We start from the raw sequence: 57,280 nt of genomic DNA on the forward strand, positions 1-57,280 counted from the left end.
TCCATTCCGAACCCAGAAGTGAAACATACCAGCGCCGATGGTAGTGTGGGGTCTCCCCATGTGAGAGTAGGACACCGCCAGACTTCAAATAGAATAACCCCAGCCGATTGGCTGGGGTTTTTTTATGCCTGCTCGCCGGACGTCCGTCGCGCCCGTACGGCGTAGGTCGCGCATTTTGCGCGACAATCGATATCGCGCCGTGCTACGACCATGCCACGTACGTCGCGCATTCTGCGCGACAATCCACACCGGCCCGTGCGCCAAAGGCGCACGCTACGACGGTGATAACGACCGTGCCACGTACGTCGCGCATTCTGCGCGACAATCCATACCGCCCCGTGCGCCAAAGGCGCACGCTACGCTATTTTTCGATGCTGTATATGATGTCGGCGCCTTGGCTTTCTGTTGATGATGAGGATTCAAACCAAAGGTTATCGGTAAAACGATAACGAAGGTAAAAGCTCGAGGTTGATTCAATTAATCCGATGCCGTACTTGATGTACAAATTAGGTGAGAGGTACTTACCGATATACAAAGACGTATCGTTAACGTCGGAGGTTTCTGAATCAATGGCGACCTCATCGAGGCTAAAAGTCTCTTTTAATGATTGCGTGAGAGCGCCTGTGGTTTTTCCTCCTACCAATAACGCTGCTTGAAGCTCTAGGTTTTGGCTCTCACTGTTTGATGTAGGACCGCGCCCAAACAATAAATAAGAAAGCACACTTGCATCAGGCATTGCGGGATCCGAGAAAAGATCTAACTCTGGTCTATTTAACGAACCAAGGACGCGAGCACCGACTGAATTAGGTCCATCGGTTACTTCAGATAGCGAGCGCGTGACCCTTAGGTTGAGCGCTGGGTTCGATAAAGGTCCACCATTAAATATGAACTGGCCACGGTCAATTGAAAGTTTTTGCCCATAAATCTCGTAGTCACCTGTAGCGACCGAAATAGTACCGCTGCCGGTAGGTACCGATTGCCCAGCTTGCGTCACATTCAGGCCGCCTTCCAGCCGCCCGTTGAAGCCATAGGCATCGACACGTACATCATCGCCAAGCGTAATACTCAAATTCGTTTTAACAGTGCGCGCTTGGCTGCGCTTCTGTTGACGTTGGATGACCGTTACATCAGGCGAAGGGGTCACCGTTGATGATAAGTCGGGCGGACTGATATTTGCCTCAGGTATAAGCACTTTACCAGTTAGCTCTATGATGTCCTCGCTAACACTTAACGCAAGGTTAGGTGAAGCCATTAATCGAATACGCGGAGAATCCATTACGACCAAACGGTCGCCATTAAATTCTACATCGCCGGTAAAGTTAGATACATCAAATGAGCCATCCAAATTAAATGTCCCGTTACCTACTTTACCTTCGCCAGATAGCTCCATATTTGGCGACCCAGGACTCCCAGCAACCGAGATCACAGTCTCCGAGATGGAGGTACCAGTACGACTTATCAACGCATTCGCTATTTTCACCTGCGCGTTGGGTGTAATTAACAAGTTGCCATCTTGTGTCGAGAGTTCGAGCTGCGCGTCTAACTTACCCTCAAGTTGTGCTACCTGCGTAGTAAAGGTCTGTACGATACTCAGATCGTCCAGCGATGCATTAACGCGGCCTTTGATATTAGGCTGGCTTAAGTTGGGCGATAACGCCAAATCGGCATTGACGGAGGCACCGACTTCATCGCTGGCTAAATCCATGACGATGTTGACTGATTCACTATTAACGCGCTTATTGATTGTCAGTTCAGCCTTATTAAAGTCGATCTGATCGTCGTTCTGTTCGATACGAAAATTACTAATACCAAAACGCCCTGATGCTGTGCTGATTTCGATTGAGTCGAGCGTTTTAATCTGACTGTCGAACTGCCCCGATAAAGTCCCTTGCAACACCATATCATTGACAGGGATAAAGGGCTCAACTAAAGCCAAAGGTAGCTCGGTCAAACCCACTGAGGTGTGCAGCTTCTCACCAACCATCGACGCCTCAAAGCAAATTGACTCCTGTTGTTTGCTTAAACACAGTTTAGAGAGATCCAGCGTGGTATCTTTAAATTGATATGTAAGCTTACTTTGTTCACTGAGTTCAAAACGTCCCACATCTGGTTGAGCAAAACTCAGCGTGTTGATTCGTGCTGATACCTGTTGCTCGGAGAGTGCCGTATCAGTGGCAATCTCCATTGCGACATCTTGATATCGCAACTGTAATTGAGTCGATTGATTTGAGCTGTCACCAGCAAATGCTAAAGCAACTTCATTTATTACTTGCTCGCCGATGCCGATGCGATCCGAATTGAGATCGACTGACAAACTAGGTGAGTCAAGCGATCCTGTGAGTTCGCCCTTCGCAGTAAAGCCTCCTGTTAACTGTAAGCCAGGAACGGGCAAGTCGGATAGGTCACGGGCATTGAGGTCCAACTTAACGGCGGAACCTGGGCGTAAATCGCCCGTTGCGGTGAGCGTATTATTGCGCCAATTGGCATTGAGCTTTTCAATAAATAGATAAGGGGCTTTGTAGGAGACATCCGCTGCTAGCTTGATAGGTTCTTGCTGCCAAGCCCCTTCGAGCTGAGTAACCAGCTTGAGGTTATCGAGATCGGCTCGCGCGTTTCCTGACAAAACATTTTCATTCTGTACAATATCAAGCTGACTCACAGTAACAATATCATCGTCCAATCGCACGTCAGCCGAAACATTGATGGCGGATTGGTTTGCAGGTAGAACTGAGAACTCGGGTTTTACATAGAGTTGAGCAAGCGTCCCTGTAACGTTGACGCGTAGTTTCTCAATCGCAGCCCCTTTTATTTGTTCTGCGGCCACTTCGTCGCTGCGCACCTCAAGATCAAACTTCGGCGTGGATGCCAGATTGATAGAACCCGCAACATCGAGATGTGTGGTGACTTGACCTTCGAGGGCGGCGGAAAGCGGGGACAGTTCGATACGGTTACCGGTGTAGTGCAGATTACCGAATACGCGACCGTGTTGTTCATTCACTGATAGCTGAAGGTCAGGTGCGATTGAGATATCGTTTAAATTACCTTGCGTCGTTATCTCACCACTGATGTCTGCATGCTCAATGCCGGATAGACCCAATGTGTCTAACAAAGGAACAAGTTTGCTCTGTTTAATCTGTGTGGCAACGTCAAAATTCAATTCGTCCAGAAGGTTATTGATTGTAAACTGCGTTGTGCTGGCAATGGACGCTTGTGTGATCAGCTCACCTTGCAGCTGGTTAGCATCACCGTCGGCGGTCAGTTTAATGTTGGTTTGAGGCCAGTCTGGTACGCGAATGCCGATATTGGAATCCATGTTGACTGATTGGCTTGGGTTTAAACCCACTCGGGCCGTGAGTTCGAGCGTCGCATAGTTATGGGATACCGCTAGCTGATCGATGTCTAGCGTACCGGAGCCTTTAAGTGACAGACCCGTTTTCAGGCTAAACGTTTGCGCTTGCTGATTAGGTAAGTGCAGTAATATGTCGTCGATACGTACACTCGACAACATAACATCTATGGGTAGAGCAATCTGAGGCCATTGTGCCTGACTGGTCGATTGCGCTTCGGACGGACTGGCTGCTCGTACCCAGGCCTCGGCGTCGGTCAGTGCAACGGTGTTAATTTGTGCTGTTCCGGCAAACAACTTTGTTGGTGACCAATCGATTGATAGTCGGCGGGTATGCAGACTGAATGCATCCATATCAAACTGTAAATCGGAAAACGTGAACTCATCGAGTAATGTTCCCTCGAATTTTTCAAAGGTTAACTCTAGGGGTAAGCGTTTACTGGCATTACTCACAACCCATTGACTGCCTGTTTCTGTGCCCAGTATAAGTAAGCTAGGCAACAATATGACCGCACACAGGCCGATTAAGCCGTACAGAAAAGCTTTTGCCAATCGTTTATACATCGTCATAAGTCCGGTCCAATGGTGAGGTGAATGCGCCAAGGCTTGTCGGGTTCGTCTATTGCCTGCGCAAAATCAATGCGAACCGAGCCGATAGGAGATATCCAACGGAAGCCCACACCGATGCTTTGCTTTAAGGGTTGATTAGGTTCCAGCATGGCATTGCCGATATCAGTGAACGCAGCAACACGCCAATTCTCTGCAAACTGGTAATCAATTTCTGCGCTAGCGACGGCTAAGTAGCGCCCCCCAATAACATCTCCAGAGTTATCTTCGGGACCCAATTGTTCATATGCGTATCCACGGACACTTTGGTCGCCACCGGCAAAAAAGCGTAGCGAAGGAGGGATATCCTCGAAGCTATTGGTATACATCGCACCGATTTCAGCACGAGCTAATAAACGCCAATTCTCTAATAGGGGAATAACCGATTTTAACTCCACCTGACCACGAATCAGGTCGGCTTCTGATAGGGCGTCTCTGGATGCTGTTTGTAAGCTAAAGTTCGCACGCCATCCTTGATTTATATTGATTCGTTCGTCAGCCGATAGGTAACGCCACTCAATCGAAGGGACAAAAAGTTGTGCGTTGCCACTTTGCTCACCTATTTCGAAGTCTTCATTAAGCCAATATACCCCTACATCATATTGCCAGTGTTTATAGGCGCGAATTTCAGCGGCACCGATTTTAATGAGCTGACTCTCTTGGCTATCAGTAGTCTTGTCCGCAAGTTGCGAACGAAATTGGTAAGAGTCGGTCTGTGGGCGAGGTCCTGGAATTTGATACAGAGCAGTGAGCCGGCTCTCAAATTGAGAAAGCTGAAGTTGGCTTTTAAACAGGTGCCCTTCTGGATTGATCCAGCGACGGTCAAACCCTGCGCTGATACGTGCGCCGGTGTCGGTGCCATAGCCTAAACCAAAACGATAGTGAGAGCGTTGATTCGGGGTGGTATCGACTTGGATAGGCACCTTATTTTCTTCAGCCTGGTCCCAAAGTGCGTTGACTTGTACTGTTTCAAAGTAACCGCTTTCGGAGAGGTTCACCTGCAGGTCACTCAAGCTGCTGGTGACGAAGGGTTGTGACTGGTTAAAGCGCGGGTACCGGCGAAGTAAGTCTTCACTAATATAGTCGGCGTTAAAGTCAATCGAACCAAACTTATAGCGCTTACCGCTATTAAACACTGCGTTTATCGAGGCCGTATTGGCTTCGGTATCGACCTGAACATTGGTTTCTTCCCATTCGGCATCGCGATAGCCACGCTGTGCCGCTAAGCTCAGTAATTGAGTTTTAAGTTGCTCGTAAGGACCGTGTTCAAATACGTTGCCTTGTTTCAGTGACGACCGTTCGATGACCGAGCGAAAAGCGCTATCTGCCTGTGCGTCGCCTTTAAGTGTCCACTGCACTGAATCTAATCGAACAGGATCATTCAGTGTGATTGTGTATTGCGCCTGCCAGTTACCGTCAATAGAATCAAGTTGGCTAGTGATTTTTACGTTATAATAGCCAAATGGTTCGAGCGCAGTGCGAATTTCATCTTCAGCGCGTTTGAAAAAGAAACGGATCTGAAAGGACCGGTAGTCTTTGTCTTGATTTAAGTTGGCAATTTGTACATAACTTTTGATATTGTCGAGCAGCCTGCCTTCAACACCATCAAAAGCCACGTCCACTTTTGCCTGTAGACTCGCGCAAACAGAGATGGCATAGAATGTGAGAAGATATTTTAGTCGTTTCTTAATGCGGGTGGACATATTGTTTTTTTTCATGCGATTAACTACGAAAAATAATCGCACGTTGATCTCTGCAAAGTAAACTCTTGTTGAGGAGATTTATTAATGTCGGTTGTTTTAACCTCTGAGCAAAAAGAATTACTCACGCAAATGACGTTGCCACCTAGGTCAGAAACCCTAGCAGCGTTGCGGCAGGAGATGGAAGCGCGTGAACCCAATATAGAGATCATGGCGGAACTGATTGCCAAAGACATCGGCCTTGCAGGTCAAGTGTTGAGCGTTGTAAATTCATCTGCATACAGCCCTGTGCAAAAGGTTGACTCAATTAAGCAGGCAGTGATGATGCTTGGAATTGAAAAGTTAATGCCACTGATTCGAGCAGCCTCGTTAAAGTCGTCGTTGATCAGTCATGGCTTTTTGGCCGATTACTGGCGATACAACGAGTGGACAGCACAAGCCTGTCTTGTTGTTGCTCGTTTACTTAAGCGCGAGAAACTGGCGAACTATGCGTATCAGTTTGGCCTATTTCAGGGCGCCGGCGTGCCGCTACTTTATCTTAATTTTGAGGGGTACGAGCGGTTTATTAAACAGTCGAATCAAGTCGGTTGGCGAGAAATTGCCGCTAAAGAAGAAGCATCATTGCTTGTATCGCACGCAACAGCGAGCGCGGCACTCGCGCAATATTGGCGTTTGCCTGCAACGTTAGTGAAGATGATTTACTTTTACTACAATGAGGATGTGGTCGAAAAAGTAGGTGAATCAACCTCAGCTATTGCCGAACTCATCGGTATTCACCGATTGGCGCGTTACTGTATTGACCAGCAAACGCGAAGTATTGCGGGTAATAAGGATTGGCAAGCTTTTAAAGCGCCGACGATGGCAACATTTAACTTGGCGGATAATGATGTAAATGAATTGCTTGATAATACCGTTGATCACGTTTTTTAACCTGCAAGTTGTTCAAATTAACAGCGATCAATCGGGCAGGGGACAGTTTCTGCTTGCTACATTCAATTAGGTCAGTATAATTCTCGACAGCAGTAGGGGCGTAGTTCCAATTGGTAGAACAGCGGTCTCCAAAACCGACGGTTGGGGGTTCGAATCCCTCCGCCCCTGCCACTGCTTCCTTTCTTGCCTAGCATATCTAATCACTCTGCTTTAAACTGCATACTAAATTATGCGGACATTTTGCTGATGAAACTATCAAACTTACAATCTCGCGTGCTAGCAGAGATGGGTATTCCGTGTTGGACGTTGAAGTCGCAACAGGCTAAGCCATCAAGCACTGAACACGCGCATTGGTATCGAGTCGGTAGCCTTTTCTTAACGTCTTCCGAGCCATTACCCGTGCAGTTACCCCGCTGGTTGCAAGACCTTGTCATTTTGTTCGATACGCGGCCTACAGCGATAAAGCCGCCAGACGTCGCTGAGATCGTTATTTCAGTTGATGACGTTAACCCCAAGATTACTCATCCAGAAACGAAAAAGGCGCTTTGGCGCACGATTCAGCAATGCCAAAAATAGACGTATACCACACACAACCTAGCGCTGCGTTGTTTGATATTGAGCATAAAGCACACGCGTACCCGTGGTCTGAAGTGGTCTTTTTTCAGCCATCAGGTCCCGGCACCCTCTGGTGGGCGGTGAGTGTCGATGATCGTATCGCAGGCTTTGCAAATACCCAACTTATCGCTGATGAAGTTACGCTACATAACATTGCGATTGATCCAAGTTATCAGGGGCAGGGTCTGGGACAGCATTTACTGCAACATATTTTGAATTATGTCGATGAACACCAAGCGCTCATGTTTTTGGAAGTAAGGGAATCCAACGCCACTGCGATACACGTGTATCAGCGCGCCGGGTTTAGTTTGGTCGGTCGCCGACCCCATTATTATGCGTCCGACTCCGGACGTGAAGACGCATTAGTGATGCGCAGAGAATCAAAATAAGAGGTCGTTATGAACAAACAGGCAGCTTTAGCATTTCGCTGTATGGATTTAACATCGTTAGGTAATCAGGACACGCCCGAAGATATCGAGGCATTGTGCGCAAAAGCTCGTTACGACGCCAACCACGTCGCTGCCATTTGTGTGTTTCCCGAGCACGTGACGACGGCAAAGCGTGCGTTGCGTGAACACCAGTTAACGGATGTAGCTGTTGCGACGGTCACTAATTTCCCGCAAGGGGGGACTGACGTTGAGCGAGCGGTAGAGGAAACGCAACGAGCTATTGCCGCTGGAGCCGATGAAATTGATGTTGTACTGCCTTATCACGCATTACTGGCGGGTGATAAGGTGATCTGTGAACGCTTGGTACGGCAGGTAAAAGATGCCTGCGGGAATGACATCCTGTTAAAAGTCATTATTGAAAGCGGCGAGTTACAAACATCTGCACAAATCCGACTGGCGAGTCAATTGAGCATTGCAAACGGCGCTGACTTTATTAAAACTTCGACCGGTAAAGTACCTGTGAATGCAACGCTTGAAGCCGCAGAAGACATGTTATCGGTTATCGCACAGGATAATCCTTCATGTGGATTTAAAGCAGCAGGTGGGATTCGAACCTTAGCTGATGCATGCGCTTATTTTGATCTCGCTGAACGCCTATTGGGGGCTGACTATTTGAGCCCCAACTGTTTCCGATTAGGTGCCAGCAGCTTGTTAAAGGATCTTATCGAGAGTCGCTAGGAGAGTGATATGGCGCTTACACGCGAAATTATTCGCATAAAACGCGATGGCGGCCAATTAGACGAGGCCTCGATCGCTGCGTTTATTCAAGGAATCACCGATGAGACGGTCAGTGAGTCACAAATTGCCGCGATGGCGATGGCTATCTATCTGAATGGCATGTCTGATCAAGAAACGATGCTACTGACACGTCATATGCGGGACTCGGGTGATGTGCTGGATTGGCAACCATTAAATCTTGATGGGCCCGTGTTAGATAAACACTCGACTGGCGGTGTAGGTGATAATGTCAGTTTGATGCTGGGTCCTATTATAGCGGCATGTGGTGGCTATGTGCCGATGATTTCGGGACGTGGCTTAGGCCACACCGGCGGCACACTTGATAAATTTGATTCGATCCCAGGCTATCAAACACATCCCTCTAATGAGTTGTTTAGACGTACAGTGCATGATGTCGGTGTTGCTATCATCGGACAAACCGGGTCATTAGCACCTGCCGATAAGCGCTTTTATGCAACCCGCGATGTTACATCCACGGTCGAATCACTGCCGTTGATTACCGCGTCGATCTTGTCCAAAAAACTAGCTGAGGGCTTAGATGGCCTCGTGTTGGACGTCAAGGCAGGTAACGGCGCGTTTATGGATAACGAGCAGAAAGCCCGAGAAATGGCGGATACGTTGGTCAACGTAGGTAATCAACTCGGTGTCCCCACGCGGGCGATTATCACCGACATGAACCAGCCGTTGGCACCCTGTGCGGGTAACGCGATTGAGGTGCGCTGTGCAATTAACTATTTATCCGGCATTGAGCAACCCGCGCGGTTACACGATGTAACGGTAGCACTCGCGGTAGAGGCCCTGATAGCAGGCGGTTTAGTCGATGACCAAAGTGCCGCTAAACATAAAGTTGATGAGGTGCTTCGCACGGGTAAAGCGCTCGAGGTATTTCAGCACATGGTGCATGCACTCGGAGGACCGCATGACCTGGTCGAGAACATGGATGCGTATTTACCTAAGGCTGAGATCATTAAACCGGTGTTAGCGAATCAGCCAGGCTACGTGGCGGAGATAGACGCACGCGCACTCGGTAACATCGTAGTAAGTCTAGGCGGCGGGCGTTTAACATCTAAAGATCAGTTAAATTATAGCGTGGGTGTCTCTGATATTGTCGAACTGGGCACTAAAATCGAGCAGGGTGAGCCGCTAGCGATAATTCACGCTGCGAACGAAGCCGAGTGGCAGCATGCCGCAGAACAGTTAAACCACGCGATAGCGATTGCCCAACAACAACCTCAACCCCATGAGGTAATTTATTCAAAACGCCAGCGAGGTTAATCAGTATGAAACGCGCCATTGTTGTGGTACTCGACTCGTTTGGCTTAGGTGCAGCACCCGATGCTGAAAAATTTGGCGACACTGGGGCTGACACTTTGGGTCATATTGCCGAACATCGGTTACGTCAAAATCAACCGCTGCAACTGCCGCATATGGCGCAGTTGGGCTTATGGCACGCGCATAGCGAGGCGACCGGGAAACAATTCAGTTCACTAGACGGCATCGCTTTGCGGGGGCGTTATGGCTGGGCAGCAGAACGTTCATCAGGAAAAGACACACCTTCGGGTCATTGGGAGTTGATGGGCTTACCAGTGCATTACGACTGGGGTTATTTTCTGAATAAGCAAAATAGTTTTCCTGATACGTTATTGGCTGAGCTTTGCCGTCGCGCGGACCTAGATGGTGTATTGGGTAATTGTCACGCGTCGGGGACACAAATCATTGAGCAATGGGGGGCGACTCATCAAGAATCGCAGCAACCCATTGTGTACACTTCGGCCGACTCGGTGTTTCAAATTGCAGCGCACGAAGACACGTTTGGGCTCTCACGTCTTTATGAGGTATGCGAAATAGCCCGTGAGCTAGTCGATGAATACAACATCGGTCGCGTTATCGCACGACCGTTTGTAGGTGATAGTACCTCAGGTTACACCCGTACGAGCAACCGTCGAGATTACGCGACGCCGCCTCATGGCAACACATTGCTTGATCAGGTGATAGCGGCTGGAGGCGAGGTGCATGCTGTCGGAAAAATCAGCGATATTTTTGCGGGGCAAGGGATCAGTGCCAGCTATAAGGGCAACGATACTGCTAGTTTGGTCGATACCACCATTGAGCTAATGCGCAGTAAACAGCAAGACAAATGCCTGATTTTTACCAACTTAGTGGCATTTGACACATTATACGGTCATCGCAGAGATGTCGCAGGCTATGCGCGCGAGCTAGAGGATTTTGATGTCAGACTTGCGGACTTAATGTCGTCGATGCAGCCGGACGATCTCTTAGTACTGACTGCTGATCATGGCTGTGACCCAACCTGGCCTGGCAGTGATCACACTCGCGAGTTTGTGCCCTTGCTTTGCTACAGCCCAAGTATGAAGAGTGGGTGTTTGGGTCAACGTGATAGTTTTGCTGACCTCGGACAGACCCTTGCGACTTGGTTGAAGGTTGACGCCACAGAGAGTGGCGCCAATATGTTTGCTTAATCGATTTTGTATCGTTTTACTAATTGTTCAAGGCGTTGTGCGGTATCAGTGAGTTCACCCATGGTATCGCCCGCCTCGCGAGTCCCCTGAGCGGTTCGCTCAGCAATCTCGACAATAGTCGACATATTTTGATCAATGGTTTGCGAAACCGACGTTTGTTCTTCAGCAGCCGTCGCAATCTGCGCGTTTTGCGAGTTAATAGTATTCACCGCTTCTAAGACTTGTTTAAGCGATTGCTCTACTTCGCCCGCACGCTCAACACTTTGACTGCTGCCTTCGCGTATCGCGCCCATCACATCAGACACTTCATTACTGCTCAGTTGCAGTTGATCAATCATTTGCTCTATTTCGTGGGTGCTGTCCTGCGTGCGCTTGGCAAGTGTTCTGACTTCGTCAGCTACAACGGCGAAGCCTCGACCGGCCTCACCAGCACGGGCGGACTCAATCGCTGCATTAAGCGCTAACAAATTGGTTTGGTCGGCAATCGCACGAATCACATCAAGTACGCCGCCAATCTTAGCCGATTGGTTGGCGAGGTTATCTACAGAGTGGCTGCCGCTCTCAACTTTATCGGCTAACCCGTTGATTACATTGACCGCTTGCTTCAACAAGTTCGACGCATCGTAGACCAGCTTTTCGGCGTTCTCGGCGGCTCCGGACGCTTCTGACGCACTTGCGGCCACCTGCTGAGATGCGGCGGCCAACTCGTTAATTGCCGTCGCGACTTGCTCACTTTCTAACTGTTGTTCACCTACACCGTCCTGCGCTTGTTGGAGAACACTGGAGAGGTTTTGTGTTGACTGATTGACCAAAGAGGCGGACTCGCGCACACGAACGATCAAGTCGGATACTTGATCACCAAAACGATTAAACGCAGCGCCCAAATCGGCAAGTTCATCGTTGCTGTCAGTTGCTAGGCGGCGAGTTAAGTCGCCGTCTCCAGTAGCAATCTCATCCATCGCTGCAAGCGCTTTTGCTAATGGGCGAGTAATGCTACGAACAACCACTAGTGCAACGAATGCAGTGATCATGAGCGCAATAAAACTTGCCAACAAGGTCTGCCACAACGCATCAGTAATTGACTCTTGCACGCTGTTTTCGAGTGCAATCGCTTTCTGCTCCAAGCCTTCGATCCAAAAGCCAGTGCCGATAACCCAGTCCCACTCTTCAATATATTCAGCGTAGCCTAACTTGGGGGCGACCTGTTTATTGTTATTTTGCCAGTCGTACGCGACATAGCCACCACCGCCTTTCGCCGCGCCAATTAAGTCGCGAATCAAATATACGCCGTTGGGATCCTGAAAATCATATAAGTCGCGACCTCGTAATGATTGATTCACTCCATGCGCCACACTGATTCCATTTGAATCGTATACGAACAAATAGCCGACATCACCGGAGTCATCAAATCGCAACTGTTCGATAATCTTGCGCGCCCGTGCTTGACGCTCTTCGAGGGTGCCTAGAGAGGGATCGTTAACGAGATGCGATATCGCCGACTGCGCTAAAGACAGGTAGTTAGATAAAGAGTTACGCGCGTCCTGCTGCATCTGGTCGGTAAATTGGTCAACGGCAGATTCACCAATGTTGTTCGACTGCTGAAAATTGAACCAAGTCAGAAAAATGGCGATGACTGCTGGAGGTACCAGCGCCAAGATAAATACCTTAGCGCGAATGTTAAATCTCATGGGCGTTTCACTTTTACCAGAATAGCTGTGTTAATTGTATAATAGACGATTATCAGTCTCACTTAGACATTTGTCTTGATTGAGTCAAAATCTTGTAAACTCTCAGTCGTCCCTCGGCATTGTGTCTAGCGCGTAAATCAGCGAAAATACGCCCTTTAAATCGGCCGATATGCGAGAAAGTTAAATGTCAGATGTGAGTGTCGCAAAACAAATTAAGCATGAGGTAGACAAACGTCGTACCTTTGCCATTATTTCTCACCCAGATGCTGGTAAAACCACCATTACCGAGAAAGTGCTTTTACATGGTCAGCAGATCCAAAAAGCAGGCACGGTGAAAGGTAAAAAATCAGGTCAGCACGCGAAATCTGACTGGATGGAAATGGAGCAGGAGCGTGGTATCTCTGTGACCACCTCGGTTATGCAGTTTCCATATCACTCATCATTGGTTAACTTGCTCGATACGCCCGGTCACGAAGACTTTTCGGAAGATACCTATCGTACATTGACCGCTGTCGACTCCTGCCTGATGGTGATTGACGGTGCTAAAGGTGTTGAGGACCGTACCATCAAGTTGATGGAAGTTACGCGGTTGCGTGATACGCCGATAATTACGTTTATGAACAAACTCGACCGCGATATCCGCGATCCATTAGAGCTTTTGGATGAAGTTGAGGATGTTTTAAAGATTATGTGCGCGCCGATTACTTGGCCCATTGGCTCAGGTAAGAACTTTAAAGGTGTATATCACCTATTGCGCGATGAGACGATTCTCTACAAAACAGGTCAAGGCCACACGATCCAAAATATTGATGTCATCAAAGGAATTGATAACCCTGAGCTAGATGAGCGTCTGGGGGTTTGGGCTGAAGAACTGCGCGAGCAGATTGAGCTCGTCAACGGTGCGTCTAACGCATTTGATAAAGAACTGTTCCTCGCGGGTGAATTAACGCCGGTATTCTTTGGTACGGCATTAGGTAACTTTGGTGTCGATCACATGCTAGATGGCCTCGTCGAGTGGGCGCCTAAGCCGCAACCACGCGAGACGGATGAAGGCGAAGCGGTCGCTTCAGACAACAGTGACTTTTCGGGTTTTGTGTTTAAAATCCAAGCGAACATGGATCCGCGTCACCGCGACCGTGTCGCGTTTCTCCGCATTGTCTCGGGTAAATACGAGAAAGGCATGAAGATGAAACAGGTACGTACAGGCAAGGATGTGCGTATTAGTGATGCATTAACTTTTCTGGCAGGTGACCGAGCCCACGTTGAAGAGGCATATCCTGGTGATATCATCGGATTGCACAACCACGGTACGATTCAAATAGGCGATACCTTTACCAGTGGCTCAGACTTCAAGTTTAGTGGTATTCCAAACTTTGCTCCCGAGCTGTTCCGTCGCATTCGATTAAAAGATCCGCTTAAACAAAAACAGTTGCTCAAAGGTTTGGTACAGCTTTCTGAGGAGGGTGCGGTTCAAGTTTTTCGCCCCCTTATTAGCAATGACTTGATTGTGGGCGCCGTTGGTGTGTTGCAGTTTGACGTTGTTGTTCATCGTTTGAAAACGGAATACAAAGTCGATGCAATGTACGAGAACATCAATGTCGCGACCGCGCGTTGGGTATCCGGTGATGAGCGTAAGGTGGATGAATTCCGTCGTAAGGCTGAAGCTAACTTGGCGCTTGATGGCGGGGATAACCTCACGTATATAGCTCCGACCATGGTGAACTTGAGCTTGGCCGAAGAGCGCTATCCGGATATTACTTTTAGTCACACCCGCGAGCATTAATTTCGATGCGGATCTTCGACACCCATTGTCACTTGGACTTTGCTGCATTTGACGATGACCGAGCACAGGTTATCGCAGCGGCTCAAGATCTGGGTGTCGAGCGATTTATGCTGCTTGGTGTTGCCAAGCAGCAATTTGATAGACTCATCAATGTAAGCCAAGATTTTTCTAACTCCTGCTATTTCTCACTTGGTTTGCATCCTTACTTTATTGAACAACACGAAGAACACCATCTCGGTGCACTCGAGAGCTACCTCGAAGCGATATTGGCAGATACTCAGACGCGCTGTAAAGCCGTCGGTGAAATAGGCCTGGATGTCACCTGTGGTAAGCCTGAGCTGCAACAGACACTGTTCAAGGGACAACTCAAAATAGCAGCGGAGTACCAGTTACCCGTTATATTACATCACCGAAAGACCTTAGATGAGCTCTTAAAAGCTGTACGAGAAGCAAGTATCCAGCGCGGTGTGGTGCATGCATTCTCTGGCAGTTATGAGCAAGCAGCGGCATGGGCTGATCAAGGCTTTAAGCTGGGCGTGGGCGGAACTATTACTTACCAGAGAGCTAAGAAAACTCGTGATGCTATTTCTCGTATTGGCGCTGAACATTTGGTGCTGGAAACGGATGCCCCTGATATGCCGTTGTGTGGGTATCAAGGTCAACGAAACGAGCCCAAACGTGTGCTCGAGGTGCTGAATAGCCTTTCCGAATTGCTACAAACAGAAACCAACGAGCTTGCCGATGTGCTTTGGAAAAACAGCGTCGAACTCTTTAATTAAAATATTTTTGACGTTGCTTTTTAACCCACCGTCTATCGCGGATACGATTGAACCCGAGAAAAATCAGTCCACCCGTAATTAAAGCAAGCAACAACAAGGTTTTACCTTGTGCGGTTAGATTCGTCAATGCTTGATGATTCGACTGAAGCACCTGCTGTTTATCAAACAAGACCTGCAGATATCCCTGATTAAGCGACGTAGCTCCAATCGGCTGAATAAAGATCCAGGGTGCTGGGCGCGGTTCTGGGTAGTCAATAACAGAGAATGACTCGCCCGCGGTCAATACATTTTCTCCTGTCGCGCTTTTTACCGCAACACTGATGACTAGAGGCTGTTTCTCAAACGTTGTGACTAATTGCTTTAAACCGTCTTGATCACCGTTGGTAATAAACACTTCAGCGGCGCTGGCTGTTTGTTGCAGTGCCAACTCGAGTTGTTGCCGAGTATTTTGTTGAAGTTGTTGTTGTGCTTGGTTCGTGGCAATATTCCAAATACTGTACATCAGTAATAGCAGAGCGGCTGCCGCGAGAAAACGCAGCAGTCTTTTAAACGCGAGCCGGGTTAAGCGTTGCAACTTAGCTGTGGGCACTCGGCGCATGAGCTCACTTATGGTGTGTTTTGGCAATGCGTTTTGGTTCACTCGTGAATACCTATTGCAGCAACTAAGGAAACTCTATGCTAAACCATTCTGGGTTGATTGTCTTTGATATGGACTCAACCTTGATCTCAATTGAGTGTATCGATGAAATCGCAAATTTGCTAGGTCAGCGTGATGCGGTGGCAGCGATTACTGAGCAAGCCATGCTAGGTGAGATTGATTTTGCGGCGAGTTTGAAGCAACGTGTTGCGCTACTAGAGGGGATCGAAACATCGCTGTTCGACACTCTATTTAATCCAATCCCACTTACTCCGGGGGCGCAGTCGCTTGTTGATTATTGTAAGTCTCGTGATTGGTATTGTGTTGTGGTCTCAGGCGGTTTTACATGGTTTTCCGAGCGAGTTGCTGGGCAGTTGGGACTTGATCAGCATGTGGCAAATGGGCTTGAAATTAACGACGGAAAATTAACAGGTAAAGTATCAGGTGCGATAATTGACGGATACAAAAAAGCACAGATTCTCAATGAACTTAAAGCTAAATTGCCAAAGAACGCACCTGTCGTTGCCGTGGGAGATGGTGCAAACGATCAATGGATGTTGCAGGCGGCTGATATAGGTATTGCCTTTTGTGCAAAACCGTTATTGCGTCGGCAGGCTGATATTTGCATTTCACAGGCCGATTTATCGCTTGTTATTCCTGAGTTGGAAAAGCGTTGTAAATAGCAACGCTAAAGCCACTGCCGTAAACGTTCATAAGCCGTAGCACGCAACGAATCGGAGAGCTGCAAACTTTGCATCAGCAAGTTTGAAACGCTGTAGCTATCAGCAACGCCGATAACACTCTCTAATTGCTCCTCAACGCGATCAACCTTGTGCTGTGCGTAAGCGGATAAGTATTGCATTTCTGCCTCGACAAATTGACTATCTGGTCGGCCGGTGCGACTGAGTTCAACGTTAACTGCGATAATAGTGCCGTCGAGCAGTGCTTGTGTGACGCAGTGCTCAACATCGTCTAGCGATAGCGTCTGTGTATCGAAGCTGGTGAGGTTGATTGTCCGTTGACTCTTTTCATTCCAACCTAATTGAAAAATGAGTAATGTGGTTAACGGGGCATCTTTTCGGTCGGCTTTGGTTAACCATGAAGTCCAGTAGTCGAACAATGTGCCTTCATTCAGCAAAGAGGTCAGCCGCGACTGTGAAATTTTGCGGCTTGGCATTTGCAGCAATTGGCTCCAATCGGTAACTTGTTGGGGGATACCGACACGGCCCAAATACTGCTCATGGCGTTTAGAACGATAAAAAAATAATGGAACGGCACTGGCGGCATCGCAATATAAGTTTCTCAGCCCCAACTCAAAACCTTTTAACGACTTATTTTCATAGATGCGTGGTAATTGACTACGTTTTTCTTTGATAAAGCGAGTCAAAAATTGTCCGGGCGCTTGATTAGCACTTTGTTCTGTTAGTTTAAGATTGAACGTTGTGTTCGCCTCGTCAGAGTTAACAATTTGATAATTTACATCAGCTAAGGGTTCATTCTTATAGCGCTGCTTTAATTGCGAGAAGGTGACACGCATTTCTGAGCGAGAGTCGCCGGGAATCGGCTCATCCACTTGTATACGTAGGCCATGATTTGATATGTCCAGCACCATACCATCTCGGACAATAGAACCACTTTTTACACGACAACGGCTCCTTAGTTGGTACCTTTGTTCACTCCTCAAATCGACAAACTCTAGTTTTACTGCTTGCGAGCGTTGCGGCAAAGAGGGTGGATGCACAAAGGCACGCAATTTGGCTAACTCTTCTTTATTGTAATTAACCGCGCATAGGGGTTTTACCAAATCAGTCACGTTATCGAGCGTTGCCAAATAATCGACCTCCGCCAAAGCCGCTTGAATATCTTGCGAAAAAGGTTGCTCTCGTGCAGGAAGATTTATATGTTGCGGAACGGCTTGAGGTCGCCAAGCATGTGCATGGTCTACAGGAGATAAACTAATTCGGAATGCTTGGAAAGATGACTTTTTTACCGCAAAAGCGGTAAATGTGTCCCACAAGCGAGTCTTCTCAAGTTCTTCGGCTAAGGCTGAGTAAAAGTGTATTTTTCCCTTTGCAGAAATGCTGAACGTGAGTATCGTCAGCTCACATGGTTCGTTTCGCTTTAGCCGATTTATCATGAACTGACTTCGGCGTTTATTAAGTAGTGAACCTATGGCCAACTCGTTCGTTTCTGTGTACCAATGCGCTAACGCATCTTCGTTATTGTCAGTAGTGAGCACATACTTGCAGTTCAGCTCCCGCGTATGAGCCTTAAGGAAAAGCGTTAATCGTGTCATGCGGGGTAAGTAGAATTGCTCGTGCGCTTTATTGATAAGTGCAATTTCAGTGTTATCAGTGTTAATTTTATAACGCCGTTTGTAGCCACTGATAAAACGAGAGATAAATGCATCAAACTCAGGGTTGTCATTTTCGTTAGCGCGTTTTAGTGAAATATAAGAGCGCTTGTTAGCCGCTTTTACGTTCGTTATTACGTAATCTATTGGCTTATTAGGATCCAATGTGAATTCTTTCGCAAAGCCAGTAAAGTACACTCTGACACGTTGCTCTGATGCGAACGAGAGTTGTGTTCTATCGACTCTAACTCTCAGTCCACCTTGCGAAATATTATTGGTAACCGCACGGAAAGGCTGTCCGCCATCGGGTTCAACGACGACCTCAACGGTGTAATTCATTCGCTCTTCGTCGCGGTACGGATAAAAACCCAGTTTAAATAGTTCAAATCTGAAATTTTTGCTATCGACGTTCTCATCCGTATTTTTTTCAAGTTCAGCTAACTTTTGATGCTCATACATCACGCGGTAGTTATTCTCCGCCTGCATGATTCGTTCGTAGGTATCTTGGGTGAAAACGCCGTTGTACTGCTTAAGGCCTCGTTCGAAAATATCGCGAGCGACCTCATCGAGGAAGTGGGTACGGCCTCGGTGATCGAACCGTTTACAGTCCCCATCGACACGCTTTCGTAAATCAAGCGTTCGTGCGCAGGGGCTCGTTAATCTACGAACCTCAGCACGCACTTTAAATTTGCTTGGACCGTCTAGGTTTGCGGTCAATAAACTAAAGTGTTTTTCGTAGTCGTTATCTAAAGCAACGAGTTTGAGTTGGTCGATTAGCGGTGTTAATTGTAAGTTCGGCATTCTTCTCGTTTATATTTATAATGATGAGCTTAACTGACAGCATCATAGAACGAGAGCAGTAACATGGCAAAGACAAAAACAGCGTACGTGTGTACCGAATGTGGTGCCGATTTCCCACGATGGGTAGGGCAGTGCAGTGAATGTAAAGCCTGGAATACAGTATCGGAAGTGCGTTTAGGAACCAATAAAACCGCCACCACGGCGACTCGCAGTGGCTTTGCCGGCGTCACACAAGCTAAAGTGACGACGCTAAACGAAGTCTCTCTCGACGAGGTGCCACGCTTCAGTTCAACGTTTAAAGAGTTTGATCGTGTGCTTGGTGGTGGCGTCGTACCCGGCTCAGCGATTTTAATTGGCGGCTCGCCGGGTGCTGGAAAAAGTACCTTATTGCTACAAACCTTATGTCGGTTGGCGGGTAATATGAAAGCGTTGTACGTGACGGGCGAAGAATCGCTACAGCAGGTTGCAATGCGCGCCAAGCGTTTGGGTTTGCCGATGGATAAATTACGGATGCTTGCGGAAACCTCAGTAGAAACCATCTGCCAGCTTGCCGACCAAGAAAAGCCACAGCTGATGGTGATCGATTCGATACAAGTGATGCATTTAGATGACATTGCATCCGCACCTGGAAGCGTCTCGCAAGTGCGTGAATCGGCGGCTTACTTAACCCGTTACGCTAAGCAGAAAGGTGTTGCCATTATTATGGTGGGGCATGTGACCAAGGATGGTTCGTTGGCAGGCCCCAAGGTACTCGAACATTGTATCGATTGTTCGGTTATTTTAGACGGTTCTTCTGATAGTCGCTATCGCACGCTGCGCGGCACTAAAAACCGCTTTGGCGCGGTTAACGAACTCGGTGTGTTTGCGATGACAGGAAGCGGTTTAAAAGAGGTCTCTAACCCATCGGCGATTTTCTTGCAGCGTGGTGAGGAGCAAGGCAACGGCTCCGTGGTGACGGTGATTTGGGAGGGAACGCGGCCACTACTTGTTGAGATTCAAGCGTTAGTGGACTACTCGGCACTGGCGAACCCGCGACGCGTCGCGGTTGGCTTGGAGGCGACACGATTGGCATTATTGTTGGCCGTGTTGCACCGTCATGGTGGTTTACAGGTTTCCGATCAGGATGTTTTTGTCAATGTGGTGGGGGGCGTTAAGGTCTCTGAAACATCAGCAGATTTGGCACTTATGCTTGCTATTGTATCGAGCTTTAAAGGCGAGCCGCTGGCGCGTGAACTTATTATTTTAGGTGAAGTGGGGCTGGCAGGCGAGATTCGTCCCGTCCCCAACGGTTTAGAGCGACTTAATGAAGCGGCCAAACACGGTTTTAAGCGCGCTATCGTGCCGCACGGGAACGCGCCTAAACAAACGATTGAGGGCATGCAGGTGACGCCGGTTAAGAATTTACAGGAAGCGTTGGATGCGATTTAAGTGGCTGATTGCATGCCTGTTAGTCAGTGTCGTGTGTTCAGCGCAAAGTAAACCGCGCTGGGTCAGTTTAAACCAGTGCTTAGACTATCTGCTTGTTGACTGGGCGCCTGACCAGCTTGTCGGCGTCACGGGATTGGATGAGACCGTCATTTCGGCATCACGCAGTGCTCATTTCGGACGTTTAGAGCGGATCCTAAGGTTAAAGCCCGACCGCGTGTTTGCTACTGAGTACAACAATCCAAAACTGATTCAGTTGCTTAAGAAATACACGCACGTCGAGGTGTTACCGCAGCCACAAAACCTAGAACAGTACCGAGAATGGATACAGCAGCTCAGCCAGTACACGGCGCTTGCATCGCATGCAAGGGCACATCAGTTGCGTTTGGAAGCAAGCCTGCGAGCGGCACAGCACGTCACGCAAGATGTCGTTATCTTGATGCCGAACCAGTTTAGTTGGGGGCGATCGAGTTGGGCAGACGAGTTAATTCGTGCGATGCATTGGAATAACTTAGCCGCCCCTCTTGGTAACAATCTTGTATCGTTAACGCTAGAAGAGGTGATTTATCTAGACCCCGATCGCTTTATCCTAGAAGGGTTTAGTCAGGCCAATTATGCATTGGCGAATCAGTGGCTTTACCATCCGTTACTTCAGCAACGGTTGTCCGAAGTACCTACTCAGCAAATTCCCGCCCGACTGGCGTCGTGTCCCGTGGTGTTTGCCAACCAATATTTACAAGCGATTCAGGGAACAGAATGAAATTGAGTTCGCGGCAGTGTATTTTTAGTTTGGTGATTCTTTTCGTTGGGCTCAGCGCGCTGCAGCTTACTGTTGCAGAGACACCGCTTAATTGGTGGTCTCCTAATGCGCTTGAGCAAAACATTATTTGGGATATCCGCATTCCGCGTACTGTATTAACTTGGGTGATTGCGATTGCTTTAGGGTTCGCTGGCGCAGTGATGCAATTGTTGCTTCGTAATCCTTTAGCAGAGCCGGGTATCACGGGCGTATCGGGGTGTGCCGCTTTAGTAACTATTGCATGTCTCTATTTTGGCTGGCTCCCAGCGTATTCGTTTGGGCTTCCAGCACTCGCGTTAGTCGGTGGATTAACTGGGGTGGGTTTATTGATGCTATTGGCCGGCGAGCGTGCTTCGCCCACACGCGTCATCTTAGCGGGGGTTGCGATTGCAACCATGAGCAGTGCCGGAATGGGTCTGTTGCTCTATTTAGCGCCTAATCCGTTTGCTTTTCAGGAGTGGGCGTTTTGGCATATGGGAAGTTTAGCCAACAAAAGCTGGCACTCGGTGCTATTAGCGCTACCCGGTGTTGCGCTGGCGGTTCCGCTGATTTGGTTTGGACGGCGGTTTTTGTACGCATTGACGTTATCGGAAGAAACCGTTGAAACAATGGGATTCAATGTCGCGCGTTATCGCAATTTGATGCTGCTGGCAGTGGCGCTACTGACAACGGCTTCAGTGGTAGCGGCAGGCGTTATTGGTTTTGTAGGTTTATTAGCGCCCCATGCGGTTAGGTTACTCGGATTCAATCATCCCAAGTATGTGTTATGGCTGTCGCCGTTAACATCCGTTTTATTGCTAGTGAGTTTTGACACTTTGGCGCAACTGGTAAGCACGGCGCGCGAATTACCCGTGGGGGTATTGGCTGCACTGGTGGGGGCACCGTTACTGATCGTTTTATTAATGCGGGAGCGCGGCAGACATGCTTGAGATCCATAACTTGTCGCTAGTGGGTATTACGCGTCCACGCTTACAAGGTATCGAGTTGACGTTATCCCAACATCAGTTGGTGGGTGTTATTGGCGCTAATGGCGCCGGAAAAAGTTCGCTACTGCGCTGCATCGCAGCGGTTGAACCGCGTCTCGAGGGAGAAATTCGGTTTAATAGCCGCGATTGGCTCAGTTTATCTCACCGTCGGCGACAGCAAAGCTTGGGTTACCTGCCGCAGACTGAGACGCCAGAATGGGATATTCGCATTGATGAGCTCGTTAACCTTACCGCTCAGCATTCACGCGAGCAATTAGATGCGCATCTGCGTAATTATGAACTGTTGGCGTTGCGCGACCGTCGTGTTTCGCAAGTCTCGGGCGGTGAACGACAACGCGCATTATTGGCACGAGCGACAATCACCCAACCTGAGCTACTTATTTGCGACGAACCAGTGAGTGGATTGGATGTAGCTCATCAACTGACAATGATGCAGCAGCTTAAAACTCACGCTCAAGGTCGAGGGCTGGTGCTTGTTGCTATTCATGATCTTGCGCTTGCAGCACGGTTTTGCGACCAGTTATTACTCATGCATGATGGACAATTGGTCGCATTAGGTGAGCCATTTGAGGTGTTAACTGAGGCCAATTTGGCGCATTGTTTTGGTGTTCGTGCGGAGTGGGTTTGTAAAACCAACGGCGTTGGTTGGATACCGACGCCGTTGGTAACAGAGACCGATTAACCGATAGGTTTATACTTAATACGGTGAGGCTCCATTGCCTGCTCACCGAACTTCTCTTTCATGTAAGCTTCATAATCGCTGTAGTTACCTTCGTAGAAGACGACTTCAGCTTCATCACGGTAATCGAGAATATGTGTTGCGATACGGTCTAAGAACCAGCGGTCGTGCGAGATAACTAACGCAGAACCCGGGAATTCTAGGATCGCCTCTTCGAGTGCACGTAATGTTTCGACGTCGAGGTCGTTGGTCGGTTCGTCCAATAAAAGTACGTTGCCGCCAGCTTTAAGCAGCTTAGCTAGGTGAACACGATTGCGCTCACCACCCGATAACTCGCCAATCCGTTTTTGCTGATCGGTACCTCTGAAATTAAACCGTCCAACGTAAGCACGACCTTGTACTTCGAAGCCACCAATACGCAGGATGTCGTTGCCGTCGGTGATCTCTTGGAACACCGTTTTACTGTCATCCATACTGTCACGGAACTGATCGACGCTGGCTAACTGAACCGTTTCGCCGACTTCGATTGAACCGCTGTCGGGCTGTTCTTGACCACTGATCATACGGAATAAGGTTGATTTACCCGCACCGTTCGGACCGATGATACCGACAATTGCACCTTTAGGTACGCTAAAGCTCAAATTATCAATCAATTGGCGACTTTCATAAGCTTTACTAATACCGTTAACGTCAATGACCTTATCACCCAAGCGTGGACCTGGTGGAATAAATAGTTCATTGGTTTCGTTACGTTTTTGGTAATCACTGCTTTGCAGCTCTTCAAAGCGTGCCATACGCGCTTTGCTCTTAGCTTGGCGACCTTTCGGATTGGTGCGGACCCATTCAAGCTCTTGCTTGATTGTGCGTTGACGCGCTTTTTCTTGACGCTCTTCTTGCGCAAGACGCTTGTCTTTTTGCTCCAACCACGATGAGTAGTTGCCTTCCCAAGGAATGCCGTAACCACGGTCAAGCTCTAGGATCCAGCCCGCCACGTTATCTAAGAAGTAACGGTCGTGGGTAATAGCAACGACGGTTCCTGTGTAATCGTGCAAGAAACGCTCTAGCCACGCGACTGATTCAGCATCTAAGTGGTTAGTCGGCTCATCGAGCAACAACATGTCAGGTTTTGAAAGCAATAAGCGGCAGATCGCTACACGGCGGCGTTCACCCCCAGAGAGATTACCGATTTTTGCATCCCAGTGTGGCAAACGCAGGGCATCTGCAGCACGGTCGAGGATATTCTCGATATTGTGACCATCTTTGGCTTGGATTAATGCCTCGAGCTGTGCCTGTTCTTTTGCCAGCGCATCAAAGTCAGCATTTTCATCGGCGTAGGCCGCGTAAACTTCATCTAGGCGTGCAAACGCATCTTTAACATCGGCGACCGCTTCTTCTACCGTTTCCTTGACGGTTTTCTCTTCGTCAAGCTGTGGTTCCTGTGGTAAGTAACCGATGTTAATGCCGGCGAGAGGACGTGCCTCGCCTTCAAATTCAGTATCCACGCCCGCCATAATGCGAAGCAAGGTTGATTTACCCGCACCGTTAAGGCCGAGCACACCAATTTTGGCACCTGGAAAAAATGATAACGAAATATCTTTTAAGATAGTTTTTTTGGGTGGAACAACTTTGCTCACCCGCGACATTGAATAGATATATTGCGCCATAGCGACGAACATTCCTACTGTTGGATTGAAAATGAGGTCTAGTTTACTGGTAAATACAGCAAATGCCCAAATTTGTTGCCGAATTTTTTCTGAAGGCATGTGATGGTTTGCTAGGCAGTTTGGGGTATTTTGCGGTAAACTGCACGTCATAATTTAGCTAATGAAACTGATGGATGTCCGAGATGCAGAAAAAAGATCAGACAATTGCCGCGTTCGACGCGGAGTTATGGCAAGCAATGAGTCAGGAAGTTGAGCGTCAAGAACAACACATTGAGCTGATTGCTTCAGAAAACTACACCAGCCCACGTGTGCTTGAAGCACAAGGTTCGCAGTTGACCAATAAGTACGCAGAAGGCTATCCGCACAAGCGTTACTATGGTGGGTGTGAATACGTGGACGTGGTTGAGGATCTCGCCATTGAACGCGCTAAAGAATTGTTTGGTGCTAAGTATGCAAACGTACAGCCGCACTCTGGTTCGCAAGCGAACACTGCGGCATTTATGGCATTGATGGAAGCGGGCGATACGTTCTTAGGTATGAGCCTGGCACACGGTGGCCATTTAACGCATGGTGCGGGCGTCAACTTCTCGGGTAAACTATATAACGCTGTTCAATATGGTATTTCCGAAGAGACTGGCGAAATTGACTACAACCAAGTCGAGGCGTTAGCTAGAGAACACAATCCTAAGGTGATCGTCGCAGGCTTTTCTGCCTACTCGGGTATTGTTGACTGGCAGCGCTTTAGACAAATCGCTGATGAAGTAGGTGCGTATTTGTTGGTCGATATGGCGCATGTTGCAGGTTTGGTTGCTGCGGGTGTTTACCCAAGCCCGATTCCTTATGCAGATGTTGTCACCACGACAACTCATAAAACGCTAGCAGGTCCTCGTAGTGGCTTGATTCTCTCGGGTAAAGATGACGAAAAACTGCACAAAAAATTGAACAGTGCTGTATTCCCAGGTAACCAAGGCGGTCCTCTAATGCATGTTATCGCGGCTAAAGCGGTTGCATTTAAAGAAGCGCTTGAGCCTGAGTTTAAAACCTATCAAGAGCAAGTCCTTAAGAACGCTAATGCAATGGTTAAAACCCTGCAAGCGCGTGGCTACAAAATCGTATCCAACGGTACGCAAAACCACCTGTTCTTAGTTGACCTCATCGACAAAGATATCACGGGTAAAGATGCTGATGCTGCTTTAGGCCGTGCTTATATCACGGTAAACAAAAATGCAGTACCGAACGATCCGCGTTCGCCTTTCGTTACATCAGGTCTGCGTTTAGGGACACCAGCGATTACACGTCGCGGTTTCAAAGAGTCGGAAGCTGAGCAAGTAGCTCATTGGATCTGTGATGTATTGGATGACATCAACAACGAGCAAACAATTGAACGTGTTCGTAACGATGTTAAAACTTTATGCGCAGAGTTCCCTGTTTATAAATAACCTTTAAAAAGGAGCGCGCCATGCACTGTCCATTCTGCGGAACACAAGATACCAAGGTCATTGATTCGCGGTTAGTAGGAGATGGTGCTTCGGTGCGCAGACGTCGCGAATGTAGCCACTGCCGCGAGCGTTTCACTACTTTTGAGACCGCTGAATTGGTGATGCCTCGCGTGATCAAATCAGATGGCGGGCGGGAGCCGTTTAACGAAGATAAATTGCGTAACGGATTATTACGCGCACTGGAAAAGCGACCCGTAAGCCTCGAGAAAATGGAGCAAGCGGTCAACAAGATTAAATCCAGTATTCGAGCTACGGGTGAGCGCGAAATCACGTCCAATTTTATTGGTAACTTGGTGATGGACAACTTAAAACAGATCGACAAGGTCGCCTATGTGCGGTTTGCGTCGGTTTATCGCTCGTTCGAAGATATCAAAGAGTTCGGTGAGGAGATCGCACGACTCAATGATTAGTTTGGCACAAGACAAGCGCGATCATCGTTATATGCATCGCGCACTAGAACTGGCAAGAAAAGGGCGTTTCACAACAGGCCCGAATCCCGCTGTCGGTTGCGTAGTCGTCAAAGACGAACATATTGTCGGCGAGGGTTGGCACCAAAAGGCTGGCGAGCCACATGCTGAAGTGTTCGCTCTGCAGCAAGCAGGCGCGCTAGCAGAACAAGCGACCGCATATGTCACCCTTGAACCTTGCAGCCATCATGGCCGAACTCCCCCATGTGTTGATGCGCTCATCGAAGCCAAGGTTGCCCGGGTGGTCATCGCAATGCAGGATCCAAACCCCGTGGTATCAGGGCGAGGAATTCATAAGTTGCATGATGCCGATATTGAAGTGCGCGTGGGTTTATTCGAAGCAGCCGCGCGTGCGCTCAACCCTGGCTTTATTCACCGCATGCAAACCCAAATGCCCTTTGTCCGGGTGAAGCTAGCGAGTTCACTGGATGGTCGCACGGCACTGAATAACGGCGTAAGCCAATGGATTACAGGTGAGTCGGCACGCGCTGACGTGCAGGTTTGGCGAGCACAAGCGGATGCTATATTGACCGGTGCCGATACCGTGTTAACCGATAATCCACGCCTCAACGTGCGCCCCGAACAATGGCCTGAAGGTGTAGAACTGCCATTGTTTTTTAAGCAACCGGTCAGGGTCATCATTGATGGCAAGAATCGTGTTCATGATGACTTGCGGTTATTTGAAGTGGATGCCCCTGTATTTGTTATTCGGACCCATGAGGGCACACCGTCGCGTCATAATCACTGTCACGAGATTATTGCAAAAGCCGATAATCATGGTCGAGTGGATCTGCGTGATGCGTTAAAAAAACTTGCATTGCGTGAAATCAATTCGGTGTGGACTGAATGTGGCGGTCAGTTAGCGGGGGCGCTTTTTGATGCTCAGCTAGTCAATGAATTGGTCTATTATCAAGCGAACAAAGTATTAGGCAGTGACGCGCGCAGCATGATCGCGTTGCGTGAACTGACTCAACTAGAGGATGCGCTCTCATTTAACGTGCTGGAGCGCCGAATGGTCGGCGAGGATATTCGCGTGATCGCTCAGCCAATGAAGTAGGAACTATTATGTCATTGCATTCGACAGAAGAAATTATTGAAGACATTAAGCAGGGTAAAATGGTCATCCTAATGGATGACGAAGATCGTGAAAATGAGGGCGATCTGATTCTCGCCGCTGACTGTGTTACACCGGAAGCGATTAATTTCATGGCACGCTATGGGCGCGGATTGATTTGTCTGACACTCAGTGAAGAGCGTTGTAAACAGTTGAATTTACCGCTGATGGTTGACCGAAATAATGCGCCTTACTCGACTGCGTTTACGGTTTCGATTGAGGCGGCAGAAGGTGTCACCACGGGTATTTCAGCCGCTGACCGTGCACAAACCGTGAAAGCGGCAGTGGCGCGGGATGCCAAACCGGAAGACTTAGTGATGCCAGGGCACATCTTTCCGTTGAAAGCCAAGCAAGGTGGCGTACTCAATCGAGCTGGACATACTGAGGCGGGCTGTGACCTCGCGCGTCTAGCAGGCTTTGAGCCTGCAGCAGTGATTGTTGAGGTGCTTAACGAGGATGGCACCATGGCACGCCGAGCAGACTTAGAAAAGTTTGCCGAAGCACACGACATCAAAGTAGGCACTATCGCTGATCTGATTGAGTATCGCTCTGTGCGTGAGAAAACGATTCGTCGGGTGGCTCAATGCCAGCTTCCTACCAGTTTTGGTGAGTTCACGATGATTACTTATCAAGACTCTATTGATCAGCAAGTTCATCATGCGTTAGTACATGGTGACATCAATGCGGATAAAGTCACGAATGTACGTGTGCACTTGCAAGATAGTCTGCATGATACTTTATCGACTGAGCGCGCCGCGAAGCGCAGCTGGCCGATTGCAAAAGCGATGCAATACATTGCAGAGCATGATGGTGTTTTAGTGCTGATTGGTCGTCAACAAACGCCGGATGACATTATCGCGCAGGTTAAAGAGTTTGAAGCGCAGGATCAGGGTCAGCACAAGCCAACTGCGTCAGCCTCTAATGCATCACGAAATGTGGGCGTTGGTTCACAAATTCTTGCGGATTTAGGTATTCACCAAATGCACTTACTGAGTTCACCTAAACGCTATTCAGCGCTGTCTGGGTTCGGGCTCGAAGTGATTGACTTTATCGAAGATAAAGCTGATTAAATTGCTGATAAAGCGCCGCATGAGTGGGCATATTGATGTCGACTTCTGCGGCCTTTTTTAATGCGTATCCGGTGAGCGCCTCGATTTCTGTTTTCCGCTTCGCCTTTACATCCGATAACATCGAGGACTGGTTTGCAGCCGTTGCCTGACAAACGCTTTCGACCAGTGATAGTAATTCACCGGCATTCACCCAATACCCCAATGCCTCACTTAACGTCACCAACTCGATGACCAGTTGCCGGTATTGTTGTTGGTACTGTTGTGCCAACAACTCACCATTTAGGCACTGATGAACCGCAGTTAGCGGATTAATAACGCAATTTAGACAGAACTTCTGCCACTGCCGAGTGTTAATATCTGGGTCAAACTCAAGCCGTGTAAACGCAGTGCGCAATTGTTTACTTAGCAGGCGATGTTTTTTTATATCGCTATCGATCCAGTCAACACCTAACCCTTTGTGCTCTGTGACCTCAGGGCTTCGAGTCACACCTTGCGTCGTTATCCATGTATAACAAGGGCGCGTGGTGGTTAAATCGACAAGTCCATTATGTGCACAGATGATGGGATATTGTTGTGGGAGCTCAATGCGATCCAGCTCTGTGAACACGTTAACAAGATCGTACGTTTTAACCGCAATAAACACTGCGTGTATCGCGCTTATATCACTCGGATCGGCGAAAGGGATGGCGCAAGCCTCAACCTTATTGGATTGATAACCACGAAACTGGTAGCGCAGGTAACTGTCGGTTGCTGACTTTTTACGAGGTAAAGTAACCAAAGGGAGATTAGCCTGTTGCCACTGATAGGCAACCAGTTGACCGATAGCGCCCGCGCCCATCAATAGCATCGTAGAGTGACTATCGGTCATTTGCCCCCCAGTGAGCATAGTAGCTGCGCTTTAAATAACCCAGCAGCAATAAGCTCGGTAATATCGCTAAACTGGTCAGCACAAAAAACAGACTCCAATTGCCATCAAGTTTATCAACTAACACGCCACTGTATGCCGATAGGGTCGTTCGACCAAAGGTGCTCAATGAGGCGAGCAGTGCATATTGGGTTGCAGTAAATGTGCGATCACACAAGAAGCTGATGAAGCCGACGAATGCAACTGTTGACCACGCGCTGGTAAAGCCATCGACCAGCACTGCCGCTAGAAATAAGTGTTCGCTTGGACCGACATTGGCTATCCAAGCAAACATCAGATTTGAGCCTGCCATAGCAATACCGGCGATAAGCAACCCTTTGAATTGCCCAATACGTAGGGTAACCAACCCTCCGAGTAGCGAAAATATAATGGTTATCCACCAGGTTACCAATTTTGAATAGGTGCCAATTTGCTCGTTCGAAAAACCGATTTCTTTGTAGAACACGATGGACATACGCCCTAAAAAGGCCTCGCCTATTTTAAACAGAAAAACAAATAATAAGATCTGCATTGCGAGTTTGACGCCATTGCGTTTAAAGAAAGAGCTAATCGGTTCAACAATGACGGTACTGACACGCTTGACAAGGGATAAGGTTGCGATTGTTTCGGCTTTGACTTGGGTGTAGCGCGCTGGTTTAAGCACTAACGTCACTGTTGCTAGCGCAAGCATCAGTGCCGCAAGCACAATATAGGCATCTTGCCACTGCCATGTTGTACCATCGACGAGTAGAAATGGGATGGCACCTAGCCCCGCGTAGCCACTCCACCAGCCCGATGTTGCCATAGCCGCTCCCGCGCTTTGCATACGGCCCTCAGACTCAGAAAAGGTTTCTATTCGGTACGCATCAATGGCGATATCTTGGGTAGCAGAACTGACCGCGATGAGTAAGGCGGTGATACCGACTAAGTGTAAGTTATCTGCAATCGACAATGTTGATATAAAAATACACAGCGCTGCAATGGTTACTTGGCAGAGTACAATCCAACTTCTGCGTTGGCCAAGCCAGCGATGGAGAAGGGGCAGTTTGACACTGTCGACGATAGGCGACCAAAGGAAATTAACGGAGTATACCGCGAACACAGCGCCAAAATAGCCAATAACAGAGCGACTGAGCCCTGCTTCTTGCAGCCATGCTGATAGGGCAGAGCCAATCATGACCCAAGGGAAGCCGCTTGATAGCGCTAAGAAAAAGAGCGCTATCACACGCGGCTGGCGATATACCTTGAGGTCAGTTATTAACGTGTGTTGCTCGCTCATTGCGGCACAATTTCAACGCGCTTTAACACGGGCGGGGTGGCCGGCACATCACGCCATCCGGTTTTTTCGTCAAATGGCAACGATTCTAGCGCCGCTAGCTTCTCCAGCACGTCCAAACCTGTAGTAATACGTCCGAACACGGTATAACCCCAGTCACCATCATCGGGATCTAACGAGGTATTATCATTTAGATTAAAGTAGAACTGCCGAGTTGCGGTATGTGGCTTACGTTCGCGTGCCATGGCAATAGTGCCGTAGCTATTCAAGAGGCCGTTACCCGCTTCGTTCACGATAGTCTCAAAGCTCGGCTTGTCCGAAAAGTCGGCATCATAGCCACCACCTTGAATGACGAAACCAGGCACCAACCGATGAAAAATTGTCTCGTTGTATTGTGCCTTCGCTACATAACGAAGGAAGTTAGCTACGGTAATGGGGGCCGCTTCGCGGTTAAGTTCAACCGTTATGTTCCCCTCAGAAGTCACAAAAATAACTTTTGGGAACGGGTTGTCCGGTTGCACTTGTGCTTGAGCAGTTGGATTGACTAGCACGAAGAAGCAGGCGAGAAACGCAATAATGATTTTCATAGTTAACCTCGGGGATCCATCAAACGTAACTGGGGATCATTAGCTACATCATTGAGTACTTGTTGTAATAGCCGTTTAAACTCTCTCTCTATAGTCGCTTCGTCTGGATTAGAGACACCTTCCGAGGTACTGGTTCCAGTAAATGTACGAGCAAACGACCGATTCATGCGTTGTGCTTCTACACGGATATTTAATTGATAATCCAGTTGATATTTCAACGCCGTTTCGGTGTGTTCCACGACTGCCTTATTAACCGATACGTACCAGTTCAAATCGCCTTGTCCGCTCACAATTCCCGACTGCTGAAATGCTTGCTTGACGATCTCGTTTAACGGCTGTGACAGCGCCGAAAACGCATTAGCTTTTTGTGTGTCTCGGTCGATGTGCCGGTATAAATAGCTGTGGGGGCGCTTATCTTGCACACTGAGGCGTGACACGCTGCCTGAAAGTTGTGATGTGATTGTCGGTGGTTCAACAATAAGATCGGAGTCAATCGTCGAACATCCACTGATAGTCATCAATGCAACGGCCGAGAGTGCTGTGAGCTTTATTAAGTGACGCATGGCTTCCTCGTTTTATTCATTCACGTAACACAGTTTCATGCTATCATACGGTAAAATTATGCCTTGCAAAAATGCTTTACTGATATTCAGCAAAGCGATACGGTGTCGAGGCAACGCGTTGTCAATGAAGTTAAAGGTTTTGTCGTGAAAAAATACGCAGAAATTACAGGATGGGGAAAGTGCTTACCGCCAGCAGTCATGACGAATGACGACTTGGCTACATTTTTAGATACCTCGGATGAGTGGATTGTCACGCGAACTGGAATTTCAGAGCGACGCGTCAGTCATGTCGGAACATCTAAGCTGGCGACGGTTGCTGCTCAGAACGCGTTAGCTGCCGCTGGGTTAGATGCTGAAGAAATCGATCTGATTATCGTTGGCACCTGTACCCCCGATGAAGTTATCCCGAACGTGGCATCAGCCGTGCAACAAAATATCGGTGCACCCAATGCAGCAGCCTTTGATTTAAACGCGGCTTGCAGCAGCTTTTTATATGCCATGCATGTCGCTACGCAAGCCATTCAAACCGGTGCGCACAAGAAAGTCTTGCTGATCGGTGCTGAACGCTTAACGCGTATTTTGGACTGGACCAAACGTGAGAGTGCGGTGCTGTTTGGTGATGGTGCTGGCGCGATGGTGTTAGAAGCCAGCGACGAAGAAGTTGGATTACTCGCTAGCCACATTAGCTGTGATGCCGATGCGCGCGATGTATTGAGTCTCGACTTTGGTTTGAGCTTTGACCGTTTTGGGTTTGACGGCATTATGCAGTTCGACTTTGTTGGTCAAGAGATCTTTAAGCGGGCAGTGAAGGGAATGAATGCGGCGGTCGAAAAGGTATTTGAGCAAACGGGCTTAAGCACCGAAGACGTCGATGCCTTGATTCCGCATCAAGCGAATAAACGTTTAATCGATTACCTTGCGAAGTTATGTAAAGTACCTTCTGAGAAAACCGTAATTAATATTCAAAACTACGGCAATACATCTTCGGCAACGTTGCCCATCGCGTTTTGTGAAGCGGTAGAAAACGGCACAGTTAAACCGGGTGACACCATCGTGTCAGCGGTGTTTGGTGGCGGTCTGACTTGTGGCGCGGGCTTGATTCGTTGGGGACAGCGAGTTACACCGGTCAACCCACCCACGTTTGAACTTGAGCCGAGTGAGCTGAGCGCACTGGATATGATTGTGCCGATGCATGAAAAAACCGCAGCGGCTTGGGCTAAGCGAGAAAAGTAATTTCATCCATTGAACTGAAATAGCGCTGATCTTGTGCTGAAAAGCTGATAGTCTCGTGAGAGTGGTACAACCAGTTTCATGAGACTTTTTTTATGACAGAACAACATATAATTATCGATAAAAAGCCCAGCGTCGTTACCATAAGGCTCAATCGACCCGACAAGAAGAATGCCTTTACCCAACAAATGTACTCGGAAGCAACGGCGGCACTCAAAGCGGCCGACGAAGACGAAAGCATCAAAGTCGTGGTATTTGAGGGAAGCGGAGATAGTTTCTCTGCGGGTAATGATTTGAATGACTTTCTTGCTATTGAGTCATTGGACGAGACCGCGCCTCCATTTAAATTCCTGCACTTATTGAACAAAGTCAATGTGACCATTGTTGCCAAAGTCAATGGTTTAGCAATCGGTATTGGCACAACCTTGTTGCTTCATTGCGACCTAGTGTATAGCGCGGATAATGCGATCTTTGCGTTGCCTTTCGTACAGCTCGGACTATTACCTGAGGCGGGCTCTAGCCTGTTGTTGCCACGTATTATGGGACACCAACGTGCCTCCGAACTGCTCTTGTTGGGCGACACGTTCTCATCCGATAAGGCACATCACTATGGTTTAGTGAATGAGGTAGCGTCAGCGAATGACTTGGATCAGCGCGTTGAACAGGTGGTTTCGCATTTAGTAAAACAGTCACGAAATGCATTACGGACCTCTAAGAAGTTGATAAAAACTGAATCAGATACAGTGTCAGAACGTATCAGTCTCGAGGCGGGATACTTTGCTAAGGCGCTGAGCTCTGATACAGCAAAGCAAGCAATCGCGGCTAAACTGAAGAAAAACTAGGCAGTCAGCGCACTGGGGCTTGTTTACCTTAGCCGAGTGCGCGATAATGCCGTTTCACGAGTTATGGTGACCCTGCGGGTCCCCTCGCGACACTAACTGGCAAACCCGGTCAGGCCCGGAAGGGAGCAGCCGTAGTCGGGGATGTGGGCGCCGAGGTGTGGCTGGTAGGGTCGCCACCCCCCTTTATTCTGTTGTATCCCATACATGATGGCTGGCTCTGAGTAGTTGCGCATGAGCGAGGATCAAGCGCGATAGGTTACGCTGATAGCCTCCGCCTATAACTGCCGCTACACTGATCCCGTGTTGCTTTGCGTAGTCTAAAACAAAGTGGTCCCGAGCATAAATTCCCTCTATTGAGATATCCAAGTGACCTAAGTCATCGCGACGATAAATGTCTACGCCGGCATCGTATAAAATCAGATCGGGTTTAACATCACTGACCAGCGACGTTAATGTGCGCTGCACGACTTCAAGGTAGTGCGCATCTTGCGTGCCCTTGGGCAATGCAATATCGAGATCGGACTCTGCCTTGGTGAACGGAAAATTTCGTTCTCCGTGAATTGAGCAGGTAAATATATTGGCATGCTCTTTAAGCAGTACTGCAGTGCCGTCACCTTGATGCACATCGGTATCAAATACCAATATCTTTAAGCTAGGATTTTCTTGGCTCGCAAGCAAAGCGCTAATAGCTAAGTCGTTAATCAAACAAAAACCGCTACCCCAGTCATGATGCGCATGGTGATAACCACCCGAAAAGTGAATCGCGATGCCACTGCGCAATGCGGTTTTTACGGTTTCGAATGTGCCGCCCGCTGAAGTGAGTGTGCGTGTCAGTAGTTGCGTTGACCAAGGAAATCCGACTTTGCGCCACTCTTTCTTATCGAATTGATAGTTAATCAACTTATTTATATATTCGTCGCTATGTGCGATCGATACCTGAGACCATGTCAGTGGTTGTGGTCGGATAAACTGGTCGTTATTGGCGCCATGAGCCAATGCCCATTGATAAAGCAACTGATATTTTTGAATCGGGTAACGGTGTCGCTCAGGTAAGTCGAGATCGCTGTAGATAGCGTCATAAATAAAAGGGACCATGGTTAGCCTTCGTCCATTATCTGGATTTGTTTTTCAACCTCATTAATCGCTGTTTGGCAGCGGCTCAAACGTTTCTGATATGCTTGGGCTTGTGTGAGGTCGCCCGCTTTCTGGAAGCCGTCCACTTTATTTTGTAGGCGTACCTCATACTGTCTATATTTCGCTAAAGTGCGATGCAGGTGACCGTGCTTGACCTCTTGGTGAGCGCGTTGGTCAAATTCAGCGTCAGGCGGTCGACTATTTTGTAGCAGCGAACTCAAAGAAAGTACCTGTTCGCTAATTCGTTGTGCTAAATACTGCTTTCTCTCGTTATCCCGAGTTGTTAGTAACTTATTAACTAATTGCTCAGTTTCATCAATGTAGGCTTCGGCGAAATGCGACCTTGTGGTGAACAGGTTCTCCGCAAACCATTGCTCTGCAAAGCGTTTATTCTTTTTTTGCTGATCAAATGCTTGCGCACGCTGCCGTAATAGCGCCAAAGTGCTTTTAAATTGTTGCAAAGATGTAGTCGCCATAATGTGCCGTAATGTTGCGGTTTTTCAGCATTCTACCTAAATTTAAGTGAGTATGCTTTTTAACAATAGAGAGACCGAACGGGTTAAATTGTTTAAATAACGTTGAAATTTGTAACCGAGTGTTGTTCGTCGATCAAAAAGTGATACTATGCGAGATAGGGTTCAGCTAAATAAAACTCTATATTAATAGTGAATAAGCTGAACACTTGATTGACAGGAAGTTACCGCTCGTAGCGGCTGGAAATGAATTCCGTTGGTAACATGGATAAGCGTCGCACGGCTATCATAACGCAGTTAACGCTGTTTCATCAGGTTGACAGCGTATGGTCATCGTGGGAATATTCCTGTGAATGTACGCGCTTTTTATGGTTGCGTACGCGGATAGAATTTAATCTTTTCGTCACTCAATAAACTGGTGTTTCACGTTATTTAACGTTGGAGCGGAAGTTAATTCAAATTGGTTGGGAACTATGACCAAAGTAATCAAGAGAACCAAACTCGCCGCAGCCCTTATGGGCGCAATGGCGGTTGCTGGCACCAGCGTTGCTGCTGCACAGCAAGTTGATGTAGCTAAGCTACAGAAAGAAGAGCAGCAGATCTTGAATGCACAAGAGCAATCACAGAAAAAGATTGATTCTCTGTATGAGCAAAGCCAAGATTTGTTGATTGAGTATCGCTCTGTTGTTGCTGAATACGAGAACCTCAAGGTCTACAACGACCACGTGGCTCGTTTGGTTGCTGACCAGCAGTCGAACATCGATTCACTTCAGCGTCAGATCGACACCATTGAAGAAACCAAGCAAGGCGTGGTTCCTTTGATGTATGAAATGATCGACGCGTTGGAAGAATTCGTACAGCTCGATATTCCAATTCACAAAGAAAAGCGTTTAGAGCGCGTTGAACGTCTTCGCGATATCATGGGTAACGCGAACGTCTCTACGTCTGAGCAGTTCCGTCAAATCATCGAAGCTTACCAAGCAGAGATGGACTACGGACAAATGCTTAACGCTTATCAGGGTAACCTGAACGTCGACGGTGAAGAAGTTGCCGTAGACTTTTTCCACATGGGTCGCGTTGTCTTCGCAGCACAGTCTTTAGACTTGAAAAATGCGTGGTTGTACAACAAAGACTCTAACGAGTGGACTAAGTTGGAAGACGAGTTCGTGAATCCTCTTACCACAGCGATTCGTATGTCACGTAAGCAAACTGCTTACGATCTGGTGAAACTTCCAGTATTCGCAGCGGAGAGTGCAGAATGAAAAAATTAGTCAGTTCTTTAATGATTGCAGCAGCAGTCACCCTTTCTGCAGGTACGACTCTCGCTGCTCAAGCACAAGACAACCAGCCAGAAGCAAAGAGCTTAGACGAACTGCTTCAATTGGTTGAGAAAAATCGTATTTCTTCTCGTCAAATCAGCGAAGAGCGTGAGCAAGAGTTCATGTCAGCGCGTGCTGATAAACAAGCGTTGTTGAACAAAGCTAAGCAACAGCTGTCGGACGAGCAAGCACGCGGTAAGCGTTTGCAAAACCAATTCTCAGAAAACGAAATCACTTTAGCAAACAAAGAGCAAGAGCTTGAGAATGCTAAAGGTACGTTGGGTGAGATGTTCGGTGTTGTACGTGGTGCTGCAACCGAGACTATCGGTCGTATCGCAACGTCAATCGTAAGCGCTCAATACCCAGGTCGTGAAGACGTCCTTCAGAGCTTGTCTGAAGCGAAAGAGCTTCCTACATTGTCTGAACTTGAAGATCTTTGGACTGCATTGTTAACCGAAATGGTTCAATCAGGCAAAGTTGTTCAGTTTGACGCAGAAGTATTTAGCTTAGCGGGTGGTTCAGAGCAACGTACTGTAACTCGTGTAGGTGTATTTAACCTGATTTCAGATGACCAGTACTTGACTTACAACGACTCAACTGAGCAGATTCAGCCGTTAGGTCGTCAACCAGATGGCTTTATCACTAGCCAAGCTGACACCTTCACTGATATCGAAAGTGGCTACGGCGGCGTTTACTTAGATCCGTCTAAAGGTCAGATCTTGGGTCTATTGACTCAGAAAGCAACCTTGACTGAGCGTTATCACCAAGGTGGCACAGTAGGTTATGTAATCACTGTGGTACTTATCATTGGTTTGATCATCTCAGTATTCAAGCTTGTAACTTTGACTGTTGTTGGTGGCAAGATGCGCTCGCAGCTTAAGAACATCGATAACCCTTCAGACAAGAACCCACTGGGTCGCGTATTGAAAGTTTATCATGAGAACAAGACTGCTGATGCTGAAAACCTCGAGCTGAAACTTGACGAAGCAATCATGCGTGAGACGCCGAAGATCGAAAGCGGCATCAACGTTGTGAAAATCTTCGCAGCAATCGCACCATTACTTGGTCTCTTGGGTACTGTTGTGGGTATGATTGGTACGTTCCAATCAATCACATTGTTCGGTACAGGTGACCCGAAAATCATGGCAGGCGACATCTCAATGGCGTTGGTAACAACAGCTATGGGTCTAATCGCAGCGATTCCATTGATTTTGGCTCACAGTATTGTGGCTTCACGTAGTAAATCAATTGTTCACTTGTTGGATGAGCAGGCTGCAGGCATTGTAGCGGCTCACTCGGAGAAGGAGTAAGTTCATGCTTTACCTGATGGAACTATGGGAATCTATCAGGGATTTTATTGCGACCGGTGGCGACGTGTTATACGTCGTCATGGGGGTACTCTTTCTAATGTGGGTACTGATGATTGAGCGTTATTGGTACTTAACGAGTTCATTCCCGAAACTGCGTAAAGATATAATCGCACGTTGGGACGCTCGTAAAGATACCACCTCATGGTACGCACATAGAATCCGCGAAGCATGGATTTCCGAAGCGAACGATAAATTGAATGCACGTATTCTGTTGATTAAGACTTGCGTTGCACTTTGTCCTCTAGTGGGACTGCTCGGTACAGTAACCGGTATGATTACCGTATTCGAGATCATGGCAGTGCAAGGTACCGGTAACCCTCGTCTTATGGCGTCGGGTATCTCGATGGCAACAATTCCGACAATGGCGGGTATGGTTGCAGCGTTATCCGGTATGTTCTTTGCGACCCGACTCGAGAGTCGTGTACGTCGCGCTAAGCAGAACTTGGTCGACAGTCTGCCACATCACTAAGAGAGTATTACTATGGCAAGAAATCGTATTCGTGAAGAGGAAGATGCAGCGATTGACATGACGCCGATGCTGGACATCGTATTCATCATGTTGATCTTCTTCATCGTAACAACCTCTTTCGTTAAAGAGGCTGGTATTCAGGTGAACAAACCTGAAGCAAACCAGGCCAACAAGGAGCCTTCAGCTAACATCTTTATCGCGATTCGCGATACAGGTGAGGTCTGGATGGATAAGCGTCAAGTTGACGTAGAACGCGTGGCAGCAAACCTTGAGCGTATGCTTGCTGAGCAACCTACTGACTTAGTGGTTATTCAGGCAGACAAAAAAGCTGAGCATGGTCGTGTTGTAGAAGTCATGGACCAGGTTAAGGAAGCGGGTATCGATAAGATATCCATAGCAGCGGAGACTAACTAATATGGTGCGCTTTTTAGTATCTTTAATACTAGGTGCGGCCGTTACGTTTGCTTTGTTTGCTTTTATGGCTTACTTAATCGGTGGGGGGGCTAAGAGTAACGAAGCTCCGCCTCCCACTCCGGTCATTGACATCGTAACGTCGCCGCCAGAGTCCGACGTTCAAGAGCGCCGGAGAACACCTCCGCCGCCGCCACCGCCGCCTCAGGCTCCGCCTGAGACGCCGCAATCTGAACCTGACACGTCAGATGCAGGTGGTATGAATATGAACATGGGCTTCGACGTCGATGTAGGTGGTGCTGACACTGGTTTGTCAGGCCCCGGCAACTTGTTAAATCAAGATGGTGACGCTACGCCAATCGTTCGAATTGAACCTCGTTATCCACCGTCAGCTGCCCGTAATGGCACCGAAGGTTGGGTTCAACTGAGATTCACTATCGACGAGCAAGGTGGTGTGACCGACGTTGAAGTAATTGACTCAGAACCTCGTCGAGTGTTCGACCGTGAAGCACGCCGCGCATTATTGCGTTGGAAGTATAAGCCGAAGGTCGTAGATGGTACGCCTGTTCGTCAGGAAGGTATGACTGTTCAGCTCGACTTCAACATGGATGGGCAATAAGAAATGAAAACTGTAATGAAGACATTTGTTACTGCCCTTGCTTTTGGCTTGGTTGTAGCTACCGCTCCGGTAGCTGCACAAGACCTTGGTCTTGACTTGCCGAGTAAAGAAACCGTTGAAGCGCAGAAGAAAGCTCGCAAGAACCAAGTCGCGTCTCAACGCGTTGGTCGAGCGATCATGGATGCGTTCGAGTTGTATGAGCAAGAGCAGTTGCAAGAAGCAATCAGCCTTCTTGAGGAAGAATTGCCCGATGCAGAAGGTTATGACCGTGCTTATTTGAGCCGCTTTCTAGGTACATTGTATGCGCAAGCAGAACGTACTGACGAAGCATTGCCGATGTTGAAAAACGCGGCAGACCAAGATGTTCTTGGTTGGAACGACCAAGCGGCCGTGCTCAAATTGGTAGGTCAGTTAAGCCTTCAAGTCGAGAAGTACTCACAATCAGTTGAATATTTAAAGAAATGGTTTGAGTTCACCGGCGAGATGGATCCTCAGGCGTTGTTCTATGTAGCTAACGCTTATTATCAACAGAAAGAGTTCGCTGAAATCGTACCTTTCGCACAAGCGGCATTGAAGTATGCGGATGAGCCTAAAAAGGACTACTACACGCTACTGATGGCCTCTTACTTTGAGCGTAAGATGTACGATAAAGCCATCGCTACAATTGAAGAAGGCTTAAACGTACTGCCGGAAACAATTGCATGGTGGCCGCAACTTGCACAAATGTACATGCTTAAGGAAAACCTGCCTAAAGCATTACAAACGATGGAAGTTGCATACTTAGCGGGTTATTTAAAAGAGGAAAACCAATTTAAATTGTTGGTTCAACTCTACGATAATGAGGGTATTCCTTACAAAGCCGCGACAACAATGCTTAAACACATTGAGTCAGGCGATGTTGAGGGTACAGCTAAGAACTACTCGACAGCAGCAAATAGTTTCCACCGCGCTAAAGAACTCTCTGATGCAGCGAAGTGGTACGGTAAAGCTGCTGAGCTTACGGATGACCGTGACGACAAGGGCGAGTATTTGCGCAAGCAAGGTAACTTGTTGGTTCAGAACGAACAGTACGTAGCTGCGACCACACCGCTTAAAAACGCATTGGATTTAGCGGAAGGCGATGACAAGGGTCGTATCTATATGTCACTAGCAGAAGCTTTCTTCTACGGTGGCGACTATCGTCAGGCATTAACGTATGTAAACGAAGCGGCTAAATTTGACAACCAACGTCGTAGTGCACGTAGCTGGAAAGGTTATATCCAGTCAACGGCTAAACGCAAAGGTGTTGATCTATAAAGCGAATGCTTTGCTAAAGCCCCGCTCAAGCGGGGCTTTTTTTTGCCTTTAATTTACAACGTCTCGTACTTTTATAACGGCCTGTTTTCGAGTATGATCTGCGTCGACTTTTTACGGAGGAATTCTCATGGGCAGTAACAATTACAAAGATCCTTCAAGCGGTAAATTTCTGCTTATCGCTGTTTTACTCTTCGTGTTTGCGGGATGTCTCCCACTTGTTTTGCGCTTTGTCCAATTAATTAGCGCATAAGCGAAACGTGCGTTCTGCACAAGGACTTTAATGTTATGACAATTTCAACGCTCGTGGTCGACGACAACGCCAACACACGAGCTGATATCGCAAGTAGCTTGTCTCACTTGGATATCAATTTGGTGTTTGCGAACGACGGACTTGACGGTTTAAAGCAGGCCAAAGAAGGCGTCTTTGATTTGATGATCGTCGATCATAAAATGCCACTCATGGATGGTCTCACATTACTCAAAAATCTACGTCAGCTCGAGCACTATCATTACACACCGATACTGTTTGTTACGACGCAAGATGTCACTGAGATTGAGCCGATAGCACTGAAAAATGGTGCCACCCGTTGCTTAAGTAAACCGCTTGAATCGGAATTCTTGAGCGATGTTGTAACTTACTATACTAAGCGTTCCGTTGCTTAAGGATATCTATGGATTTGATAAATACTATCCGAGATAGCATTCGAGCGATTCCAGACTACCCCAAACCTGGAATTATATTTCGAGACATTTCACCGTTACTTCAATCTGCGACGGCGTTTAACGCAACCATCGAAGCTTTTGCACAGCGTTACGAGGCCGAAGGCATTGACCAGATTGCAGCGGTCGAAGCACGCGGCTTTATTTTTGGTGCTGCACTCGCGCAGCGACTGGGATGCGGTCTCACATTATTGCGCAAACCGGGAAAATTGCCGGGACCGGTTGTGACAGAGCGCTATGCGTTAGAGTACGGTGAAGATTCACTTGAGTTGCAGGAAACAGCATTTACGCAACCGCAACGTGTTGTATTGATTGATGACTTGCTAGCGACCGGTGGCACCGTTGCCGCGGCTGCTAAACTTTTGTCTCGCACACAAGCAGAACTGGTTGAAGCCGCATTTGTTATCACACTTGATGACCTGCCAGGTGAACAAAAATTGCGAGAACTCGGCATATCGTGCTATACCTTGTGTCGTTTCTAATCAAATAAGAGGCTGTTAATGGCTTATCAAGTGCTTGCGAGAAAATGGCGTCCGATGCAGTTTGACCAGGTCGTCGGTCAACAGCATGTGTTGGAGCCTTTATTTCATGCGCTTGAGCAACAGCGTTTACATCACGCCTACTTATTTACTGGTACGCGCGGTGTGGGAAAGACAACCATTGCGCGTATCCTCGCTAAGGCACTCAATTGCGAACAAGGTGTGAGCGCGCACCCCTGTGGTGAATGTCAAAGCTGCCAAGAAATTGAACAAGGCCGATTTGTCGATCTGATAGAGGTCGATGCTGCATCACGTACAAAAGTCGAAGATACACGTGAATTGCTGGATAATGTCCAATATCGTCCAACCCGTGGTCGCTACAAAGTGTACTTAATCGATGAAGTACACATGTTGTCGCGTCACAGTTTTAATGCGTTATTAAAAACGCTCGAAGAACCGCCCGAACATGTAAAATTCCTGCTCGCTACAACCGATCCTCAGAAATTACCTATTACCGTTGTCTCGCGATGCTTGCAGTTTAATTTACGCGCGCTCGATCGCGAGCAAATTGTCGGTCAACTCGCTCACGTACTAGGCCAAGAAAAAGTCGTATACGATAAGCAGGCACTTACATTGCTCGCGCAATCGGCCAAAGGAAGTATGCGTGATGCGTTGAGTTTAACTGATCAAGCAATCGCGCAAGGACAAGGCGAGGTTAAAACTGATTCAGTGCAACGCATGTTGGGTCACCTTGCAGATGCGCGAGTACACCCGTTGCTCGATGCGCTCGCCGATGGTGATAATGGGACGGTCTTTGCTAAGTATGAAGAACTTAAGGGGCTGGTACCCGATCCGTTGATGATTCTTAATGAGCTCCAGCGTGTCATTCACCGCCTAGCATTAGTTCAACAGATTCCTGCAATGATGGGCGCTGAAGATAAAACTAAAACAACTCAGACTCTTTTGCGCAAACTGCCTGCCGAAGTACTGCAGCTCTATTATCGGATAATTATCGAAGGCAAAAAGGAAGCGCCTTTCGCCGTTGATCCGCAAAGTGCCGTTGAAATGACGTTGCTACGATTGTTGTCTTTCACCTTTGCGAGCGGTGACGCTCATTCAGATATGGACGAACAGCCGCCAACATCCGAACTCGATATGATGGCAGCGCAGGATGAGTCGGCGCCAGAGCCCTCCGAACCGGCACCAACATCAGTCGCATACGATCAGCAAGATGATGTAGACCCAGTTGATGATGAGGCGACTTTGATAGCTCAGCAACGCGATATCGAAGCGCAAGCTGAACAGCAGCGCCCGACTGCTTCTCCTGACGATAGTCTGACATCACTACTGAATATGCGACAGGATTTGTCAGGCAATAGTCAGCAGACTGAAAAAAAAAATTCTGAAATAGACGTTGAAACAGCTGCGGATGAACCTCATTTAGTAAGTCAGGAACAGCCGAAAGCGACGCTCAATACAGCGGGTAAAGTCGCAACCAATTTAGCCGAGATACAGCAAAAGTTTGACGGTTCGACACGACGCGCAGCGGATGTCGACAGTTGGTCTGCATTAGTAGACGCAACCGATGTGCAAGGGTTAACGCGGCAACTGTTGTTAAACTCGGTTTTAGAGAAAGTGGGGCATCAGCAATGGTGTATTTGGGTCACCGAAGAGCAACAGAGTTTGCTGAGTGAAAAAACGGTTACATTGGCACGACAGGCGTTAGCAGATGTGTTATCTGCGCAAGGCGAGTATAGCTTTAATATTGGCTCACAGCAGATGGTGACACCGCTGCTAATACAGCAGGCAATTGATCAGTACCGATTAGAGCAGGCTAAGCAGTGGCTAAAGACTGATACAGGCTTTAACGAATTAGTAAATACATTTGAAGCGGTGATCGACGAAACGTCTATCAGCGCACGATAAAATTTAGCAATAGAGGATATGGCCATGTTTAAAGGTGGTATGGGAAATATGATGAAGCAGGCGCAGCAAATGCAAGAGCGCATGCAACAAGCTCAAAAAGAGATCGCTGAGCTAGAAGTCACCGGTGAATCAGGCGCTGGTTTGGTTAAAATTACTATGTTGGGCAATCACAACATCAAGCGAGTTGAGATTGATGAGAGCCTAATGGACGACGATAAAGAAATGCTTGAAGACTTGATCGCCGCCGCAACCAATGACGCTGTTCGTCGTGTCGAAGAGACCAGCAAAGAGCGTATGGCTGACATTACCGGTGGTATGGGCTTACCTCCTGGTTTTAAGATGCCATTTTAAGCGACCCTTATGAGCGAAGGAATCAGCCCTGCGATTGACCGTCTAGTAGACGACTTAAAACGTCTACCCGGAGTAGGTAAGAAAACCGCGCAACGTATGGCGTTTTATTTATTGGAGCGCGATCGCGAGGGTGCACAGCGCTTGGCTGATTCCCTACATCACGCTGTTGAGCGTGTGGGTCATTGTAAACAGTGTAGAACCTTGACAGAGGAACCTCTGTGCCGCATTTGCGCAAATCCAGCGCGCAGTGAACAGGGCACCTTATGTGTTGTCGAGACACCTGCCGATGTCCTCGCAATCGAACAAACCTCGCAGTTTAAAGGGCGTTATTTTGTGTTAATGGGTCACTTGTCGCCGTTAGATGGCATCGGACCTGAAGATATTGGCTTAGATGAACTCGAAGCACAGCTCAAAAGCGCTGTGATTGAAGAAATCATTTTAGCGACTAATCCTACCGTTGAAGGCGACGCCACGGCTCACTACATAGCCGATATCGCCGAATCTCTTAATGTAAATACATCGCGTATAGCGCACGGTGTGCCCGTCGGTGGCGAGCTTGGTTATGTTGACCAGGCAACACTTGGACATGCGTTCACGGGACGTAAAAAGTTTGGTTAACGCTTGAAATCGCCTACATCGCCCCCATTTCTGACATGAATAGGTGGTTGAAGTAGGAGAACACAATTATGGCGGAAGCCGCTCAAACGCAAAAACATGGATTTCAAACAGAAGTTAAGCAGTTGCTTAACTTAATGATCCATTCTCTATATTCAAACAAAGAAATCTTCTTACGTGAGCTCGTTTCAAATGCGTCCGACGCAGCCGATAAGCTTCGCTTTAAGGCGCTCAGCGATAATTCGCTGTATGGCGACGATGGCGATCTGCGCGTGCGCATTACGATCGATAAAGAGAACCGTACACTGACTATCAGTGATAACGGTATCGGTATGACACGCGACGAAGTGATGACTAACTTAGGTACTATCGCTAAATCAGGCACCGCTGAGTTTTTCGGCCAGTTGTCGGGTGATGAAGCGAAAGACAGTAAGTTAATCGGACAATTTGGCGTGGGCTTTTATTCGGCGTTTATCGTTGCGGATGAAGTGACCGTACGCACACGTTCTGCTTATGAGCCTGCAGAAAACGGCGTCGAGTGGAACTCTAAAGGTGAGGGCGAATTCGAAGTTGCTGATACGCAGAAGTCGCAACGTGGCACGGATATCATTTTGCGCTTAAAAGATGATGCAGACGAGTTCCTAGACGATTTTCGTATCCGCGGTGTGATTAATAAATATTCGGAACATCTGAGTATTCCTGTACAGATGTGGAAAGAAGCGGTTGAAGAGCAGAAAAATGATGATGGCGAGGTGATTACGCCAGCACAAGATGCTCGTTGGGAAACCGTGAATTCTGGGCAAGCGCTGTGGACGCGCGATAAAGCCGATATCAGTGATGAGGAATACAAAGAGTTTTATAAAACGGTTGCGCATGATTTTGACGATCCGCTGTTGTGGAGCCACAACAAAGTCGAGGGTACCCATGAGTACACCAGTCTTCTGTATGTGCCTAAGCGCGCGCCATGGGATCTTTGGAACCGTGAACAACAGCAAGGCGTAAAACTCTACGTTAAGCGTGTCTTTATTATGGATGACGCTGAGCAATTAATGCCGACGTATTTGCGTTTTGTTAAGGGGCTTATTGATACCAATGACTTGCCTCTAAACGTATCGCGTGAAATCTTACAAGACAATAAGATTACTCGCTCAATGCGGAATGGTAGTACCAAGAAAGTACTACAAATGTTGAAGAAGCTGGCTAAAGACGATGCAGAGCAATATCAAGGCTTCTGGGATACCTTTGGTAACGTATTGAAAGAAGGCCCAGCAGAAGACAGCGGTAACCGTGAGCGTATCGCAGAATTATTGCGTTTTGCTTCGACTCATACCGATGAACAGACGCAAAACGTGAGCCTCGATGATTACCTTGAGCGCATGAAAGAAGGTCAAGATAAGATCTATTATATTGTGGCGGATAGCTTTGAAGCTGCAAAGAACAACCCAGCGCTTGAGATCTTCCGTAAAAAAGGTATCGAGGTACTGTTACTGTCGGAGCGCATCGATGAGTGGTTAATGAGCCACTTAACTGAGTTCAAGGAAAAACCGTTGCAGTCTGTTACGCGTGGCGATTTAGACTTGGGTGACTTGGATGATGAAGAAGACAAGGCTGAGCAGGAGAAGTCAGAAGAAGCCTTTAAAGCGCAATTAGAACGTTTTGAGAAGGCGTTGGGTGAGCGAGTGAAAAAAGTGCGTGTGACACACCGCTTAACCAACTCACCTGCATGCATCATCACCGATGATCATGACATGAGCACGCAAATGGCTAAGCTGATGGAAGCTGCGGGTCAAAAAGTACCTGAAACCAAGTATATTTTTGAGGTTAACCCCGATCATCCTTTAGTCGTAAAAATGCAAGGTAAAAACGACGAGGAATTTGCTGAGTGGGCACAGGTTCTGCTTGATCAAGCGACCCTTGCAGAGCGCGGAAACCTTAAAGATCCAGCGTCTTTCGTTGCACGTCTTAACAAGCTGATGCTCAACGCATAATCACGCTATAGCGCACAGCAACAACCGCTTGCTGTGCGCCTCTTTTCTTGTAAAAACGCCCTCATCGGGGTAAAGTTCCCATCAGACACTTGAATACAATTATAAACGAGGCTGTTTATGCGCATTATTTTGCTCGGCGCTCCGGGTGCGGGAAAGGGCACTCAAGCTCAATTTTTGATGAATACCTTTGGTATCCCACAGATTTCTACGGGTGATATGCTCAGAGCAGCAATCAAATCCGGTTCAGAGCTTGGAAAGAAAGCAAAACAAGTAATGGATGCGGGACAATTAGTCTCGGATGAAATTATTATCGAATTGGTAAAAGAGCGGATTGCTGAACCTGATTGCCAAAACGGTTTCTTGCTCGACGGTTTCCCTCGAACGATTCCACAAGCGGACGCAATGCGTGAGAACGGTATCGAAGTGGATCACGTATTAGAATTCGCAGTGCCGGATGATGTTATTGTCGAGCGTATGAGTGGTCGTCGTGTGCACCCTGGCTCAGGTCGTGTATATCATATTAAGCACAACCCGCCTAAAGAAGAGGGTAAAGACGACGAAACCGGTGACGACTTAGTCATTCGTCCGGATGACCAAGAGCAAACGGTACGTAAGCGTCTTGCGGTCTATCATGAGCAGACTGAACCTTTGGTTGAATATTATCAATCACTCGCAAAAGAAACCGACACCGAGTATCATCGTATCGATGGAACTCAGCCAGTCGAAGCTGTTAGCAAGGAGCTCGGTGCTTTACTCAAATAATTGAGTACACTGTAAGGCTTTGATGAAGGCTCACCCATAGGTGAGCCTTTTTAATTTTCAGCATAATAAAGTTAATGAGAGAAGACTTATGGCCTCCCTTACGATAACAAGTCTATACGCGGGTATCCTCGCATTGATCTACATTGTACTCTCGGTGCGGATTATTCAATTACGCTGGCGTCACCGCGTAGGCATTGGCACCAATAAAGTGGAAGAACTGCAGCGAGCTGTCCGTGCGCACGGAAACTTTATTGAGTATGTTCCATTAATGCTACTGATGTTTGCCCTGATTGAGTTTAATGGGGTGGGTAGCACATGGGTATATGCCCTAGGTGGCGTGCTGACCGTCGCACGTATCGCTCATGCGTTGGGACTCTCCTCAAGTGCGGGGGTTTCGTTACCGCGTACTATCGGTGTGGCGGGCACATTCGGCGTATTACTGCTACAGGCGGGTATTTTAATCGGCATTTTTGTAGGTCAGGCATAGGAGGCGTTGCAGTGCAGGAGTTAGCCCCAGGGATTTCCTATCTGGCGTCGCAAGGTGAGGTAAAAGGCACCTGTGTACTGCTTCACAGTTCGCAAAGCTCAAACGCCCAGTGGAAGTTACTCGTGCAAAGCTTGAACAGCGAATACAATATCGTTGGCATTGACTTGCTCGGTTATGGGCGCGCCCCACAGGTCGAGTCCGCATCACATTTTCGCTTACAGCAAGAGATTGACCGTATTGAAGATGTGCTGGTACCTATCTTAGGTGACCAGCCATTGACTTTGATTGGGCATTCGTATGGCGGTGCCGTTGCGCTGAAAATGGCGCAACAAAAACACGTTAATGTCGAACGTGTTGTGGTGTATGAGCCGGTGAGCTTCCATGTTCTAGAGGAAGATTGTCCAGGCATGCAAGAAATACGACAAGTGAGTGATGCGATGCACGGCAAAGATGAGGTAGAATGCACGCGCACATTTATTGATTACTGGAACCAACCTGGATATTTTGATGCTCTGCCGACACGCGTTCAGCAAGCAATGGTTGCACAGTCGGCAAAAGTCGCGCTTGATTTTGATGCGCTGCTAAACGATGAGTTGAACCTCGATGATTATCAACAGGTTGACGCCCCCGTACTTATTATTCAAGGCGAGTATACACGCCGCAGTGCGCGCGCGGTGGTGAAAGCGCTATCGACAGCGCTGCAATCAGTAACGGTAAAGCGCGTCCAAGCAGGACACATGGGACCTCTTACGCATCCGGCTGAGGTTAATCCGCTCATTCTTGACTTTATTTAGGGTGTTGTAAGTCATGGCCAATCGCTCGCATGAAATAAGAAAGCTCGCTAAACTCACTGGTCCTATACTTGTCGCGCAATTGACACAAATGCTGATGAGCGTAGTTGACACGGTGATGGCGGGTCGCAAGGATGCGGTGGATTTGGCGGCCGTTTCAGTAGGTGGCAGTATTTTTGTACCAGTCACTTTATTAATGTTTGGAATTGCACTTGCACTAGCCCCTATCGTCTCGCACTTTGATGGTTCAAAGAAGTACCGCCGTATGGCGAATATGTTACAGCAGGGGTTTTATGCCTGTGCCATATTTGGTGTGCTCGCCTTAGTGGTTCTGCAATTTTCGCCGTACATCCTAGACTGGATGGAAGTCGAAGATAGATTTAGGCAGGTAACCCTGGACTACGTGAACTACATTGCGTGGGGTGTGCCCGGTTTCGTTCTCTACGTGATCTTACGAAACTTCTGCGAGGGGCTATCGAACACCATGCCATCCTTAGTGATAGGCTTTATCGGGTTACTGATTAATATCCCTGCTAACTATATTTTTATTTATGGTCACTTTGGTGCTCCTGAATTAGGGGGAGCGGGGTGTGGTCTCGCATCGGCTTTGGTGTTTTGGGGAATGGCGATCTCAATGGCGATTTATGTATTCACCAGTCGCCGTTACAAGAAGCTTCACCTCCTAAGGCGTTGGTATCCACCTAAATTTGATGACGTGGCTTATATTATAAAGATTGGTTTCCCCATCGCGATGTCGTTATTTTTTGAGGTGAGCTTATTTGCGGCGGTTGCATTACTGATTGCACCGTTAGGTCCGACGGTGGTTTCTGCTCACCAAATTGCATTGAATATTAGTTCGCTGGTGTACATGGTGCCGCTCAGCATATCCATGGCTGTCACGCTTCGGGTCGGCTTTGCGTTGGGCGCTGGTGAACCTAAAAATGCCATGTTGAGCTTTAAAATTGCCATGGTATTCGGCATGGTGTTTGCTGCGGTCAACGGTGTCATCATGTATCTCGGTGGCGCTTGGCTGGCAAGTTTGTATACGCCTGACACGGCTATTATTAATCTTGCCGCAACGTTAATGGGACTGGCCGCTATCTTTACCATGTCGGATACGTTCCAAGCCGTTGCTATGGGGACCTTGCGAGGTTACAAAGACACTAAATGGCCTATGATCATGGCGTTTATCTCCTATTGGCCGTTTGGTTTGACCGTGGGCTATATTTTAGGACGTACCGACTGGTGGGTGCCGCGCATGGGTGCAGCAGGCTTCTGGATTGGTTTTATCAGTGGCTTAACCGTTGCCGCGGTGATGTTGACGATTCGCTTGCGCCACGTATCCAAGCATTACGAGCGCAAGCAGTTCGAGCAAGCGGTGAACAACGCCACTTAACGGTGGCGTTGTTGTAGTACCTCAAGCACTTGTTCGAGATTTAAATCGCTGGCTTCTAGCGTCACGAGCAAGTGATACAGTAAATCTGCACTTTCATTGAGCAGTTCATCTTTATCCTGCACTGTGGCTGCAAGTGCCACCTCAACGCCTTCTTCACCGACTTTTTGTGCGATACGTTTAATCGGTTGGCTAAGTAGCTTGGCTGTATAACTGTCGTCGGGTGAAGCACCCCGGCGCGCCTTAATAATGTTATTCAGTTGTACTAGAAAAGGAGCAGGTGCCTCGGCAAAGCATGAGCGTGTTCCCAAATGGCAGGTAGGTCCTTTGGGCACGGCTTGGACAAGAATCGAGTCATTGTCACAGTCGCGGTATGCACCGGTGAACTGTAAAACATGACCCGACTGCTCACCCTTTTTCCACAGTCGCTGCTTGCTGCGGCTGTAAAAGGTCACGGCTTTGGTTTGCAAGGTCTCGAGCAGTGCGTCACGGTTCATATAGCCTTGCATGAGCACTTCGCCTGTTAGTACATGCTGTACGATGCAGGGAATGAGCTGATCCATTTTTTCCCAAGCCAGTTGGTCTACTGTGCTTTCAGTAATCAGCATGTTACAAAACTCCTTGTTCGATTGGGCGAATGGCAATGCCTTCTTCAATCAATTGCTGCTTTAGGTCGGCCATGGCGATGATACTCTTATGAAATACCGAGGCGGCTAAGGCGCCATCAACATCCGCTTGTTTAAACACCTGGGTAAAGTGCTCAATTGCGCCCGCACCGCCAGAAGCGATCAAGGGCACTGAACAATGGCGGCGTATTGCCGCAAGTTGCTCAACATCGTAGCCATTACGCACGCCATCTTGATTCATACAGTTAAGTACAATCTCACCGGCACCGCGACGAATGACTTCATTAACCCAGTCCTTAGTTTGCCATTGCGAGCGACGTGATTTGCTCTCATCGCCTGTAAATTGATGCACTTCATATTCGCCGCTGTCTGCATTGTAGAAGCTATCGATACCAATGACGACACATTGCTGGCCAAACTCATCTACCATCTCGTTGATGAGGTCAGGGTTCATCAATGCAGGTGAATTAATTGATAGTTTGTCAGCGCCCATAGATAGCAGCTCACGACCATGCGCGAGCGTCCGGATGCCGCCGGCAACGGTAAACGGGATATCGATTTCCCGAGCGACTCGTTCTACCCAGCTTTTATCCACGGTGCGACCGTCAGACGAAGCGGTTATGTCATAGAAGACCAATTCGTCGGCGCCAATTTCAGCGTAGCGTTTGGCAAGCGGCAGAATGTCCCCAATTAATTCGTGGTTACGGAACTGAACGCCCTTGACTACTTGACCATCGCGAACATCTAGGCAGGGGATGATGCGTTTTGCCAGCATTCGATTGCCTCCTCTAAACTAAATGCACCTGTAAGCAATGACTTACCTAAAATCACATGGTCGCACTGCGCCGCTTTAAGGCGTTGAATGTCATCAATACTATTCACACCGCCAGATGCCTGCCACTGAATGGCTGGAAAACGCGCTTTATAGTTTTGATACAGTGCCACATTGCTGCCTTGCATCGTACCGTCACGGCTAATATCTGTGCACAATACATGGCGACAGCCAACCGCAGAGAAACGCTCGAGTATGTCGTCTAATGTGACTTCGCTTGACGATTGCCAGCCATGGGTTGCCACACGTGCGACGCCGTCGTCATCAATATTGACATCCAACGCGAGTACGATGCGTTCTGCACCGAATTGATTAAACCAGGCTTCAACTTGTTCTGGATCGGTGACCGCTTTGGAGCCAATCACAACGCGCTCAATACCACAGGCGAGAATTTCTTCAATATCGGCGGTACTACGAATGCCACCACCCGCCTGACAACTGAGCGAGGTTGCCGCGCAAATCGTGCGAAGCGTTTCAAGTTGACGATTTTGCGGGTCCTTTGCACCATCCAAGTCGACTAAGTGAAGCCATTGGGCCCCAGCGGCTTGATAACGTTGTGCTTGTTCAACGGGATCCACATCGAAATTGGTTTGTTGACTGAAGTCGCCTTGGTACAGGCGTACCACGCGACCTTCAATCAAATCTAATGCGGGTATCATCATAACTCGTTCTCCAAAAAGCGTTTTAGCATGGCGCGACCGATGCTGCCCGAGCGCTCGGGATGAAACTGAGCACCAATAAAGTTGCCATTGCGGATCATGGCTGCAAACGTATCGCCATACTCACAGGTCGCGATGGTGAAATCGTCCTTTGCTACCGCGTAGCTGTGCACAAAGTAACAATATGGATCGGTTGCTGTTTCCAGCAACGGATTGTTGTTACTTGCACGGACGTTGTTCCAGCCCATATGTGGAAGAGGGCGATCACCAACTTGCATGCGCTTTGTTTGAGCAGGAATCAGGCCTAAGCACGCTACGTCACCTTCTTCAGAATGCGCGGTCATCAGTTGCATACCGAGACAGATGCCTAAAGTGGGTTGCGTGAGTGCCTTAATGGGTTCAATTAACTGTTTTCGTTGCAAATTGCGCATCGCAGCCGCTGCGGTACCAACTCCAGGTAAAATCACGCGGTCAGCAGCACTGATGGCCGCAGCATCGTCAGTGATTTCAGGCTGATAGCCCAGTCGCTCGATGGCAAATTTTACCGAGGTAAGGTTCGCACACTCGGTATCTACAATCACAATTTTCACGCGAGCATTCCTTTACTTGACGGTAACTGTTGGTCGCCGGTTTTTGCCACGGCTTGACGCAGTGCGCGACCAAATACTTTAAACAAGCTTTCTACTTGGTGATGCGTATTGCCTTCGGTGGTCGATAAGTGCAGGCTAATTGCCATCGCATCTGTCAGCGAACGGAAAAAGTGTTCAACCATTTCGGTCGATAGCTCGCCGACTTTGTCGCGAGTGAAGTCGGCTTGCCATTTAAGATAAGGGCGCCCCGATAAATCAATTAAGCACTCTGCGCGGCACTCATCCATTGGCAAAGCAAAGCCAAATCGACCGATCCCACGTTTATCACCGAGCGCCTGACGAAGCGCCTGACCTAAGGCGAGTGCGGTGTCCTCGATAGTGTGGTGATCATCAATGTGCAAATCACCGGTTACATTGACAGTTAAGCTAATGCCCGCGTGTGTCGCGATTTGTTCAAGCATGTGGTCAAAAAAACCAATGCCTGTTGAAAAAGCACGTGGTGCTGCGTTATCAAGGTCTACCGCGATACGAATATCGGTTTCGTGTGTGGTACGCACGACTTCAGCCGCGCGTGAGCGTTGAGTCAGTTCGCGCACAATCGAGTTCCAGTCTGTAGTGCTGCGATCGTAGCGAATGCCGCGGATACCCATACTCTCAGCTAGTTTGATATCGGTATCGCGATCACCAATCACATAGCTGTCGGTGAAATCGATAAGACCCTGCTGCAAGTATTCTTGTACGAGTCCAAGCTTGGGTTTACGACAACTGCAGTTGTCTTCCTCAAAGTGTGGGCATATCAATACGTCGTCAAAGCGCACGCCTTGGCTTTCAAAGATCGCCATCATTAGGTTATGAGGGGCATCAAAATCCGCCTGTGGAAAGCTGTCCGTGCCCAGCCCATCTTGGTTGGATACCATAACCAGACGGTAGCCGGCTTGCTGCAGTTTCAGTAGTGCTGGAATGACACCCGGTTCAAACTCGAGTTTACTGACGCTGTCTAACTGTTTGTCGACAGGCGGCTCAAGCACGAGTGTGCCATCGCGGTCGATAAATAACCAACGTTGCTGATTCATTGATTCTCTCCAAAAAAGCGTTTCAGCGCGTCGATAACAAGCGTGTTTTCGCGCTCGTCGCCGACACTAATGCGTATGGTGTTACTGAGTCCAAGCTGCGCTGACTGATTTCGTATCAAGATACCGTCTTGTTGCATCGCCTGCATCAGGGGCTCAGCGTCGGCGACTCGATAAAGTAAAAAGTTTGTCTCGCTATCGGCGACCAATGCCATCGGTAGAGCGTCCAACTCAGCGCGAATACGTTGACGTTGGTCAATCGTGCGTTTTACGTCGGCTTGCACGCGTTTAATACCCTCGGATGATAACGCCTGACTGGCTACTTGAACCGTTAAGTCGGGCAGTGGGTAAGGAGCGAGCACCTTTTGCAATACTGCAATCACGTCTTGATTAGCGAGTGCAAAACCACACCGCGCGCCTGCTAAAGCAAAGGCTTTTGATAGCGTGCGCAATACCACCAAATTAGGGTATTTCGCTAACCAGTCAATGACACTCGCCTCAGCACAAAACTCAATGTAGGCTTCATCGACGACCACTAAGCTGGTAGTGGCAAAGTTTAGCACTGCTTCAATATCGTCTTGTGCAAGTCGGTTACCGACTGGGTTAGACGGTGAACATAAAAAAATCAATCGTGCATCGGCACAGCGTTCTTTAATGCCGTCTAGATCGAGCTGGTACGACGAAGTCAATGGCACGGTTGTGACTGCGGCACCATGCGTTTGCGCTGAAATCGCGTACATACCATAGGTGGGTGGGCAAATCAGCACACTGTCTTGCTTGGGCTCGCAAAAGGCTTTGATTAAAAGCTCAATCGCTTCATCTGAGCCGCGACAACTGAGCACTTGATCAGCCGTTACGCCAGCATAATCAGCGTAGGCTTGATTGAGTGTTTGTGACTGAAACGCAGGATAGCGGTTCAGCTGTGAACAATCCAATGCATAGTCGTACGCATAAGGTGATTCATTGGCGTTTAACCAAACCGAGCCGCCACTCATTGAACGCCGCGCTGATGCATACGGCACCAAGGTTTTTAAGTGAGGTCGCTGTAACTGTTCGGCTAAGCTCATGAGTTGCCCTCCTGCGCTTCGAGGCGAATGGTAACTGCACGTTTGTGAGCATCCAAACCTTCAATGTCGGCCAATGTAGTAATACTCTCGGCGAGTTCGGCTAAACCTTCGCGGGTCACTTCCTGCAGTGTGTATCGGCGATAAAAATCCAACAGCCCTAAGCTACTGTAGTTCTTCGCGTAGCCGTAGGTAGGCAAAACGTGGTTAGTGCCTGTTGCATAGTCGCCCCCCGATTCGGGCGTGTAGTGCCCAACAAAGATCGAACCTGCCGTGGTTAATTGCGCGCTTAATTCTGCCGCATCCTCGGTTTGTACAGCAAGGTGCTCAGGAGCGTAACGTTGCGTAACGGCAACAGCCTCAGCTAAGCTCTGCGTGACAATAAGTCGACTCGAGGCGAGTGCTTGTCGCGCAATATCAATGCGCGGTAATGCGTTGCACTGTGTAACAAGTTCCGCTTGCACTGCGCTCGCAACCGCAGCTGATGGTGTCACCAAAATAACCTGTGAATCGGGGCCGTGTTCGGCTTGAGATAATAAGTCTGCCGCGACAAAGCGTGGGTTGGCGGTGTCGTCGGCGAGTACCAGTAATTCAGACGGTCCTGCGGGCATATCAATGCTAATACCACTGTCATTTTGGCTTAGCTGTTGTTTAGCCTCAGTTACAAACGCATTACCAGGACCAAATACTTTATCAACTTTGGGCACTGACTCGGTACCATATGCGAGTGCAGCTACCGCCTGCGCGCCACCACACATCACTAACGTTTCGATGCCACATTTTTCTGCAGCATAGACGACCTCTGGTGACATCTCGCCTTGTTTGTTGGGTGGAGTCACCAGGACGCGTGTTTTACAACCGGCAATTTGTGCGGGTACGCCGAGCATGAGTGCAGTCGAAGGCAAGGTCGCTGAGCCACCTGGGATGTAAAGGCCAACCGACTCAAGCGCAGTGTATTTTAGTGTGCACTGGACGCCCGGTGAAGTTGTTAAGGTAATGTCTTCAGGCGTTTGCGCTACGTGAAACGCACGAATGTTGTCATATGCTTTATCGATCGCTGCCTTCGCCCGATCAGAAACCTGTGCGAGCAGCGCTTGCTTTTGTGCGTCGTCTAACACCAGTTGTTCGATATCGGCACAATCAAATTGACGGGTGTAGTCCAATAGTGCAACGTCGCCCTCGAGTTTAATACGCTCTATAATGTTGCGTACTGTCTCTTTTAATTGCGCCGAACGGCTTTGCTCAGGGCGAGCAAGCGTTGCTTGCTGCTCCGAGCGAGTAAGTTGTGACCATTGCGTAATCGCGATGTCTTGTAGCGTTAACATACCAGCTATCCCATCATTTTTTCGATTGGTAATACGAGTATTGAGCTGCAGCCTAAGTCTTTTAAGTCTTCCATCGTTTCCCAGAACAGCTTTTCTGTACTCACCACGTGTACTGCGACTTGCTCGTCAGTGTGGCTCAACGGCAATACAGTGGGGGTTTCTGCTCCAGGTAATAAGGCGTTAACTTCATCAAGGCGATTTTTGGGCGCGTGTAGCATGATGTACTTGCTCTCTTTCGCCATTTGAACGCCATCAATACGGGGTAATAGCTGGTCCATCATCGCCTGCTTTTCGGCGGATAATGGGTTAGCATTTTGAATCAACTGTGCCTGAGATCGGAAAATAACCTCTTTTTCGACCAGGCCGTTGGCTTCGAGTGTGGCACCCGTTGACACTAAATCGCAAATTGCATCCGCAAGACCCGCACGTGGTGCAACTTCAACTGAACCGGTTAAAACCACGTTCTTTGCTTTGATACCGTTGTTTTTCAGGTAACGTTGG

At 48.3% G+C, this 57,280-nt stretch carries 55 protein-coding genes, 1 tRNA gene, 1 rRNA gene and 1 other RNA gene (1 of these 58 cut by a window edge); 38 read left to right on the plus strand and 20 right to left on the minus strand.

The features are described from left to right. Positions 1–83 (plus strand): 5S ribosomal RNA (gene rrf / locus DFP83_RS13795); the annotation flags it as partial. 278 nt (positions 84–361) lie between these two features. On the opposite strand, the gene DFP83_RS08190 is transcribed toward rrf, so the two are convergent. Together DFP83_RS08190 and DFP83_RS08195 are read right to left on the minus strand one after the other, a co-directional pair. Beyond that, positions 362–3,916: a translocation/assembly module TamB domain-containing protein gene (locus DFP83_RS08190; RefSeq protein WP_110574691.1), complete on the minus strand. Its 3,555-nt coding sequence runs from the start codon at positions 3,914–3,916 to the stop codon at positions 362–364. Next, positions 3,913–5,670, minus strand: coding sequence for an autotransporter assembly complex protein TamA (locus tag DFP83_RS08195; RefSeq protein WP_110574692.1), 1,758 nt, complete (start codon positions 5,668–5,670; stop codon positions 3,913–3,915). Before DFP83_RS08195 ends, DFP83_RS08190 begins: the two co-directional genes overlap by 4 nt. Before the next feature lie 69 nt (positions 5,671–5,739). Between DFP83_RS08195 and DFP83_RS08200 the strand changes: the two genes are divergently transcribed. The 7 genes from DFP83_RS08200 (at position 5,740) to DFP83_RS08230 (ending at position 10,864) form a co-directional block, all read left to right on the plus strand. Further along, positions 5,740–6,582, plus strand: coding sequence for an HDOD domain-containing protein (locus DFP83_RS08200; RefSeq protein WP_110574694.1), 843 nt, complete (start codon positions 5,740–5,742; stop codon positions 6,580–6,582). Positions 6,583–6,676: 94 nt separating this feature from the next. Further along, a tRNA-Trp gene (locus tag DFP83_RS08205) sits at positions 6,677–6,753 on the plus strand. 75 nt (positions 6,754–6,828) lie between these two features. After that, the gene (locus tag DFP83_RS08210; protein WP_110574696.1) at positions 6,829–7,158 is read left to right on the plus strand and encodes a hypothetical protein; all 330 of its coding nucleotides are present in this window, start codon (positions 6,829–6,831) and stop codon (positions 7,156–7,158) included. Continuing rightward, the gene (gene rimI / locus DFP83_RS08215; RefSeq protein WP_110574698.1) at positions 7,146–7,586 is read left to right on the plus strand and encodes a ribosomal protein S18-alanine N-acetyltransferase; all 441 of its coding nucleotides are present in this window, start codon (positions 7,146–7,148) and stop codon (positions 7,584–7,586) included. Before DFP83_RS08210 ends, rimI begins: the two co-directional genes overlap by 13 nt. Positions 7,587–7,595: 9 nt before the next feature. Then, the gene (deoC, locus tag DFP83_RS08220; RefSeq protein WP_110574700.1) at positions 7,596–8,324 is read left to right on the plus strand and encodes a deoxyribose-phosphate aldolase; all 729 of its coding nucleotides are present in this window, start codon (positions 7,596–7,598) and stop codon (positions 8,322–8,324) included. Positions 8,325–8,333: 9 nt separating this feature from the next. Further along, positions 8,334–9,659 carry a thymidine phosphorylase gene (deoA, locus tag DFP83_RS08225; protein WP_110574702.1) on the plus strand — a complete coding sequence of 442 codons (1,326 nt, stop codon included), beginning with the start codon at positions 8,334–8,336 and terminating at the stop codon, positions 9,657–9,659. Between the two features lie 5 nt (positions 9,660–9,664). Next, on the plus strand, positions 9,665–10,864 hold the full coding sequence (locus tag DFP83_RS08230; RefSeq protein WP_110574705.1) for a phosphopentomutase: 1,200 nt from the start codon (positions 9,665–9,667) through the stop codon (positions 10,862–10,864). On the opposite strand, the gene DFP83_RS08235 is transcribed toward DFP83_RS08230, so the two are convergent. Beyond that, positions 10,861–12,552: a methyl-accepting chemotaxis protein gene (locus DFP83_RS08235; RefSeq protein WP_110574707.1), complete on the minus strand. Its 1,692-nt coding sequence runs from the start codon at positions 12,550–12,552 to the stop codon at positions 10,861–10,863. The genes DFP83_RS08230 and DFP83_RS08235 overlap by 4 nt on opposite strands. A gap of 184 nt (positions 12,553–12,736) precedes the next feature. Here DFP83_RS08235 and prfC point away from each other — a divergent pair, with 184 nt between their 5' ends. Further along, the gene (gene prfC, locus DFP83_RS08240; protein WP_110574709.1) at positions 12,737–14,335 is read left to right on the plus strand and encodes a peptide chain release factor 3; all 1,599 of its coding nucleotides are present in this window, start codon (positions 12,737–12,739) and stop codon (positions 14,333–14,335) included. Between the two features lie 5 nt (positions 14,336–14,340). After that, on the plus strand, positions 14,341–15,114 hold the full coding sequence (locus DFP83_RS08245) for a TatD family hydrolase (protein WP_110574711.1): 774 nt from the start codon (positions 14,341–14,343) through the stop codon (positions 15,112–15,114). Here DFP83_RS08245 and DFP83_RS08250 read toward each other — a convergent pair. Then, complete coding sequence (locus DFP83_RS08250) at positions 15,107–15,754, minus strand: hypothetical protein (protein WP_110574713.1); 648 nt, start codon at positions 15,752–15,754, stop codon at positions 15,107–15,109. The two genes, DFP83_RS08245 and DFP83_RS08250, sit on opposite strands and share 8 nt — an antisense overlap. 35 nt (positions 15,755–15,789) lie before the next feature. Between DFP83_RS08250 and serB the strand changes: the two genes are divergently transcribed. Further along, complete coding sequence (gene serB, locus DFP83_RS08255; protein ID WP_110574715.1) at positions 15,790–16,434, plus strand: phosphoserine phosphatase SerB; 645 nt, start codon at positions 15,790–15,792, stop codon at positions 16,432–16,434. A gap of 5 nt (positions 16,435–16,439) precedes the next feature. Here serB and DFP83_RS08260 read toward each other — a convergent pair whose 3' ends face one another. After that, on the minus strand, positions 16,440–18,905 hold the full coding sequence (locus DFP83_RS08260; RefSeq protein ID WP_110574717.1) for a PilZ domain-containing protein: 2,466 nt from the start codon (positions 18,903–18,905) through the stop codon (positions 16,440–16,442). Positions 18,906–18,968: 63 nt separating this feature from the next. Here DFP83_RS08260 and radA point away from each other — a divergent pair, with 63 nt between their 5' ends. Genes radA through DFP83_RS08280 form a run of 4 tightly spaced genes read left to right on the plus strand, consistent with a single transcriptional unit; the run spans position 18,969 to position 22,797 of the window. Beyond that, a complete protein-coding gene (gene radA, locus DFP83_RS08265; RefSeq protein ID WP_110574719.1) occupies positions 18,969–20,333 on the plus strand; it encodes a DNA repair protein RadA in 1,365 nt (454 codons plus the stop codon). Beyond that, positions 20,323–21,090, plus strand: a complete 768-nt coding sequence (locus DFP83_RS08270; RefSeq protein ID WP_110574721.1) for an ABC transporter substrate-binding protein — start codon at positions 20,323–20,325, stop codon at positions 21,088–21,090. The genes radA and DFP83_RS08270 overlap by 11 nt, the downstream gene beginning before the upstream one ends. Continuing rightward, positions 21,087–22,058, plus strand: coding sequence for a FecCD family ABC transporter permease (locus tag DFP83_RS08275; RefSeq protein ID WP_110574723.1), 972 nt, complete (start codon positions 21,087–21,089; stop codon positions 22,056–22,058). The genes DFP83_RS08270 and DFP83_RS08275 overlap by 4 nt, the downstream gene beginning before the upstream one ends. Next, entirely contained in the window at positions 22,051–22,797 is a 747-nt protein-coding gene (locus DFP83_RS08280; RefSeq protein WP_110574726.1) for an ABC transporter ATP-binding protein, read from the plus strand. The genes DFP83_RS08275 and DFP83_RS08280 overlap by 8 nt, the downstream gene beginning before the upstream one ends. Here DFP83_RS08280 and ettA read toward each other — a convergent pair. Beyond that, complete coding sequence (gene ettA, locus DFP83_RS08285) at positions 22,794–24,458, minus strand: energy-dependent translational throttle protein EttA (protein WP_110574940.1); 1,665 nt, start codon at positions 24,456–24,458, stop codon at positions 22,794–22,796. The genes DFP83_RS08280 and ettA overlap by 4 nt on opposite strands. 182 nt (positions 24,459–24,640) lie before the next feature. On the opposite strand from ettA, the gene glyA reads away from it, so the two are divergent. The 4 genes from glyA to ribBA are packed head-to-tail and all read left to right on the plus strand — an operon-like array spanning position 24,641 to position 28,608. Further along, on the plus strand, positions 24,641–25,897 hold the full coding sequence (gene glyA, locus DFP83_RS08290; protein WP_110574728.1) for a serine hydroxymethyltransferase: 1,257 nt from the start codon (positions 24,641–24,643) through the stop codon (positions 25,895–25,897). 20 nt (positions 25,898–25,917) lie between these two features. Beyond that, on the plus strand, positions 25,918–26,367 hold the full coding sequence (gene nrdR / locus DFP83_RS08295) for a transcriptional regulator NrdR (protein WP_110574730.1): 450 nt from the start codon (positions 25,918–25,920) through the stop codon (positions 26,365–26,367). Next, on the plus strand, positions 26,360–27,481 hold the full coding sequence (gene ribD, locus DFP83_RS08300) for a bifunctional diaminohydroxyphosphoribosylaminopyrimidine deaminase/5-amino-6-(5-phosphoribosylamino)uracil reductase RibD (protein WP_110574732.1): 1,122 nt from the start codon (positions 26,360–26,362) through the stop codon (positions 27,479–27,481). The genes nrdR and ribD overlap by 8 nt, the downstream gene beginning before the upstream one ends. Before the next feature lie 8 nt (positions 27,482–27,489). Further along, positions 27,490–28,608, plus strand: a complete 1,119-nt coding sequence (ribBA, locus tag DFP83_RS08305) for a bifunctional 3,4-dihydroxy-2-butanone-4-phosphate synthase/GTP cyclohydrolase II (RefSeq protein WP_110574734.1) — start codon at positions 27,490–27,492, stop codon at positions 28,606–28,608. On the opposite strand, the gene DFP83_RS08310 is transcribed toward ribBA, so the two are convergent. Genes DFP83_RS08310 through DFP83_RS08325 form a run of 4 tightly spaced genes read right to left on the minus strand, consistent with a single transcriptional unit; the run spans position 28,586 to position 31,938 of the window. Beyond that, the gene (locus DFP83_RS08310) at positions 28,586–29,476 is read right to left on the minus strand and encodes a ketopantoate reductase family protein (protein ID WP_157981541.1); all 891 of its coding nucleotides are present in this window, start codon (positions 29,474–29,476) and stop codon (positions 28,586–28,588) included. The genes ribBA and DFP83_RS08310 overlap by 23 nt on opposite strands. Next, on the minus strand, positions 29,466–30,791 hold the full coding sequence (locus DFP83_RS08315; RefSeq protein ID WP_110574737.1) for an AmpG family muropeptide MFS transporter: 1,326 nt from the start codon (positions 30,789–30,791) through the stop codon (positions 29,466–29,468). Before DFP83_RS08315 ends, DFP83_RS08310 begins: the two co-directional genes overlap by 11 nt. After that, entirely contained in the window at positions 30,788–31,375 is a 588-nt protein-coding gene (locus tag DFP83_RS08320; RefSeq protein WP_110574739.1) for a peptidylprolyl isomerase, read from the minus strand. Before DFP83_RS08320 ends, DFP83_RS08315 begins: the two co-directional genes overlap by 4 nt. 2 nt (positions 31,376–31,377) lie before the next feature. Then, positions 31,378–31,938, minus strand: coding sequence for a YajG family lipoprotein (locus DFP83_RS08325; protein WP_110574741.1), 561 nt, complete (start codon positions 31,936–31,938; stop codon positions 31,378–31,380). Positions 31,939–32,082: 144 nt separating this feature from the next. Here DFP83_RS08325 and DFP83_RS08330 point away from each other — a divergent pair, with 144 nt between their 5' ends. From DFP83_RS08330 to ffs, 3 genes are all read left to right on the plus strand, one after another. Then, complete coding sequence (locus DFP83_RS08330) at positions 32,083–33,171, plus strand: ketoacyl-ACP synthase III (RefSeq protein ID WP_110574941.1); 1,089 nt, start codon at positions 32,083–32,085, stop codon at positions 33,169–33,171. Between the two features lie 92 nt (positions 33,172–33,263). Next, a complete protein-coding gene (locus tag DFP83_RS08335) occupies positions 33,264–34,010 on the plus strand; it encodes an enoyl-CoA hydratase-related protein (RefSeq protein WP_110574744.1) in 747 nt (248 codons plus the stop codon). 73 nt (positions 34,011–34,083) lie between these two features. Further along, an RNA gene (ffs, locus tag DFP83_RS08340) (signal recognition particle sRNA small type) lies at positions 34,084–34,180 on the plus strand. Positions 34,181–34,193: 13 nt separating this feature from the next. Here ffs and DFP83_RS08345 read toward each other — a convergent pair. Beyond that, positions 34,194–35,105, minus strand: a complete 912-nt coding sequence (locus DFP83_RS08345) for a histone deacetylase family protein (protein WP_110574746.1) — start codon at positions 35,103–35,105, stop codon at positions 34,194–34,196. Between the two features lie 2 nt (positions 35,106–35,107). Next, positions 35,108–35,620, minus strand: coding sequence for a primosomal replication protein PriC (gene priC, locus DFP83_RS08350; RefSeq protein ID WP_110574748.1), 513 nt, complete (start codon positions 35,618–35,620; stop codon positions 35,108–35,110). Between the two features lie 470 nt (positions 35,621–36,090). Here priC and DFP83_RS08355 point away from each other — a divergent pair, with 470 nt between their 5' ends. From DFP83_RS08355 to DFP83_RS08430, 16 genes are all read left to right on the plus strand, one after another. Next, positions 36,091–36,879 carry a DUF3450 domain-containing protein gene (locus DFP83_RS08355; protein WP_110574750.1) on the plus strand — a complete coding sequence of 263 codons (789 nt, stop codon included), beginning with the start codon at positions 36,091–36,093 and terminating at the stop codon, positions 36,877–36,879. Further along, positions 36,876–38,246, plus strand: coding sequence for a MotA/TolQ/ExbB proton channel family protein (locus tag DFP83_RS08360; RefSeq protein ID WP_110574752.1), 1,371 nt, complete (start codon positions 36,876–36,878; stop codon positions 38,244–38,246). The genes DFP83_RS08355 and DFP83_RS08360 overlap by 4 nt, the downstream gene beginning before the upstream one ends. Before the next feature lie 4 nt (positions 38,247–38,250). After that, entirely contained in the window at positions 38,251–38,775 is a 525-nt protein-coding gene (locus DFP83_RS08365) for a MotA/TolQ/ExbB proton channel family protein (protein WP_110574754.1), read from the plus strand. A 12-nt stretch (positions 38,776–38,787) separates the two neighbouring features. Continuing rightward, complete coding sequence (locus tag DFP83_RS08370; RefSeq protein ID WP_006956494.1) at positions 38,788–39,189, plus strand: ExbD/TolR family protein; 402 nt, start codon at positions 38,788–38,790, stop codon at positions 39,187–39,189. A 1-nt stretch (position 39,190) separates the two neighbouring features. Next, positions 39,191–39,805: an energy transducer TonB gene (locus DFP83_RS08375; RefSeq protein ID WP_110574756.1), complete on the plus strand. Its 615-nt coding sequence runs from the start codon at positions 39,191–39,193 to the stop codon at positions 39,803–39,805. Between the two features lie 3 nt (positions 39,806–39,808). Further along, positions 39,809–41,101: a tetratricopeptide repeat protein gene (locus DFP83_RS08380; RefSeq protein WP_110574758.1), complete on the plus strand. Its 1,293-nt coding sequence runs from the start codon at positions 39,809–39,811 to the stop codon at positions 41,099–41,101. Positions 41,102–41,386: 285 nt separating this feature from the next. Beyond that, positions 41,387–41,764: a response regulator gene (locus DFP83_RS08385; protein ID WP_110574759.1), complete on the plus strand. Its 378-nt coding sequence runs from the start codon at positions 41,387–41,389 to the stop codon at positions 41,762–41,764. A gap of 8 nt (positions 41,765–41,772) precedes the next feature. Next, positions 41,773–42,303, plus strand: coding sequence for an adenine phosphoribosyltransferase (locus tag DFP83_RS08390; protein WP_110574761.1), 531 nt, complete (start codon positions 41,773–41,775; stop codon positions 42,301–42,303). An 18-nt stretch (positions 42,304–42,321) separates the two neighbouring features. After that, positions 42,322–44,226 (plus strand): DNA polymerase III subunit gamma/tau, encoded by a 1,905-nt coding sequence (gene dnaX / locus DFP83_RS08395; protein WP_110574763.1) that lies wholly within the window; start codon positions 42,322–42,324, stop codon positions 44,224–44,226. A gap of 24 nt (positions 44,227–44,250) precedes the next feature. Further along, on the plus strand, positions 44,251–44,577 hold the full coding sequence (locus DFP83_RS08400; RefSeq protein WP_110574765.1) for a YbaB/EbfC family nucleoid-associated protein: 327 nt from the start codon (positions 44,251–44,253) through the stop codon (positions 44,575–44,577). A gap of 9 nt (positions 44,578–44,586) precedes the next feature. After that, on the plus strand, positions 44,587–45,195 hold the full coding sequence (recR, locus tag DFP83_RS08405) for a recombination mediator RecR (RefSeq protein WP_110574767.1): 609 nt from the start codon (positions 44,587–44,589) through the stop codon (positions 45,193–45,195). Positions 45,196–45,263: 68 nt separating this feature from the next. Beyond that, positions 45,264–47,180 carry a molecular chaperone HtpG gene (gene htpG, locus DFP83_RS08410; protein ID WP_110574769.1) on the plus strand — a complete coding sequence of 639 codons (1,917 nt, stop codon included), beginning with the start codon at positions 45,264–45,266 and terminating at the stop codon, positions 47,178–47,180. Positions 47,181–47,297: 117 nt separating this feature from the next. After that, positions 47,298–47,942 carry an adenylate kinase gene (gene adk, locus DFP83_RS08415; RefSeq protein ID WP_110574771.1) on the plus strand — a complete coding sequence of 215 codons (645 nt, stop codon included), beginning with the start codon at positions 47,298–47,300 and terminating at the stop codon, positions 47,940–47,942. 88 nt (positions 47,943–48,030) lie between these two features. After that, on the plus strand, positions 48,031–48,429 hold the full coding sequence (locus DFP83_RS08420) for an MAPEG family protein (RefSeq protein ID WP_110574772.1): 399 nt from the start codon (positions 48,031–48,033) through the stop codon (positions 48,427–48,429). 11 nt (positions 48,430–48,440) lie between these two features. Next, a complete protein-coding gene (locus DFP83_RS08425) occupies positions 48,441–49,223 on the plus strand; it encodes an alpha/beta fold hydrolase (protein WP_110574774.1) in 783 nt (260 codons plus the stop codon). A gap of 13 nt (positions 49,224–49,236) precedes the next feature. Continuing rightward, complete coding sequence (locus DFP83_RS08430) at positions 49,237–50,616, plus strand: MATE family efflux transporter (protein ID WP_110574777.1); 1,380 nt, start codon at positions 49,237–49,239, stop codon at positions 50,614–50,616. Here the strand turns inward: DFP83_RS08430 and hisIE are convergent. The 8 genes in view from hisIE to hisG are tightly spaced (at most 5 nt apart) and all read right to left on the minus strand, a layout consistent with a single transcriptional unit that may run on beyond the window. Next, the gene (hisIE, locus tag DFP83_RS08435; protein ID WP_110574779.1) at positions 50,613–51,221 is read right to left on the minus strand and encodes a bifunctional phosphoribosyl-AMP cyclohydrolase/phosphoribosyl-ATP diphosphatase HisIE; all 609 of its coding nucleotides are present in this window, start codon (positions 51,219–51,221) and stop codon (positions 50,613–50,615) included. The two genes, DFP83_RS08430 and hisIE, sit on opposite strands and share 4 nt — an antisense overlap. Position 51,222: 1 nt before the next feature. Beyond that, complete coding sequence (gene hisF, locus DFP83_RS08440) at positions 51,223–52,014, minus strand: imidazole glycerol phosphate synthase subunit HisF (protein ID WP_110574781.1); 792 nt, start codon at positions 52,012–52,014, stop codon at positions 51,223–51,225. Then, complete coding sequence (gene hisA / locus DFP83_RS08445) at positions 51,984–52,733, minus strand: 1-(5-phosphoribosyl)-5-[(5-phosphoribosylamino)methylideneamino]imidazole-4-carboxamide isomerase (protein ID WP_110574783.1); 750 nt, start codon at positions 52,731–52,733, stop codon at positions 51,984–51,986. The genes hisF and hisA overlap by 31 nt, the downstream gene beginning before the upstream one ends. Beyond that, positions 52,730–53,320 (minus strand): imidazole glycerol phosphate synthase subunit HisH, encoded by a 591-nt coding sequence (hisH, locus tag DFP83_RS08450; RefSeq protein WP_110574785.1) that lies wholly within the window; start codon positions 53,318–53,320, stop codon positions 52,730–52,732. The genes hisA and hisH overlap by 4 nt, the downstream gene beginning before the upstream one ends. Then, entirely contained in the window at positions 53,317–54,393 is a 1,077-nt protein-coding gene (hisB, locus tag DFP83_RS08455) for a bifunctional histidinol-phosphatase/imidazoleglycerol-phosphate dehydratase HisB (RefSeq protein WP_110574787.1), read from the minus strand. Before hisB ends, hisH begins: the two co-directional genes overlap by 4 nt. Next, complete coding sequence (gene hisC, locus DFP83_RS08460; protein WP_110574788.1) at positions 54,390–55,457, minus strand: histidinol-phosphate transaminase; 1,068 nt, start codon at positions 55,455–55,457, stop codon at positions 54,390–54,392. Before hisC ends, hisB begins: the two co-directional genes overlap by 4 nt. Continuing rightward, on the minus strand, positions 55,454–56,779 hold the full coding sequence (hisD, locus tag DFP83_RS08465; RefSeq protein WP_110574790.1) for a histidinol dehydrogenase: 1,326 nt from the start codon (positions 56,777–56,779) through the stop codon (positions 55,454–55,456). Before hisD ends, hisC begins: the two co-directional genes overlap by 4 nt. A gap of 5 nt (positions 56,780–56,784) precedes the next feature. After that, positions 56,785–57,280, minus strand: partial view of an ATP phosphoribosyltransferase gene (gene hisG / locus DFP83_RS08470; protein WP_110574792.1) — the 3' portion only. It continues 398 nt past the right edge of the window; only the last 496 of its 894 coding nucleotides appear in the window; its start codon lies off the right edge, out of view; it ends in the stop codon at positions 56,785–56,787.

It is taken from the genome of Idiomarina fontislapidosi (assembly GCF_003226255.1).
Taxonomy (GTDB): Bacteria; Pseudomonadota; Gammaproteobacteria; order Enterobacterales; family Alteromonadaceae; genus Idiomarina; species Idiomarina fontislapidosi.

What these genes read in the sequence shown, in the direction of transcription:
- DFP83_RS08190 (WP_110574691.1), bottom strand. Translation starts at nt 3,916, where the DNA reads ATGACGATGTATAAACGATTGGCAAAAGCTTTTCTGTACGGCTTAATC.
- DFP83_RS08195 (WP_110574692.1), bottom strand. Translation starts at nt 5,670, where the DNA reads ATGAAAAAAAACAATATGTCCACCCGCATTAAGAAACGACTAAAATAT.
- DFP83_RS08200 (WP_110574694.1), top strand. Translation starts at nt 5,740, where the DNA reads ATGTCGGTTGTTTTAACCTCTGAGCAAAAAGAATTACTCACGCAAATG.
- DFP83_RS08210 (WP_110574696.1), top strand. Translation starts at nt 6,829, where the DNA reads ATGAAACTATCAAACTTACAATCTCGCGTGCTAGCAGAGATGGGTATT.
- rimI (WP_110574698.1), top strand. Translation starts at nt 7,146, where the DNA reads ATGCCAAAAATAGACGTATACCACACACAACCTAGCGCTGCGTTGTTT.
- deoC (WP_110574700.1), top strand. Translation starts at nt 7,596, where the DNA reads ATGAACAAACAGGCAGCTTTAGCATTTCGCTGTATGGATTTAACATCG.
- deoA (WP_110574702.1), top strand. Translation starts at nt 8,334, where the DNA reads ATGGCGCTTACACGCGAAATTATTCGCATAAAACGCGATGGCGGCCAA.
- DFP83_RS08230 (WP_110574705.1), top strand. Translation starts at nt 9,665, where the DNA reads ATGAAACGCGCCATTGTTGTGGTACTCGACTCGTTTGGCTTAGGTGCA.
- DFP83_RS08235 (WP_110574707.1), bottom strand. Translation starts at nt 12,552, where the DNA reads ATGAGATTTAACATTCGCGCTAAGGTATTTATCTTGGCGCTGGTACCT.
- prfC (WP_110574709.1), top strand. Translation starts at nt 12,737, where the DNA reads ATGTCAGATGTGAGTGTCGCAAAACAAATTAAGCATGAGGTAGACAAA.
- DFP83_RS08245 (WP_110574711.1), top strand. Translation starts at nt 14,341, where the DNA reads ATGCGGATCTTCGACACCCATTGTCACTTGGACTTTGCTGCATTTGAC.
- serB (WP_110574715.1), top strand. Translation starts at nt 15,790, where the DNA reads ATGCTAAACCATTCTGGGTTGATTGTCTTTGATATGGACTCAACCTTG.
- DFP83_RS08260 (WP_110574717.1), bottom strand. Translation starts at nt 18,905, where the DNA reads ATGCCGAACTTACAATTAACACCGCTAATCGACCAACTCAAACTCGTT.
- radA (WP_110574719.1), top strand. Translation starts at nt 18,969, where the DNA reads ATGGCAAAGACAAAAACAGCGTACGTGTGTACCGAATGTGGTGCCGAT.
- DFP83_RS08270 (WP_110574721.1), top strand. Translation starts at nt 20,323, where the DNA reads ATGCGATTTAAGTGGCTGATTGCATGCCTGTTAGTCAGTGTCGTGTGT.
- DFP83_RS08275 (WP_110574723.1), top strand. Translation starts at nt 21,087, where the DNA reads ATGAAATTGAGTTCGCGGCAGTGTATTTTTAGTTTGGTGATTCTTTTC.
- DFP83_RS08280 (WP_110574726.1), top strand. Translation starts at nt 22,051, where the DNA reads ATGCTTGAGATCCATAACTTGTCGCTAGTGGGTATTACGCGTCCACGC.
- ettA (WP_110574940.1), bottom strand. Translation starts at nt 24,458, where the DNA reads ATGGCGCAATATATCTATTCAATGTCGCGGGTGAGCAAAGTTGTTCCA.
- glyA (WP_110574728.1), top strand. Translation starts at nt 24,641, where the DNA reads ATGCAGAAAAAAGATCAGACAATTGCCGCGTTCGACGCGGAGTTATGG.
- nrdR (WP_110574730.1), top strand. Translation starts at nt 25,918, where the DNA reads ATGCACTGTCCATTCTGCGGAACACAAGATACCAAGGTCATTGATTCG.
- ribD (WP_110574732.1), top strand. Translation starts at nt 26,360, where the DNA reads ATGATTAGTTTGGCACAAGACAAGCGCGATCATCGTTATATGCATCGC.
- ribBA (WP_110574734.1), top strand. Translation starts at nt 27,490, where the DNA reads ATGTCATTGCATTCGACAGAAGAAATTATTGAAGACATTAAGCAGGGT.
- DFP83_RS08310 (WP_157981541.1), bottom strand. Translation starts at nt 29,476, where the DNA reads ATGACCGATAGTCACTCTACGATGCTATTGATGGGCGCGGGCGCTATC.
- DFP83_RS08315 (WP_110574737.1), bottom strand. Translation starts at nt 30,791, where the DNA reads ATGAGCGAGCAACACACGTTAATAACTGACCTCAAGGTATATCGCCAG.
- DFP83_RS08320 (WP_110574739.1), bottom strand. Translation starts at nt 31,375, where the DNA reads ATGAAAATCATTATTGCGTTTCTCGCCTGCTTCTTCGTGCTAGTCAAT.
- DFP83_RS08325 (WP_110574741.1), bottom strand. Translation starts at nt 31,938, where the DNA reads ATGCGTCACTTAATAAAGCTCACAGCACTCTCGGCCGTTGCATTGATG.
- DFP83_RS08335 (WP_110574744.1), top strand. Translation starts at nt 33,264, where the DNA reads ATGACAGAACAACATATAATTATCGATAAAAAGCCCAGCGTCGTTACC.
- DFP83_RS08345 (WP_110574746.1), bottom strand. Translation starts at nt 35,105, where the DNA reads ATGGTCCCTTTTATTTATGACGCTATCTACAGCGATCTCGACTTACCT.
- priC (WP_110574748.1), bottom strand. Translation starts at nt 35,620, where the DNA reads ATGGCGACTACATCTTTGCAACAATTTAAAAGCACTTTGGCGCTATTA.
- DFP83_RS08355 (WP_110574750.1), top strand. Translation starts at nt 36,091, where the DNA reads ATGACCAAAGTAATCAAGAGAACCAAACTCGCCGCAGCCCTTATGGGC.
- DFP83_RS08360 (WP_110574752.1), top strand. Translation starts at nt 36,876, where the DNA reads ATGAAAAAATTAGTCAGTTCTTTAATGATTGCAGCAGCAGTCACCCTT.
- DFP83_RS08365 (WP_110574754.1), top strand. Translation starts at nt 38,251, where the DNA reads ATGCTTTACCTGATGGAACTATGGGAATCTATCAGGGATTTTATTGCG.
- DFP83_RS08370 (WP_006956494.1), top strand. Translation starts at nt 38,788, where the DNA reads ATGGCAAGAAATCGTATTCGTGAAGAGGAAGATGCAGCGATTGACATG.
- DFP83_RS08375 (WP_110574756.1), top strand. Translation starts at nt 39,191, where the DNA reads ATGGTGCGCTTTTTAGTATCTTTAATACTAGGTGCGGCCGTTACGTTT.
- DFP83_RS08380 (WP_110574758.1), top strand. Translation starts at nt 39,809, where the DNA reads ATGAAAACTGTAATGAAGACATTTGTTACTGCCCTTGCTTTTGGCTTG.
- DFP83_RS08385 (WP_110574759.1), top strand. Translation starts at nt 41,387, where the DNA reads ATGACAATTTCAACGCTCGTGGTCGACGACAACGCCAACACACGAGCT.
- DFP83_RS08390 (WP_110574761.1), top strand. Translation starts at nt 41,773, where the DNA reads ATGGATTTGATAAATACTATCCGAGATAGCATTCGAGCGATTCCAGAC.
- dnaX (WP_110574763.1), top strand. Translation starts at nt 42,322, where the DNA reads ATGGCTTATCAAGTGCTTGCGAGAAAATGGCGTCCGATGCAGTTTGAC.
- DFP83_RS08400 (WP_110574765.1), top strand. Translation starts at nt 44,251, where the DNA reads ATGTTTAAAGGTGGTATGGGAAATATGATGAAGCAGGCGCAGCAAATG.
- recR (WP_110574767.1), top strand. Translation starts at nt 44,587, where the DNA reads ATGAGCGAAGGAATCAGCCCTGCGATTGACCGTCTAGTAGACGACTTA.
- htpG (WP_110574769.1), top strand. Translation starts at nt 45,264, where the DNA reads ATGGCGGAAGCCGCTCAAACGCAAAAACATGGATTTCAAACAGAAGTT.
- adk (WP_110574771.1), top strand. Translation starts at nt 47,298, where the DNA reads ATGCGCATTATTTTGCTCGGCGCTCCGGGTGCGGGAAAGGGCACTCAA.
- DFP83_RS08420 (WP_110574772.1), top strand. Translation starts at nt 48,031, where the DNA reads ATGGCCTCCCTTACGATAACAAGTCTATACGCGGGTATCCTCGCATTG.
- DFP83_RS08430 (WP_110574777.1), top strand. Translation starts at nt 49,237, where the DNA reads ATGGCCAATCGCTCGCATGAAATAAGAAAGCTCGCTAAACTCACTGGT.
- hisIE (WP_110574779.1), bottom strand. Translation starts at nt 51,221, where the DNA reads ATGCTGATTACTGAAAGCACAGTAGACCAACTGGCTTGGGAAAAAATG.
- hisF (WP_110574781.1), bottom strand. Translation starts at nt 52,014, where the DNA reads ATGCTGGCAAAACGCATCATCCCCTGCCTAGATGTTCGCGATGGTCAA.
- hisA (WP_110574783.1), bottom strand. Translation starts at nt 52,733, where the DNA reads ATGATGATACCCGCATTAGATTTGATTGAAGGTCGCGTGGTACGCCTG.
- hisB (WP_110574787.1), bottom strand. Translation starts at nt 54,393, where the DNA reads ATGAATCAGCAACGTTGGTTATTTATCGACCGCGATGGCACACTCGTG.
- hisC (WP_110574788.1), bottom strand. Translation starts at nt 55,457, where the DNA reads ATGAGCTTAGCCGAACAGTTACAGCGACCTCACTTAAAAACCTTGGTG.
- hisD (WP_110574790.1), bottom strand. Translation starts at nt 56,779, where the DNA reads ATGTTAACGCTACAAGACATCGCGATTACGCAATGGTCACAACTTACT.